At 41.3% G+C, this 57,671-nt stretch carries 48 protein-coding genes, 1 other RNA gene and 2 pseudogenes (2 of these 51 only partly in view); 23 read left to right on the forward strand and 28 right to left on the reverse strand.

Annotated elements, in window-relative coordinates; all coding sequences use genetic code 11:
* The 5 genes and pseudogenes from tesA to ABLA85_RS04400 form a co-directional block, all read left to right on the forward strand.
* Positions 1-19, forward strand: the 3' end of a protein-coding gene (gene tesA, locus ABLA85_RS04380) for a multifunctional acyl-CoA thioesterase I/protease I/lysophospholipase L1 (RefSeq protein ID WP_367961706.1). It extends 614 nt beyond the left edge of the window; 19 of the gene's 633 nt are visible here — the last part of the coding sequence; its start codon lies beyond the left edge, outside the window; the stop codon is at positions 17-19.
* Between the two features lie 66 nt (positions 20-85).
* Positions 86-202 (forward strand): annotated as a pseudogene (locus ABLA85_RS04385) (short-chain dehydrogenase); the annotation flags it as partial.
* 122 nt (positions 203-324) lie between these two features.
* Positions 325-1,203, forward strand: coding sequence for a tetratricopeptide repeat protein (locus ABLA85_RS04390; RefSeq protein ID WP_367961708.1), 879 nt, complete (start codon positions 325-327; stop codon positions 1,201-1,203).
* A gap of 45 nt (positions 1,204-1,248) precedes the next feature.
* Positions 1,249-2,178 carry an SPFH domain-containing protein gene (locus ABLA85_RS04395; protein WP_367961710.1) on the forward strand — a complete coding sequence of 310 codons (930 nt, stop codon included), beginning with the start codon at positions 1,249-1,251 and terminating at the stop codon, positions 2,176-2,178.
* A 37-nt stretch (positions 2,179-2,215) separates the two neighbouring features.
* Positions 2,216-2,674, forward strand: a complete 459-nt coding sequence (locus tag ABLA85_RS04400) for an NfeD family protein (protein WP_367961711.1) — start codon at positions 2,216-2,218, stop codon at positions 2,672-2,674.
* On the opposite strand, the gene cueR is transcribed toward ABLA85_RS04400, so the two are convergent.
* On the reverse strand, positions 2,662-3,069 hold the full coding sequence (cueR, locus tag ABLA85_RS04405; protein WP_367961714.1) for a Cu(I)-responsive transcriptional regulator: 408 nt from the start codon (positions 3,067-3,069) through the stop codon (positions 2,662-2,664). The two genes, ABLA85_RS04400 and cueR, sit on opposite strands and share 13 nt — an antisense overlap.
* 86 nt (positions 3,070-3,155) lie before the next feature.
* Between cueR and copA the strand changes: the two genes are divergently transcribed.
* From copA to ABLA85_RS04430, 5 genes are all read left to right on the forward strand, one after another.
* Positions 3,156-5,906 (forward strand): copper-exporting P-type ATPase CopA, encoded by a 2,751-nt coding sequence (gene copA, locus ABLA85_RS04410; RefSeq protein WP_367961716.1) that lies wholly within the window; start codon positions 3,156-3,158, stop codon positions 5,904-5,906.
* A 122-nt stretch (positions 5,907-6,028) separates the two neighbouring features.
* Positions 6,029-6,832 carry a TraB/GumN family protein gene (locus tag ABLA85_RS04415; protein ID WP_367961718.1) on the forward strand — a complete coding sequence of 268 codons (804 nt, stop codon included), beginning with the start codon at positions 6,029-6,031 and terminating at the stop codon, positions 6,830-6,832.
* Between the two features lie 74 nt (positions 6,833-6,906).
* Positions 6,907-7,383 carry a Cys-tRNA(Pro)/Cys-tRNA(Cys) deacylase YbaK gene (gene ybaK / locus ABLA85_RS04420; protein WP_367961720.1) on the forward strand — a complete coding sequence of 159 codons (477 nt, stop codon included), beginning with the start codon at positions 6,907-6,909 and terminating at the stop codon, positions 7,381-7,383.
* 160 nt (positions 7,384-7,543) lie between these two features.
* The gene (locus ABLA85_RS04425) at positions 7,544-7,711 is read left to right on the forward strand and encodes a hypothetical protein (RefSeq protein ID WP_170140386.1); all 168 of its coding nucleotides are present in this window, start codon (positions 7,544-7,546) and stop codon (positions 7,709-7,711) included.
* 11 nt (positions 7,712-7,722) lie between these two features.
* Positions 7,723-8,241 (forward strand): acetyltransferase, encoded by a 519-nt coding sequence (locus ABLA85_RS04430; RefSeq protein ID WP_367961723.1) that lies wholly within the window; start codon positions 7,723-7,725, stop codon positions 8,239-8,241.
* Between the two features lie 119 nt (positions 8,242-8,360).
* Here the strand turns inward: ABLA85_RS04430 and ushA are convergent, their stop codons facing one another.
* Positions 8,361-10,019: a bifunctional UDP-sugar hydrolase/5'-nucleotidase UshA gene (gene ushA, locus ABLA85_RS04435; RefSeq protein ID WP_367961724.1), complete on the reverse strand. Its 1,659-nt coding sequence runs from the start codon at positions 10,017-10,019 to the stop codon at positions 8,361-8,363.
* 342 nt (positions 10,020-10,361) lie between these two features.
* Between ushA and ABLA85_RS04440 the strand changes: the two genes are divergently transcribed.
* Positions 10,362-11,594, forward strand: coding sequence for an MFS transporter (locus ABLA85_RS04440; RefSeq protein WP_367961726.1), 1,233 nt, complete (start codon positions 10,362-10,364; stop codon positions 11,592-11,594).
* A gap of 228 nt (positions 11,595-11,822) precedes the next feature.
* Complete coding sequence (gene ybaL / locus ABLA85_RS04445) at positions 11,823-13,535, forward strand: YbaL family putative K(+) efflux transporter (protein WP_367961728.1); 1,713 nt, start codon at positions 11,823-11,825, stop codon at positions 13,533-13,535.
* Between the two features lie 58 nt (positions 13,536-13,593).
* Here the strand turns inward: ybaL and ABLA85_RS04450 are convergent, their stop codons facing one another.
* The 9 genes from ABLA85_RS04450 to apt form a co-directional block, all read right to left on the reverse strand.
* Positions 13,594-14,904 carry an inosine/guanosine kinase gene (locus ABLA85_RS04450; protein ID WP_367961729.1) on the reverse strand — a complete coding sequence of 437 codons (1,311 nt, stop codon included), beginning with the start codon at positions 14,902-14,904 and terminating at the stop codon, positions 13,594-13,596.
* Positions 14,905-15,101: 197 nt separating this feature from the next.
* Positions 15,102-16,214 (reverse strand): LPS O-antigen length regulator Wzz(fepE), encoded by a 1,113-nt coding sequence (gene wzz(fepE), locus ABLA85_RS04455; protein WP_367961731.1) that lies wholly within the window; start codon positions 16,212-16,214, stop codon positions 15,102-15,104.
* A 216-nt stretch (positions 16,215-16,430) separates the two neighbouring features.
* On the reverse strand, positions 16,431-17,396 hold the full coding sequence (hemH, locus tag ABLA85_RS04460; protein ID WP_367961733.1) for a ferrochelatase: 966 nt from the start codon (positions 17,394-17,396) through the stop codon (positions 16,431-16,433).
* A gap of 172 nt (positions 17,397-17,568) precedes the next feature.
* Positions 17,569-18,213, reverse strand: a complete 645-nt coding sequence (adk, locus tag ABLA85_RS04465) for an adenylate kinase (protein WP_367961736.1) — start codon at positions 18,211-18,213, stop codon at positions 17,569-17,571.
* 174 nt (positions 18,214-18,387) lie between these two features.
* Positions 18,388-20,277, reverse strand: a complete 1,890-nt coding sequence (gene htpG / locus ABLA85_RS04470) for a molecular chaperone HtpG (protein ID WP_367961892.1) — start codon at positions 20,275-20,277, stop codon at positions 18,388-18,390.
* Positions 20,278-20,501: 224 nt separating this feature from the next.
* A complete protein-coding gene (gene recR / locus ABLA85_RS04475) occupies positions 20,502-21,110 on the reverse strand; it encodes a recombination mediator RecR (RefSeq protein ID WP_038262276.1) in 609 nt (202 codons plus the stop codon).
* Positions 21,110-21,439 carry a YbaB/EbfC family nucleoid-associated protein gene (locus ABLA85_RS04480; protein WP_047679982.1) on the reverse strand — a complete coding sequence of 110 codons (330 nt, stop codon included), beginning with the start codon at positions 21,437-21,439 and terminating at the stop codon, positions 21,110-21,112. Before ABLA85_RS04480 ends, recR begins: the two co-directional genes overlap by 1 nt.
* 47 nt (positions 21,440-21,486) lie before the next feature.
* Entirely contained in the window at positions 21,487-23,508 is a 2,022-nt protein-coding gene (dnaX, locus tag ABLA85_RS04485; RefSeq protein ID WP_367961738.1) for a DNA polymerase III subunit gamma/tau, read from the reverse strand.
* A 97-nt stretch (positions 23,509-23,605) separates the two neighbouring features.
* Entirely contained in the window at positions 23,606-24,157 is a 552-nt protein-coding gene (gene apt / locus ABLA85_RS04490) for an adenine phosphoribosyltransferase (protein ID WP_367961740.1), read from the reverse strand.
* A 208-nt stretch (positions 24,158-24,365) separates the two neighbouring features.
* On the opposite strand from apt, the gene priC reads away from it, so the two are divergent.
* Both priC and rsmS read left to right on the forward strand, forming a co-directional pair.
* Complete coding sequence (gene priC / locus ABLA85_RS04495; protein ID WP_367961741.1) at positions 24,366-24,908, forward strand: primosomal replication protein PriC; 543 nt, start codon at positions 24,366-24,368, stop codon at positions 24,906-24,908.
* A gap of 17 nt (positions 24,909-24,925) precedes the next feature.
* Positions 24,926-25,096 (forward strand): pleiotropic regulatory protein RsmS, encoded by a 171-nt coding sequence (rsmS, locus tag ABLA85_RS04500; RefSeq protein WP_367961893.1) that lies wholly within the window; start codon positions 24,926-24,928, stop codon positions 25,094-25,096.
* Between the two features lie 49 nt (positions 25,097-25,145).
* Here rsmS and mscK read toward each other — a convergent pair whose 3' ends face one another.
* Positions 25,146-28,634, reverse strand: a complete 3,489-nt coding sequence (mscK, locus tag ABLA85_RS04505) for a mechanosensitive channel MscK (RefSeq protein WP_367961743.1) — start codon at positions 28,632-28,634, stop codon at positions 25,146-25,148.
* Positions 28,635-28,794: 160 nt separating this feature from the next.
* Positions 28,795-29,445, reverse strand: coding sequence for a multidrug efflux transporter transcriptional repressor AcrR (acrR, locus tag ABLA85_RS04510; RefSeq protein WP_367961744.1), 651 nt, complete (start codon positions 29,443-29,445; stop codon positions 28,795-28,797).
* A gap of 151 nt (positions 29,446-29,596) precedes the next feature.
* Between acrR and ABLA85_RS04515 the strand changes: the two genes are divergently transcribed.
* From ABLA85_RS04515 to ABLA85_RS04530, 4 genes are all read left to right on the forward strand, one after another.
* Positions 29,597-30,796, forward strand: coding sequence for an efflux RND transporter periplasmic adaptor subunit (locus ABLA85_RS04515; RefSeq protein WP_367961746.1), 1,200 nt, complete (start codon positions 29,597-29,599; stop codon positions 30,794-30,796).
* A gap of 14 nt (positions 30,797-30,810) precedes the next feature.
* Positions 30,811-33,960, forward strand: a complete 3,150-nt coding sequence (locus tag ABLA85_RS04520) for an efflux RND transporter permease subunit (RefSeq protein ID WP_367961749.1) — start codon at positions 30,811-30,813, stop codon at positions 33,958-33,960.
* A gap of 770 nt (positions 33,961-34,730) precedes the next feature.
* Positions 34,731-35,099 carry an Hha toxicity modulator TomB gene (tomB, locus tag ABLA85_RS04525; RefSeq protein WP_367961750.1) on the forward strand — a complete coding sequence of 123 codons (369 nt, stop codon included), beginning with the start codon at positions 34,731-34,733 and terminating at the stop codon, positions 35,097-35,099.
* 47 nt (positions 35,100-35,146) lie between these two features.
* Positions 35,147-35,350 carry an HHA domain-containing protein gene (locus ABLA85_RS04530; protein ID WP_010845060.1) on the forward strand — a complete coding sequence of 68 codons (204 nt, stop codon included), beginning with the start codon at positions 35,147-35,149 and terminating at the stop codon, positions 35,348-35,350.
* Between the two features lie 130 nt (positions 35,351-35,480).
* Here the strand turns inward: ABLA85_RS04530 and ffs are convergent.
* An RNA gene (gene ffs / locus ABLA85_RS04535) (signal recognition particle sRNA small type) lies at positions 35,481-35,577 on the reverse strand.
* Positions 35,578-36,682: 1,105 nt separating this feature from the next.
* Here ffs and ABLA85_RS04540 point away from each other — a divergent pair.
* Positions 36,683-37,479, forward strand: a pseudogene (locus ABLA85_RS04540) (acyl-CoA thioesterase domain-containing protein).
* A gap of 102 nt (positions 37,480-37,581) precedes the next feature.
* Here ABLA85_RS04540 and amtB read toward each other — a convergent pair.
* From amtB to ABLA85_RS04565, 5 genes are all read right to left on the reverse strand, one after another.
* Positions 37,582-38,862 carry an ammonium transporter AmtB gene (amtB, locus tag ABLA85_RS04545; RefSeq protein WP_367961894.1) on the reverse strand — a complete coding sequence of 427 codons (1,281 nt, stop codon included), beginning with the start codon at positions 38,860-38,862 and terminating at the stop codon, positions 37,582-37,584.
* A 16-nt stretch (positions 38,863-38,878) separates the two neighbouring features.
* Positions 38,879-39,217: a P-II family nitrogen regulator gene (gene glnK / locus ABLA85_RS04550; protein ID WP_367961753.1), complete on the reverse strand. Its 339-nt coding sequence runs from the start codon at positions 39,215-39,217 to the stop codon at positions 38,879-38,881.
* Positions 39,218-39,396: 179 nt separating this feature from the next.
* Positions 39,397-41,190: a SmdB family multidrug efflux ABC transporter permease/ATP-binding protein gene (locus tag ABLA85_RS04555; RefSeq protein WP_367961896.1), complete on the reverse strand. Its 1,794-nt coding sequence runs from the start codon at positions 41,188-41,190 to the stop codon at positions 39,397-39,399.
* A complete protein-coding gene (locus tag ABLA85_RS04560; protein ID WP_367961755.1) occupies positions 41,174-42,922 on the reverse strand; it encodes a SmdA family multidrug ABC transporter permease/ATP-binding protein in 1,749 nt (582 codons plus the stop codon). Before ABLA85_RS04560 ends, ABLA85_RS04555 begins: the two co-directional genes overlap by 17 nt.
* 67 nt (positions 42,923-42,989) lie before the next feature.
* Positions 42,990-43,451 (reverse strand): Lrp/AsnC family transcriptional regulator, encoded by a 462-nt coding sequence (locus ABLA85_RS04565; RefSeq protein ID WP_047685671.1) that lies wholly within the window; start codon positions 43,449-43,451, stop codon positions 42,990-42,992.
* A 121-nt stretch (positions 43,452-43,572) separates the two neighbouring features.
* Here ABLA85_RS04565 and ABLA85_RS04570 point away from each other — a divergent pair, with 121 nt between their 5' ends.
* Positions 43,573-44,625, forward strand: coding sequence for a PLP-dependent cysteine synthase family protein (locus ABLA85_RS04570; RefSeq protein ID WP_367961758.1), 1,053 nt, complete (start codon positions 43,573-43,575; stop codon positions 44,623-44,625).
* 32 nt (positions 44,626-44,657) lie between these two features.
* Complete coding sequence (queC, locus tag ABLA85_RS04575; protein WP_367961760.1) at positions 44,658-45,356, forward strand: 7-cyano-7-deazaguanine synthase QueC; 699 nt, start codon at positions 44,658-44,660, stop codon at positions 45,354-45,356.
* A 41-nt stretch (positions 45,357-45,397) separates the two neighbouring features.
* On the opposite strand, the gene ABLA85_RS04580 is transcribed toward queC, so the two are convergent.
* The 9 genes from ABLA85_RS04580 to bolA form a co-directional block, all read right to left on the reverse strand.
* Positions 45,398-45,808: an acyl-CoA thioesterase gene (locus ABLA85_RS04580; protein ID WP_367961762.1), complete on the reverse strand. Its 411-nt coding sequence runs from the start codon at positions 45,806-45,808 to the stop codon at positions 45,398-45,400.
* A 148-nt stretch (positions 45,809-45,956) separates the two neighbouring features.
* Positions 45,957-46,340, reverse strand: a complete 384-nt coding sequence (locus tag ABLA85_RS04585) for a ComEA family DNA-binding protein (protein ID WP_367961764.1) — start codon at positions 46,338-46,340, stop codon at positions 45,957-45,959.
* 147 nt (positions 46,341-46,487) lie between these two features.
* Positions 46,488-48,362, reverse strand: coding sequence for a peptidylprolyl isomerase (gene ppiD, locus ABLA85_RS04590; RefSeq protein WP_367961766.1), 1,875 nt, complete (start codon positions 48,360-48,362; stop codon positions 46,488-46,490).
* A 169-nt stretch (positions 48,363-48,531) separates the two neighbouring features.
* Entirely contained in the window at positions 48,532-48,807 is a 276-nt protein-coding gene (gene hupB, locus ABLA85_RS04595) for a nucleoid-associated protein HU-beta (protein ID WP_367961768.1), read from the reverse strand.
* A gap of 375 nt (positions 48,808-49,182) precedes the next feature.
* Positions 49,183-51,537: an endopeptidase La gene (lon, locus tag ABLA85_RS04600; protein ID WP_367961770.1), complete on the reverse strand. Its 2,355-nt coding sequence runs from the start codon at positions 51,535-51,537 to the stop codon at positions 49,183-49,185.
* Between the two features lie 209 nt (positions 51,538-51,746).
* On the reverse strand, positions 51,747-53,018 hold the full coding sequence (clpX, locus tag ABLA85_RS04605; RefSeq protein ID WP_367961772.1) for an ATP-dependent protease ATP-binding subunit ClpX: 1,272 nt from the start codon (positions 53,016-53,018) through the stop codon (positions 51,747-51,749).
* Between the two features lie 144 nt (positions 53,019-53,162).
* Positions 53,163-53,786, reverse strand: coding sequence for an ATP-dependent Clp endopeptidase proteolytic subunit ClpP (clpP, locus tag ABLA85_RS04610; RefSeq protein WP_367961773.1), 624 nt, complete (start codon positions 53,784-53,786; stop codon positions 53,163-53,165).
* 258 nt (positions 53,787-54,044) lie between these two features.
* The gene (gene tig / locus ABLA85_RS04615) at positions 54,045-55,349 is read right to left on the reverse strand and encodes a trigger factor (RefSeq protein WP_367961775.1); all 1,305 of its coding nucleotides are present in this window, start codon (positions 55,347-55,349) and stop codon (positions 54,045-54,047) included.
* Between the two features lie 394 nt (positions 55,350-55,743).
* Complete coding sequence (gene bolA, locus ABLA85_RS04620; RefSeq protein ID WP_367961777.1) at positions 55,744-56,067, reverse strand: transcriptional regulator BolA; 324 nt, start codon at positions 56,065-56,067, stop codon at positions 55,744-55,746.
* Between the two features lie 244 nt (positions 56,068-56,311).
* Between bolA and ABLA85_RS04625 the strand changes: the two genes are divergently transcribed.
* Together ABLA85_RS04625 and ampG are read left to right on the forward strand one after the other, a co-directional pair.
* Positions 56,312-56,899 carry a lipoprotein gene (locus ABLA85_RS04625; protein WP_367961897.1) on the forward strand — a complete coding sequence of 196 codons (588 nt, stop codon included), beginning with the start codon at positions 56,312-56,314 and terminating at the stop codon, positions 56,897-56,899.
* A gap of 83 nt (positions 56,900-56,982) precedes the next feature.
* Positions 56,983-57,671: the beginning of a muropeptide MFS transporter AmpG gene (ampG, locus tag ABLA85_RS04630; RefSeq protein ID WP_367961779.1), read on the forward strand. It continues 838 nt past the right edge of the window; only the first 689 of its 1,527 coding nucleotides appear in the window; it begins with the start codon at positions 56,983-56,985; the stop codon falls past the right edge of the window.

The raw sequence follows: 57,671 nt of genomic DNA on the forward strand, positions 1-57,671 counted from the left end.
ATATATCACCCATAAGTAAAAATATTCATTAATTAATAGTAAATCATTTATTTCAGTAAGCTGATGTAATTTAACAGGTAAAGTGATGCAAAAAGCAGTTCTTATTACTGGCTGTTCCAGCGATATCGGATTAACCGCCGCCAAAGCCCTTCATCAACGCGGTTATCGTGTCCTGGCTGCTTGTCGCAAGTCTGCGGATTTGACACCTAATTGAGATTGAAAAAGATATAGGTCATCCCTATCTATTGTTGATATATACCCATTCATATATTTGCAAAGTGAAAGGGGACAATCGCCTGATAACGAACTTAAAGAGAGAATTCCATGGAATCGACAATGAATACTAACAGCAATACTGCTCAAATTGTTCACATCAACGAATCTAATATTGCTCCAACTGTCCAGCAGTCCTTAAATCAGCTTGTGGTATTCTATTTCTGGTCACCACAAGATCTCCATTGTCACGAGTTAGAAGCGACTCTTGATAAGCTCGCACATGAATATGCGGGGCAACTTATTCTGGCTAAGGTCAATTGCGATCAACTAGGTCATATCTCTGCACAATTTGGTGTACGTACCGTACCAACAGTGCTTTTTGTTCGTGAAGCCCGCCCTGTTCATGGTTTTGAAGGGTTACAAACTGACGAAAACATCAGAAAAATGTTTGCCCAACTTTTGCAGCAACATGAAAAATCACCATTGGAACAAGCAAATGAATTGCTTGCTGAAGGCAAAAATCTGGAAGCTTTACCTTTGCTGAAAGAAGCATATCAGGCCGATCCGCAGGATATTGAACTGGGTTTATTCTTGGCTGAAGTCCATATTTCACTCAATCAGTTAGAAGACGCCCAAAATATATTGGAGACTATTCCATTGGAAAATCAGGATCAGCGTTATCATGATTTGCTGATGTCCATTGAATCACATAAACAAGCTGCTGATTCACCTGAAATTCAAAAACTTCTGCAAGAAATGGCAGCACAACCAGAAAATGCAGAACTTGCGATTCAACTGGCATCTAAATTACATGAAGTCGGACGTAATAAAGAAGCCCTTGAACTGCTGTTAGGTTTCCTGAAAAAAGATCTCTCTGCTGGCAATGGCGAAGTGAAAAAAACGTTGATGGATATTATCTCTGCACTTGGAGCCGGAGATGCACTGGCATCTAAATATCGTCGTCAAGTATACTCCTTACTCTATTAATCAGAGATTTTTTGTATTCCATGATTAACTAATAGAGGAATTATTATGGATTTACTCTCTCTTGGGGCCGTCCCCATTCTGATCATTATTGTGGTTGTCATCGTCTTTACTTGTGTGAAAACTGTTCCACAAGGATATCAGTGGACAGTAGAACGTTTCGGCCGCTATACCCGCACATTGACACCGGGACTGCATATCCTGATACCATTTATTGATCGTATTGGTCGTAGAATCAATATGATGGAGCAAGTATTGGATATCCCATCGCAAGAAGTCATTTCCCGCGATAACGCCAATGTCACCATTGATGCCGTCTGCTTTATCCAGGTTGTTGACCCGGTACGTGCTGCCTATGAAGTCAGCAATCTTGAACTGTCGATTATTAACCTGACCATGACTAACTTCCGTACTGTTCTGGGTTCAATGGAACTGGATGAAATGTTATCTCAGCGCGATTTAATCAACAGCCGTTTGCTGACCATCGTTGATGAAGCCACTAACCCGTGGGGGGTGAAAATCACCCGTATTGAGATCCGCGATGTACGTCCACCTAAGGAATTGATCTCCGCGATGAACGCTCAGATGAAAGCTGAACGTACCAAACGTGCAGATATTCTTGAAGCAGAGGGTATTCGTCAGGCCGCCATTTTGAAAGCCGAAGGTGAAAAACAGTCTCAGATCCTGAAAGCTGAAGGTGAACGTCAATCAGCGTTCCTGCAAGCGGAAGCCCGTGAGCGTGCCGCAGAAGCCGAAGCACGAGCAACCAAAATGGTCTCTGATGCTATTGCCGACGGTAATATGCAGGCGATTAACTACTTCGTCGCTCAGAAATATACCGATGCCCTGACCAGTATTGGCGCAGCAGATAACAGCAAAGTGATCATGATGCCGCTGGATGCCAGCAATCTGATGGGTGCTGTAGGCGGCATTGCTGAGTTGATCAATGAAAGCAAGAAAAGCAAGCAGGATAAATAACGGTTCAGTATAAACTGACTATTTCAGGATAATGACTATGATTGAACAGGTTGCCACTCAACCAGTCTGGTTTTGGCTCTGTTTTGGTGGGTTACTATTAATTGCAGAGCTGCTAGGAACAGGGGGATATTTGCTGTGGACAGGTATTGCTGCCGTGATTGTTGCCCTGATCACATGGATTTTTCCTGAAATGAGCTGGGAGCTGCAAGGCACTCTGTTTGCTGCCTTAACACTACTCTCTGCCATTGCGTGGCGTAGCTGGCTGCGTTACCATCCGCGCAATAACGATAAGATGCTCAATCAGAAAAACCAGCAGTTAATTGGGTTACACGCCCGCTTAATCGCAGATACCGAAAATGGTTATGGGCGTATCAAACTCGCTGATGGCAGTTGGCGTATTCATTGTGACAGCGAACTGACTGCCAATACCGAAGTTGAAATCATTGCCGTTGATGGGATCACATTAAAAGTTAAGCCTGTATCTCATCCATCATGATTGGCGCAGCAACCAGATAGTTGTTCAATGATGGGGCAATCTGCCCTATCATCTCCCGGACATTCGGCAGCCAACACTAATAGCTTTTCCCTGATCTGCTGTAATTTAACAATTTTTTCTTCTATTTCAGTGACTTTTTGGAGTGTCGCTGTTTTCACATCTATACTGTGACGATTGGGATTACGGGATAAGCGCAATAACTCCCGGCACTCTTCAATCGTGAATCCTATTTCTCTCGCCTGACGTAAGAGTATCAATTCATCAATATGTTTCTGTTGGTAAAAACGATAGCCATTATCTCCCCGCTCCGGCGCAGTAATCAGATCTTTCTCTTCATAAAACCGAATAGCTTTACTGGTTAAACCGGTCTTGCGGGCAATTTCACTGATATTCATATTTTCCCCTTGACCTTCCCCTTGCAGGAAGGTTTAGCCTAAAAGGATATCGATAAGTATATCACTCTGTTTCAGGAGATTTTGTTATGTCCACAACAACCATTCTCGCACTTCAGGGCTTGACCTGTATGCACTGTGTCGGCAGTGTCAAAAAGACGCTGGAAAATCTGTCAAATGTTGAACAAGCAGAAGTTACCCTTGAATACGCTAAAGTGATCGGCCGTGTAACTCCCAATTCATTGATTGCCGCTATTACTGATGCAGGTTATGAAGCCACTCTGGCAACTCACCCCGATGTTGAATTACGGCTTTCAGGTTTAAACTGCATGAAGTGTGCAGGTAAAACCCAAAAAGCGCTGGAATCAGTGGCTGGTGTAGTTGCGGCTGAAGTCGATACTCAAACAGCTAAAATTTACGGCAAAGCTGAAAATCAGGCTTTGATTAATGCCGTAAAGCTAGCGGGTTATCACGCTGAATTAGCAGGGGAAACCTATTCCCCAAAAAATAAGCCGCTGACAACACCTGCCTCAGAATCTGCTTCACAAGCACCGGAGTTTTTGGCAGCGGCAATAGATCCTACTCCGGATACACAATCCATTTCACATGACCATGACAGTATCCAGCTTCTATTGGATGGTATGAGCTGTGCTAGTTGTGTCAATAAAGTACAAAAAGCTCTGCAATCTGTTGCAGGGGTTGAAAACGCCAGAGTCAACCTTGCAGAGCGAAGTGCACTGGTTACCGGGACAGCATCTCCCAATGCTTTGGTCAATGCTGTTATCAAGGCTGGCTATGGCGCAGAAGTTATTCTGGATGAAACCGAGCGCCGGGAACGTCAGCAGCAAATTGCTCAGGCCAATATGCGCCGTTTCCGTTGGCAATCGGCCCTCGCTCTGGCTGTCGGGGTTCCGGTCATGATTTGGGGCATGATTGGTGACAATATGATGCTCACTCCAGATAACCATACAATTTGGCTGAGCATTGGGCTGGCGACTCTTGCCGTAATGATATTGGCTGGCGGACATTTTTATCGCAATGCGTGGCAAAGCCTGAAAAATGGTAGTGCCACAATGGACACATTAGTTGCACTGGGTACGGGTGCCGCATGGCTCTACTCTATCAGTGTTAACTTATGGCCGGATATTTTCCCGCCTCAGGCGCGCCACATTTATTATGAAGCCAGCGCTATGATTATTGGCTTAATTAACCTCGGACACGCCTTAGAGCAACGCGCACGTCAACGTTCCTCAAAAGCGCTTGAGCGATTGTTGGATTTAACACCTCCAACAGCTCAGGTCATCATAGAAGGCGGTGAGAAAACGTTGCCATTGGCTGATGTTAAACCTGATATGACATTGCGGCTGGTAACAGGGGATCGGGTTCCCGTGGATGGTGAAATCATCCACGGCACAGTCTGGTTAGATGAAGCGATGTTGACAGGTGAAGCGCTCCCTCAACAAAAATCAATTGGCGATACAGTTCACGCGGGAACTGTGGTGCAAGATGGAACCGTACTATTTAAAGCCTCAGCAGTAGGTAGCCAAACCACTTTGGCAAGAATTATCAAGCTGGTACGTCAGGCACAAAGTAGTAAACCTGAAATCGGCCAATTGGCGGATAAAATATCTTCAATATTTGTGCCTGTTGTCGTTGCTATTGCACTAATTGCTGGGGCAATCTGGTTTTTCATCGGCCCGGCTCCCCAAATCATGTACTCACTGGTTATCATCACCACAGTGTTGATTATTGCCTGTCCTTGTGCACTCGGCCTGGCAACACCAATGTCCATCATTTCCGGGGTCGGAAGAGCGGCGGAATTAGGTGTGCTAGTACGTGATGCTGATGCCCTACAACAAGCCAGCCAGCTCGATACCCTTGTTTTCGATAAAACGGGAACGTTGACTGAAGGGATGCCACAGGTCACTGAAATTCAAACTTTCAATGGATTCACCAAAGAGCAAGTATTGCTGTGGGCTGGTGCGTTAGAAAGCGGTTCAAACCATCCTTTGGCAAGAGCCATTCTGCTGAAAGTTGAAAGTGAACAAATTGAAGTTCAACAATTACCTGAAGTAACACAATTCCGTACTTTAGCCGGAACGGGTATACGCGGGAATGTTGGTAATACAACACTGTTGTTAGGAAATCTGAACCTACTTGAACAAAATCAGATTGATACAACAGAATTTAAATCACAGGTCGCCAAACAAGCAGAAAAAGGTGCTACCCCCGTTATACTGGCAATCGATGGAAAAGTGGCCGCTCTGTTTTCAATACGTGACCCACTACGTCAGGATACTGTCTCCGCCTTGCAACGCTTACGTCTTCAGGGTTATCGTTTAGTCATGCTGACAGGTGATCATCCTGTAACAGCCAATGCTATAGCCAAAGAGGCTGGTATTGATCAAGTCATAGCAGGAGTGCTACCTGATGGTAAAGCCGCCGCCATTCAGGATCTCCAGTCTGAAGGTAAGAAAGTTGCCATGATTGGTGACGGCATCAATGATGCACCTGCCTTGGCACAAGCAGATGTGGGGATTGCCATGGGCAGTGGTAGTGATATCGCCATTGAAACCGCGTCAATTACCCTGATGCAACATAGCCTGCATGGTGTTGCAGACGCGGTTGAACTGTCCAAAGGGACATTGCGTAATATGAAGCAAAATTTATTTGGCGCATTCATCTATAACACGCTAGGTATCCCGATTGCAGCAGGTATTCTCTACCCCTTAACCGGAACATTATTGAATCCAGTCATTGCCGGAGCTGCCATGGCTCTCTCTTCAATCACCGTGGTCAGCAATGCCAATCGGTTACTTTACTTTAAAACTAAACGCTGATATTCATCATTGCAGACATCGAAAAGCTAAACAATACCGGGTTTAGCTTTTCTTTTATCACTTTCTTGTTAACCTTTAACGCGTTAGCATACCCATTCATGCCAATTACCGGAGTATGTAGTATGGGAAAACTAATGACATATCTCAGCAATGTATTAGGACTGAATTCCCAACGATATTACCCCTATCCTGCTTTTGATGTCACTTTGCCGAAAAATAGACAATTACATATTGTTGGCAGCATCCATATGGGTACAGAAAATATGTATCCACTTTCCGAAGTACTGTTGGAACAACTGGAGCAGTGCGATTCTCTGATTGTCGAAGCAGATATCACTCAATCTGGTTCACCATTTGGAAAAATATTTCCTGAACAGGTCGTACTGTCACAACGTTTATCATCTGCACATTTTGCTGCCTTACAGCAGTACTGCCACGAGATTCAACATCCGGTAGAGTCACTCGATCCATTACCTTCATGGCAAGTTGCTCTGATCCTACAGGCCGCTCAGGCTCAATACTTAGGATTGTGTCCCCAATACGGCATTGATTTTCAACTACTGAACAGTGCAAGGTCCATTGATAAAAATATTATCGAGCTGGAAGGAACCGATACTCAGGTTAATTTACTCACCAAACTACCGAATGGTGGCATCTCTCTGTTAGAAGATACTCTGGTTCACTGGCATACTAACGCCCGTACCTTACAAATGATGATTAGCTGGTGGATGAATTACAAACCAAACCAAGCAAGTGAGGCATTACCACAGACTTTCTGTGAAGTTATTTACCAGACCTTGATAACTGAACGTAATCGCCAATGGAGTGAACGCTTACATGACTTACCGACAGGAAAATATTTAGTGGCTGTCGGAGCATTACATCTCCAGGGTGAAAACAATTTACTGAAGTTGTTACAACAGTAGCTATTACAAGAACAGGAATAAAGACTATGACTAATAGTTACTATTGATACAGATAATGTTACAGGAAATATGACATGACGCCTGCTGTTACTCTACTGGAAAAACACAAAATTAATTTCAAACTTTATCCTTATGAACATGATGTTAATGAACATAATTTTGGTGATGAAGTGGTTAAAAAACTTGGGTTAGATGCTAAGCAGGTTTTTAAAACCCTCTTAGTTTCATTGAATGGTGATCCTAAAAATCTGGCTGTTGCTGTCACGCCGGTCGCGGGACAACTGGATTTAAAAAAAATCGCCAAAGTATTTAAAGCGAAAAAAGCGGATATGGCAGATCCACAGTTGGCACAAAAAGTGACAGGTTACCTGGTAGGTGGCATCAGCCCATTAGGACAAAAAAAACGTCTTCCTACTGTTATTGACAGTCAGGCCCAAAACCTCCCGACTCTGTTTATCTCTGGTGGTAAACGTGGCCTGGATATTGAACTGGCACCGACCGATTTATGCCAACTACTTAATTGTCCATTTGCTGATATTGCCAAAATTTGAAAACTAATTGTAATTTCCGTTAAATTTTTCGAGCTGGCTCTGTTTTCTTGAAAACAGGGCCTTGTTCAATTATCTAATGCCGATATACTTCCCATATAGCAAAAACAATATCATTTACTATTTCAAGTAACTTAATATATTTAAATAAAAGGAGATAAAAATGGCTACTTCGTCATTTTTCAGGCAGATTGTTATCACCCATCCCAAGGCAATTAAGATGTTACGAAGGGCAAATAGAAGGCCAAGAAATAACAAATATGAACATATAGATATTGAAGCTGAACAAAAAGAGGCAATAGAAATATTAAAACGCAAATTCTCACTTTAAATAAAGCATTAATGATTCTTGGTGCTGATAAGACAATAGAGTATTTGCGCTCATTTTCATGCCCATTAAACCAAGATGTAGAATCATTTTTACATTTCAAATCCATTAGATTTGAAATGGCTGATGCAACAAGGACTTATTTGATTTTAGATAAAGTCGGAGTTATCTTAGCTTACTTTTCCTTGACCTTTAAGGAGTTACCAACACATAACCTTGCTCTATCTAAGTCCAAAATAAAAAAACTTGACGGTATTAGTAACAATGCAAATTCATTAAAGGTTTATTTAATTGGTCAAATAGCTAAAAATTTTTCCTTAAAAGAAAACCCAATAAAACTTAAAGATATTCTAACTCCCATAGACATTATCATTGAAAAAGCACAATACTTAATTGGAGGAAGGGTAATCATTTTAGAGTGTCAGAAAAAAAAGAAACTTATCAACTTATACGAAAACCATGGCTTTAAAATAATACCAACTAAAAATAAAGGAGAAAGTGATTCACTAATAACCATGATATTCAATAATTAGATAACTATTTATTTTCAACCATCCCCATTTTAGATTATTTATCACCGTTCCAACTAGTAAGTAAAAGACCATCTATTTTCAGATGGTCTTTTTTTCTAATAATTAACCTTCACCCATTATCATTTGCGCGCAATTTCGCCGTTTGGTTCATAGTCCGCCACTTTCAGCGGAGAGTGTTTTTCAATATACCCTTTCAACACTTCTGCATCGACAAAACCGGTATTAACATATCCCGGTAAATCATCGATTCGCGGATAACCGTCACCACCGATAGCATTGAAGTTCAATGTTGCCATCCGGTAAGTTTTATTCAGATCCAGTGGTTCTCCACCAATTTTGACATCACTGATATTTTTGCCATCTTTCACAAAACTGACATTATAGAACTGACCATAAGCGCCAGAATCAGCTTCCATATTCGCAGCAGCAGTCAAATAAGGCAGAACTTCACTTCCTTTGAAGTCTACATAAACCAATTGATTAGCAAACGGGTGAACCTTTAATACATCTTTATAAGTAATATCCCCTGCTTCAATTGAATCACGGATCCCTCCTCCACTCATCACAGCAAAATCAGCGTTTGCCCGTTCCATCTGTGCTGCCAGTACAAGGTGAGCCATATTAGTCTGTATAAAACGAACTTTGCTGCGATCGCCCTCCAATTTACCGTCAACATATCCAATTTTGACACCTAATTTCTGATCCCCTTTATCCTGATAAGGTGTCAACAATTTCAGCATTTCAGAGTTTTGAGGAATTTGATGAGTGTAGTAAACACGCTCGGTGCTTCCGTCTTCTTTTTTGACCCTTTTGTTTAAATTGATAGGAATTAGTTGATAATGGACTAGCTTAAATTCACCATTACGAAACTGGAAATCAGCACGACCAACATATTTTCCCCATTCATGGGCCTGAACAATCCATGTTCCATTTTGACGATCCGGAAAACAAGGCGTCCCAGGGACATAATTCACCTGTTTATAGTTTTTATTTTCCGCAGACATACAAACCGGATCTTGTGAATGTCCACCCACAATCATATTTAAATAACCAGCAGGTAAGCTACGTGCCATTTCCACATCACCTGGCGCATTCGTGCCATGTTGACCGTCATCGTAATGCCCCATGTGGGTTGCTGCAATAATGACATCCGGCTTTTCAGTCTTCTTCAATTCATCAATGACTTTTTTCGCTTCTTCGGCAGGTATGCGGAATTCCACATCAGGGAAATTAGCCGGATTACCTATTTTCGCTGTATCATCAGTAGTTAAGCCAATAACTGCAATCTTCACACCTTGCTTTTCGAATATCACATATGGTTTAAACAGGCGCTTGCCAGTGCTGGTTTGATAAATATTCGCTGACAAGAATGGGAAAGTCGCCCATTTTTCCTGTTGATAGAGCACATTCAAAGGCTTATCGAATTCATGGTTTCCCAATGCCATCGCGTCATAACCTACCAGATTCATTCCTTTAAAATCTGGCTCGGCATCTTGCATATCCGATTCAGGCACACCAGTGTTAATATCCCCGCCAGATAACAACAATACACTACCACCTTTTTTAGCAACTTCCTGACGGATAGAATCCACTACGGTTTTCTGAGCTGCCAGGCCATATTCTCCATGATCATTCTGCCAAAAGTGACCATGGTGATCATTGGTATGCAGGATTGTAATATCGTACGTTTTATCCTTTTCCCAAGCGGATGCGATCATCGGCGACAATGACAGAGAAACAACCAGGGCACATACTGACGCTTTAAATGAAAATTTCATCGGGTATCTCCATGTTCCTTAAATAAATCTGTTATTAGTTTTCAAGAATGTTGAAACCTACCCCCGTTTAAGGCACGTTACTTTTTTTATAACAAGGAACCTTACTGGAATAAGTACATACTCACTACAGAATGGAATAACAACACGACGTTCGACGCGGTTTTTTTTCGATCAAGATTACATAATCAGGCCATTAAATAGAGTTTTATTTCATTTTTTTGCGATAAGCATCAAATTATATCAAGATAAGCAAAGATTTTATTAGAAAGTTAATATGTATTAAGGTGTAACAATTAAATAACAGTTCAACACCACGACAACGTAGATAAGATCGGTGAAACAATGAACAAAATTAAGCAAAGTAATACTATCTCATTATCAGATCCGCGGAAAAAAACACAGGGAACGGCTTTCTCAATACTTGGTGCGATCAGCTTATCTCATCTCCTGAATGATATGATTCAATCGCTTATTTTAGCAATTTACCCACTATTACAGTCTGAATTTACCCTTAGCTTTATCCAGATTGGGATGATCACTCTGACTTATCAGATCACAGCATCCTTACTACAACCTTTCATCGGCTTATATACAGATAAACACCCTCAACCTTATTCACTTCCTATCGGGATGGGATTTACGCTATCTGGGTTACTTTTGTTAGCCTACGCAGACAGTTTTCCTATTATATTATTGGCCGCTGCACTAGTCGGCACAGGTTCATCTGTTTTTCACCCTGAATCATCACGGGTTGCTCGAATGGCTTCGGGTGGACGCCTTGGATTAGCTCAATCTTTATTTCAGGTAGGGGGAAATCTGGGCAGTGCACTTGGTCCTCTGTTAGCGGCTATCATCATAGCACCTTATGGTAAGGGTAATGTGGGATGGTTTTCTCTGGCGGCCCTGTTAGCTATCATCATATTGTTACAAGTCAGTCAGTGGTACAAAATGCAACACCGTGCCACTTCACGCCATGTATTCAATCCGCTCCCTCATCCCCGTTTTTCTAAAAAAATTATTATCCGTTCACTCATCATTCTTCTGGTGCTGATTTTCTCAAAGTATTTCTATCTCACCAGTATCAGCAGTTATTACACTTTTTACTTGATCCAGAAATTCGGTATTTCCGTGCAAAACGCGCAGATTTATCTTTTTGTATTTTTGTTTGCTGTAGCTACAGGCACGATTATTGGTGGACCAATTGGTGATAAGATTGGCCGTAAATATGTCATCTGGGGATCTATTCTGGGTGTTGCTCCATTTACTCTGTTATTACCTTATGTATCGCTATCCTGGACAAGCGCTCTCAGTGTCATTATCGGTCTGATACTGGCATCTGCATTTTCTGCCATTCTGGTCTATGCACAAGAACTGATCCCCGGTAAGACAGGCATGGTTGCGGGCTTATTCTTTGGGCTGGCATTTGGTATGGGAGGCATCGGGGCAGCGGTACTTGGCTATGTAGCAGATAAAACTAGTATAGAATTGGTTTATAAAATTTGTGCTTTTTTACCACTTCTTGGTATTTTTACCCTATTCTTGCCAAATATGGAAAAGAAGAATGAAAAAAAATAGTACAAGATACTAAAAAATATTATTTTCTTAATATCACTTCTCTTTGTAAACATGAGTAAATCATGAAAAGATCTACATAAAATACCATTAAAATTATATTTATGTAGATCATCTACATTTCTATATGAAAGAATATTTTTCAAGCAATTGTCTTAAATTATTTGTAAAATAAATTATTACCTCACCTAATAATACAATCTATAACAATCTAGCCTAGAAGGAGCCTTGATGGAGCATTCGACACCTCTAATCACGACTATTGTTGGCGGTTTTCTTCTCGCCTATCTGCTCGGTATGTTTGCACAGCGCCTAAGAATCTCGCCTTTAGTAGGTTATCTTATGGCAGGTGTACTTGCCGGGCCTTTTACACCTGGTTTTGTTGCCGATACTTCTCTGGCACCCGAACTTGCAGAAATTGGCGTGATCTTACTGATGTTTGGTGTCGGCCTGCATTTCTCACTCAAAGACTTATTAGCCGTAAAATCAATTGCAATCCCAGGTGCTATTGCACAGATTGCCGTTGCAACTGTTCTGGGAGCCGGCTTATCAAAACTACTTGGTTGGGGATTATTCAGTGGGATTGTCTTTGGCCTCTGCTTGTCAACCGCGAGTACTGTCGTACTTCTCAGAGCAGTGGAAGAGCGTCAACTCATTGATAGCCAGCGAGGTAAGATTGCGATTGGCTGGTTAATTGTTGAAGATCTGGCAATGGTACTAACTCTGGTATTATTACCCGCATCTGCTGGTATTTTAGATAACCAGAATGCAAATATAAGCCAGTTACTGCTTGGACTGACTATTACCATTGGCAAAGTTGTTGCCTTTATTTTATTGATGGTTTTCGTCGGCCGCCGTCTTATCCCCTGGCTTTTAGCGAGAACAGCCGGTACAGGCTCCCGTGAATTATTTACCCTTGCCGTCCTTACTATCGCTCTGGGGGTCGCCTATGGTGCTGTGACACTGTTTGATGCCTCATTCGCATTAGGAGCATTTTTTGCCGGCATGGTGCTGAATGAATCAGAATTGAGTCATCGTGCGGCACAAGATACTTTGCCTTTGAGAGACGCTTTTGCCGTTCTATTCTTTGTGTCCGTAGGCATGTTGTTTGACCCAATGATCCTCTTACAACAGCCAATTGCCATTTTAGGAACCCTTGCCATTATCATTATTGGCAAATCAGCCGCCGCCATGTTGTTGGTTAAGATCTTTGGTCATTCGCGACGTACTGCGCTGACAATTTCTGTCAGCCTGGCGCAAATTGGCGAATTTGCCTTTATTCTGGCAGGGCTCGGAGTAACTTTAGGTATGTTGGATGAAGATGCTCGTAATCTTATACTTGCCGGCGCCATTCTTTCTATTATGTTAAATCCAGTTTTATTCAGCCTGCTGGATCGCTATCTGGAGAAAACAGAAACCATTGAAGAACAGCTATTAGAAGAAACATTAGAAGAAGAAACTCAGATCCCTGTCAATATTTGTGGTCATGCCATTGTCGTGGGATATGGCCGGGTTGGTCGTCTGCTTTGCCAACATCTACAAGAAAGAAATTTTCCACTGGTAGTCATTGAAGATACACGTGCTGGATTTGAAGAGTTAGGAGAAGCTGGTATCAGTGCCATAATGGGTAATGCGGCCAAGAAAGATATCATGACATTAGCAAGACTAGATTGCGCTTGTACACTATTCCTGACCATTCCAAATGGTTATGAAGCGGGTAAAATTGTTGAAAATGCGCGGGAAATAAGACCAGATATCAATATCATTGTCCGTGCTCATTACGATGATGAAGTCACTTACATTACAGAACGCGGTGCCAATCACATCATCATTGGAGAACATGAAATTGCCAAAACGATGGCTAATATACTACCGGAAAATGATGTAGGTTGCCCAATAACTCCACCACCATCACTTTCACCAACCAATCCATCAGCGGCATAATTATTAGCGGTATGGAGTATCCTGATAAAACTAACGGGATACTCCTGAACTGTAAATATCAACGTTCCCAGTACGCTTCTTCCAGGCTATCTTCTTTTTCTGGTAATCCACGAGTCAAGCGCGGAGCATGCTGGCTCAATACCTGATAACTTACTCTATTCGCATACTTACATACCTGAGCCAAAGAAGAATATGTCAAGTAAGAGCGCATATGTTTGCTGGAATTCGGGACATTCATGCGGTGATAACTATTGGCCGTAATATCATGCAGCAATGCAGACAGTGCACCATCTCCCGCCCCATTAGTGTTCATAATCTTCTCAGGCCCTCCCATATATGGCTCAATATGAGAATAGACCCGCATTGGATTCTGGCAATCAGACTGACGCATCGCGCGGCTAAACTCAAAACGATTGAATTCAGCAATTGCGCCCGGCAATAATGGATGTGAAGTCTGACGCTTATGCTCTTCTTCAGTGTAACCCGCCATATACAATCCAGCCGGTCCGGCAGTACACAACACAAGATCCACCCAATTCAATACCCTATCTGCCGCCAGCAAGGGATCACTAAAACCGGTCAGTTCCTGAGCTTCATCCTCATTCATGGCTACTACAGAAACGTGCTCTGCCAGAAAATCACGCCACCATTGAGGATCATCAGCAATAACGTGTTTAGTTCCTAATGTCAGTACAACAGGGATATTATGTTTTTTCGCATATTCGATAGCTTTCATCGTCGCTTCTGGCATAGGTTCACCTGGCTTACAACGTACTAAATAGGCTGTAATGACTAACGCCGACGCTTCCGCAATAATATGTTCAGGAATATTTTCTGGACTGAGTTGATTCATTAATCCTGGGCTGATAGCGAATGTTCTTTCACCATTTTCAGTTATTAAAGTGAAACAACGACCAATTGGACCATCAACGCCCTGAAGGTGATTTAAGTCCATACGACTGGAAGTATTGCAGAGATAGCAATAGGCATAACTGCCGATTTGGATATTATTACACATAGTACCAAGCAATACGGATTTATCATCCGCTAAAACAGAGTAATTGTGCAAAGTATTACCGATAGTTCCACCTGCAAACTGATGGCTAATCAAGTTATTTTCTGCTAACTCATTGTAGAGTGCCTCAGCCACATCATCCTCAATAACTAGTGAATGCCCTTGGCTCAGGTTATAACGTTGAATAAAACTTTCATCCACTTTTGCTTCAATATCTACCAATATTTGGTCAATACCAACAATATAGGCTCGATTACTTTCAGTATCCGTCATCTCTTTGATGGGCTGGAGTAGAGGATCTCTGAGGCTGACAGGAAAATAGTGTTTAGATTTACGCTTACCGGGGAATTTCATAGTTGATTGCTGCTATAGAGCCAAAACATGCGGCATATTAGCATAATCCCGTTTGGCACAATACCACAGAGAAACAAAAAACCGGGTGTTCATAAAGGGTATCCATAAAAGGAAAACGACCAATGTTATTACAACATTGGCCGCTAAAATTACGATGATTATAAGCCTCTAACAAGGCATTGGCTTATAAAACTATATTAAGCTGTCTGCTGCTTCTGACGGCTACGCACCGTATGGCGCATCAGGACAAACATAATGGACAGAATAAAGCCAATAAAACCAGCACCAACCAGAATTAACACACGCTTAGGTGAATCTTTCGTTGTCGGCTCGTAAGGCTCCTGCATATATCTGAATGGCTGGAAATCAAGTTTATCAATATTGACAGTTTCCAGATTTTTGATATTCAAAAGACGGTTACGCAAATCCGCATCAATCGTTGTTGAGTCGGTAATTCCTTCAGTAATCTGCAACTTTCGTTGCAACGCATCGGAACCTAATGCAATGGAATAATCGGGATCATCCTTAATGATAGCACCACCATTAGAGACTGGTTTTTTGATACCCGCGGAGTTGGCGATGGAAATCGCATACTTCAATCGTTCAATATCTGTAGCACGCATATTTGTGATACGGGCTAAATCAATCTCATAGAGTTTTTTCGAGTAAACCAGCTTCTGACGCACTGTATCATTCAGTTCATCTTTCACCTGATCCCGCACAACTGCGGAGATAAATTTGATATAGCCAGATAACAGTTTGTAAGAATCTTCCGCCGTACCGGCACTAAAAGAGAGCGTTGTTTCATAAAACTCGTCATCTTTATCTTTTTTAGGTACGGAAGAGGAAATATTTTTATTTACAATCTGTTCGATCAGGCTTCTTTTGCTCTGTGCAGTAATTTCATCTTTGCTGGCAAGCAGTGCTTTGAAATAATCAGTGTCCACCAAATATTCTTCACGTAATACACGTGAATTATAGTTTTCAACAAAACGCTTATATAACGATTCTTCTGTCAGATTTGATTCGAGATTAAGAACATGCAACTCTGTTAATGCGTTCTTTAATGGCTGAAACTCTTCCAGCCCTGGTTGCACCACTGCAGCCGTACTAGTCCATTTTTGTGGCAAGAATGATGCAACACCAAAGCCAATGACTGCAAACACAAAGGATACTGCAATAATCAAATATTTTGATTGAAAGATTACGGAGAACAGTTCAAACAGATCAATTTCATCTTCTTGCCTTGAATGATAATAATCTGCATGCCCCTCATAAGAATCTGCGTACTTAACTGGTTTATTACTCATTATCTACATTTCCAATCCAAAATAATTTTGCTTCTCAATTGTTGCCGCCGAGTTTCTACTTCATACTCACGGAATTTGTTGATTTTGAAGCAATATCCTTAAAAAATCACACAACTCGCAAAACATATGCTGGTTAACTATAGGCAAAAATATCCGTATCTACTAAGGTCTTGCCAACATGGAGTTCAATAACAATCCATGATTGCCAATAATTCATTATCTGATGATGTTATTGACCAATTGTTCGAACAGCGAAATGTGTGCCTCATTATCGTTAAGTGCAGGTATATATTCAAACTTTTTTCCACCTGCGCCCAAAAAAACAACTTTATTCTGTTGCTTAATTTCTTCCAATGTCTCAAGACAATCAGATGCAAATCCCGGACATAGTACCTGAACATGTTTTACACCTTGTTTTGGCAGCGATGCCATTGTCTTATCCGTGAAAGGGGTTAGCCATGGCAAACGACCAAAACGTGATTGGTAGGTCATCATAATTCTATCTGCCGGATAATCCAACACTTGCGACAAAAACTCCGTTGTTGCCAGGCAATCTTTTGGATAAATATCCCCCATCTTAACTAAACGTTCAGGAATGCCATGGTAAGAAAGAATAAGGCGATCAGGCTGACCATGCTTTTCAAAACTTTGTTCTACTGTTTCCTTCAGCGCAGCAATGTAAGCAGGGTGCCTTGCATAACCACGGATAAAATTCAGATGAGGAATGGTACAATATCCCTGCAATATTTTGCTGATACTGTCAAATACAGCTGCCGATGTTGTACTGGAATATTGGGGATAGAGAGGAAGTATGATGAAATGATCAATACCTTGCTGTAACAAAGTATCTACTGCCTGAGGCAAAGAAGGTGAGCCATAAGTCATCCCCAGAACCACAGGAATATTACCCAGCTTTTCACTCAATCGTTTTTGTTGGCGAATACTATAAGCCAGTAAAGGAGAGCCCTCTTCTGTCCAGATTTCTTTGTATAGTTTAGCGACACGGGAAGAACGGAAGGGAAGAATAACACCGTGTAAGAATGGCTTCCAAATCAACGCAGGGATATCTACCACCCGCCGGTCACTTAGGAATTTCGCCAAATAACGTTTGATTGCTGTTGGTGTAGGCTCATCTGGTGTGCCAAGATTGACCAATATAACACCATAATTGCGATTACTCATTCCTCAACACTCCATCAAAATGACTGGTAATCAAAAATAAAACACTATGATAGTCACATATTACATTTTATGGAGCGAGAGTTTCATGGTATGTGAGGTAAAAGTCAGGCGGCACTCACACCGCCTGCTCTAACTGTTCAGAATTAAAATGAATCAAGAACCGACTGTATAATTAGCCCAGGATTCTGGCTAATTCTTCACTGACTTCAGATACCTGACGGGTTCCATCAAGTTTGAAGTATTTTGTATTACCGTTCTGAGCTTCTTGTTGGTAATAAGAAACTAAAGGAGCTGTTTGTGCATGGTATTCAACCAGGCGTTTACGAACTGTATCTTCCTGATCGTCTTTACGAACAGTCAATTCTTCGCCTGTAATATCGTCGTGGCTTTCCACTTTTGGTGGATTAAATTTGATATGGTAAACACGGCCTGATGGTGCATGCACACGACGACCAATAATGCGTTCAACGATAATGTCGTCTGGAACATCAAATTCCAGCACATAATCAACCTTGATACCCGCTTCTTTCATAGCATCAGCCTGAGGAATGGTACGTGGGAACCCATCCAACAAGAACCCATTACGGCAATCATCTTGTTTGATACGCTCTTTAACCAAGGCAATCACCAGCTCGTCAGTGACCAGTTTGCCATTATCCATCAATTCTTTTGCTTTCAAACCTAACTCGGTGCCTGCCTTTACTGCGGCACGCAACATGTCACCTGTCGAAATCTGGGGGATCCCAAATTTCTCCATGATAAATTGCGCCTGAGTCCCCTTACCGGCGCCTGGCGCGCCCAGCAGAATAATACGCATCGCGTAAATCCCCTTGCTATTTGCTTTTTCGTATTTTTTAAAGAAAACGAACCACCATACCATTGGAATGGGGGATGGCTCAAGAAAACAGGTAAACGTTTTCGCATTAATCAAAAAATAAACCACGCTCCATTTTCGGTTGAAGCGTGGTTTATTACCATAATTTCAACGAAATTATGCTTGTTCAGCGGATAATAATTGATTCATACGACGAATGAATTGGTTTGGATCTTCCAATGTTCCACGTTCAGCAAACAGGGCCTGATCCAGCAGTAATTCTATCCAGTCAGCAAACTGAGTATCATCCTGAATGTCAGCCGCTCTTTTCACCAAGTTATGCTCAGGGTTCAGTTCAAAATTATAACTAACTTCTGGCACTGATTGACCTGCTGCTGCAAACAGTTTTGCCATTTGAGTCGTCATTCCGTTGGCATCGGTGGTGACTATCGCCGGAGTATCAGTCAATCGATGAGTCAATTTAACTTCTTTCACACGCTCACCAAGCAGTGTTTTCACGCGTTCAACGAATGGTTCAAGTTTTTTATCTTCTTCTTCCTGCTCGGCTTTGTTCTCATCAGCCAGTTTATCAAGGGATTCATCAGCCTTACTGACTGACTGGAATGATTTACCATCGAACTCAGTCAGATAGCTCATCATCCATTCATCAATACGGTCGGACAACAACAGAACTTCAATGCCTTTCTTACGGAACAGTTCCAGATGTGGACTATTCTTCGCCGCAGCATAACTATCAGCCGTAATGTAGTAAATCTTCTCCTGACCTTCAGCCATGCGGCTAACGTATTCTTCCAGAGAAACGGTTTGTGAAGAGCTGTCATTGTGAGTGGTTGCAAAACGCAGTAACTTAGCGATAGCTTCTTTGTTTCCACCATCTTCAGCAGGGCCTTCTTTCAACACCAGACCAAACTGCTGCCAGAAAGTTTGGTATTTCTCTGCGTCATCTTTTGCCAGTTTATCCAGCATTTGCAATACGCGTTTAGTCAATGCACTACGCAGATTACGGGTGATGGAACTATCTTGCAGAATTTCACGGGAAACGTTCAATGGCAGATCATTAGAATCAATTAAGCCACGGACAAAACGCAGATAATTTGGCATGAATTGTTCAGCTTCATCCATGATGAAAACACGCTGCACATACAGTTTCAAACCATGTTTATGTTCACGGTTCCACAAATCCCACGGAGCTTGAGAAGGGATATACAGTAAGCTAGTGTATTCCTGCTTACCTTCAACACGATTGTGGCTCCAGCTTAGAGGATCAGCGAAATCATGGGAGATATGTTTATAGAATTCTTTGTACTCATCATCATTGATTTCAGCTTTACCACGAGTCCACAAGGCTTGAGCTTTATTGATTTTTTCCCATGCGACAGTAACTGAATCGTCTTCTTCGTTTTTAGTTTGGGTTTCAATTTCAACAGGTAAAGCAATGTGATCAGAATATTTGCCAATGATAGAACGTAGACGCCAGTCATTAAGGAACTCGCTTTCCCCCTCGCGCAGATGCAAGGTAATTTCTGTACCACGATCTGTCTTTTCAATATCTGCAACAGTGTAATCACCTTCACCAGTCGATTCCCAGAATACACCTTCTTCTGTTTTCGCACCTGCTGCACGGGTACGTACGGTCACTTTATCAGCAACAATAAAGGAAGAGTAAAAACCAACACCAAATTGTCCAATCAACTGGCTATCTTTAGCTTGGTCAGAGCCGATAGATTCAAGAAATGCCTTAGTACCGGATTTTGCAATCGTTCCCAGATTATCGATCACTTCATCACGAGTCATACCAATACCATTATCGCTAATGGTGATCGTTTTCTTCTCTTTATCTAAAGCCAGACGAACACGTAGCTCAGCATCATTTTCGTACAATTCAGGCGCAGATAATGCTCGAAAGCGTAATTTATCAGCAGCATCTGATGCGTTTGAAATCAGCTCGCGGAGAAAAATTTCTTTATTGGAATAGAGAGAGTGGATCATCAACTGCAATAATTGTTTAACTTCAGACTGAAATCCACGGGTTTCCTGATCTTTCATGCTCATTTATTACCTCAATCTAAATCCAGTTCAGATATGTAAAATCGGAAGATGGTAATCAGATGGGGATAAAACCTAAAAATTTCAAGCTCAGATGACAAGAAGAATGTGAAATTAATTATATAACTCAGTAAAAACAATTAATTAAATAAAATATTATGGATGGCGGTGCTCTCTGCAACACCATCCATTGGAATTTCCCATTAAAAATAATGAGGGAACAATCACAAATCAGTAATTTTCTGCCGGCCAGCAAGAGAATGGGACAGTGTTGTTCCATCCACCATTTCGAGTTCCCCCCCAACGGGAACACCATGAGCAATACGACTGGCAGTCACACCATATTGTGAGCACATTTCCGCAATATAGTTTGCTGTTGCCTCTCCTTCGACAGTCGGGTTAGTTGCCAGAATAATTTCTGACAGGGTTTCAGAAGACAAACGTTCTTCCAAGCGATCCAACCCAATATCCATTGGACCAATACCATCTAATGGCGATAAATGCCCCATAAGAACAAAATAACGCCCGGCAAATTGACCAGTCTGTTCAATTGCGTGGATATCCGCGGGGCTTTCCACCACGCAGATTTGACCATTTTGCTGGCGACGAGGATTGGCACAAATTGTACATTGTTCCTGCTCTGTAAATGTCCGGCAGTCCTGACAATGACCAATTTCAGACATGGCGCGCGTCAATGCTTGCGCAAGCCGCATACCGCCACTGCGATCCCGTTGTAAAAGATGAAACGCCATTCGTTGTGCCGATTTAGGACCTACGCCCGGCAGGCAACGCAATGCTTCCATCAAGGATTCAAGAAGAGGACTGGTTTGCATCAGAAAGGCATCTTAAAGCCAGGTGGCAATTGCATTCCACTGGAAACACTGGCCATTTTTTCTTTTTGAGTTTCTTCAATACGGCGGGCCGCATCATTGAATGCTGCAGCAATCAAATCTTCCAACATATCCTTATCATCGTCCATCAGGCTTGGATCGATTTCGATTCGACGGCAGTTATGTGCACCATTAATGGTAACTTTCACCAGACCAGCACCAGATTCACCGGTCACTTCCAGATTTGCAATTTCTTCCTGCATTTTCTGCATTTTTTCTTGCATCTGCTGGGCCTGTTTCATCAAATTGCCCAAACCACCTTTACCAAACATAATTTTCTCTCTTTGCTGTAGACACAGTATAAATACACACTGCGGGGTTAAACAGGCCGGATACTTTCTTCATCCAATTCTGCATCGAATAACTGCTGAAGTGTTTGAATCGTTCTATCCGAAATAATGGATTGGCGAGCTTGTGCCAATTTTTCTTCATAAATGGCTTGTCGCCACTCCAACGGTGTTTTTACCGCTGGATTATCATCTTCAATGATACTGAGTTCAATAGGTCTACCATGTAATTCACTCAATGCTTCAGTTAACGTTTTCTGCGCTGTTGCTGAATTAAGATGACGTTGTTTTGAACGTAAATGAAGGCGGAACTGGTTTTCGTTAATCTGCTCTTTAAATGCATTCAATGCCACCTGTTGAACCAGTTTTGGAATATTCAAGTTATCAATTTCAGCGGCCCATGGATCTCTTTGTTTAGATTCAACCGCTAACTTTTCCACCAATTCTGGGGGCTTTTCATATTCAAGTGCTGATTTAATCGATTTTGGTGTCGTAGCAACTGGTTTTTTTTCAATATTTTTAGCGCGCCAGCGATAAGCCTCTTGTTTTACAGGTTTAGATTCCCGCGTCTCAGGAATAAAAGATTGCGGCCGTTGTTCAGCCACTGTAACCAATCGCTCCAATGCCGAACCTGCCGACTTCGTCTTCACAGACGCTGCCGGCTCAGCCTTTTTTGGAGGAGCGTTTCCTTGGCGAGAAAGCAGATTCCTTGCTTGCAATAATTTTGCTGTCGGACTGTCAGCTACCGATTCTGCCTCTGATGTCTGAGGCATTTTTTGTTCAGTAGATTTTTTGCTAACCATATTGTCAGGAACAATATGGTCAGGTACAGAATTGTTTGGTCCGGAATTATTAGGTTTGGATTGAGCTATAACACGCGGCTGTGCAGGTGTTGATGCTGCAATAGCCGATGCAGTAGGAGTTTCTACATTATGATTATGGGGTTCCGGCGTTTCTTCAATAACTGTTTTGGGATGAAACGCCAAAGCACGCAATAATGCCATTTCAACTCCCATTCTGCGCTCCGGCGCAAAGGGGAGATCTTTACGACCAACCAATAAAGCCTGGTAATAGAGTTGTAAATCGCTAGGTGAAATTGATTTCGCCAGCAATCGCAAACGCCCTTCTGTTGAAGACGGTTCTATTTCTGGTTGCTGAGGCAGCAATTGGATCATGGCGATGCGATGTAACAACGATAACATCTCGACCAGGAGATTTTCCCAATCCATACCACGTGCTGCAACCTGCTCAACCAGAGCCATAAGCATCTGCCCATCAGCACGAACTAGCGCTTCTATCATTTCCAGAGGCTGTTCATCATCCAGCGTGCCTAGCATCTGGCTGACAATCTCTGCTGTCAGTTTTCCACCACCGAGAGCAATGGCCTGATCGGCCAGACTTAATGCATCACGCATACTGCCATCTGCCGCACGAGCCAATAGCTGACGGGCCCGAGCCTCGCTCTCTATTTGTTCTGCCTTAAGTACATGCTCCAATTGACCACTGATTTGATTAACATCCAGTGCCTTCAAATGAAATTGCAAACAACGTGAAAGAATGGTTACCGGCAATTTCTGCGGATCAGTCGTTGCCAACAGAAATTTCACATGTTCTGGCGGTTCTTCCAATGTCTTGAGTAAAGCATTGAAGCTATGACGTGACAGCATGTGAACTTCGTCAATAAGATAAACTTTGAAACGCCCTCTGGCAGGCGCATACTGCACGTTATCCAGCAATTCGCGGGTATCTTCTACTTTTGTTCGCGAAGCAGCGTCAATTTCTATCAGATCAACAAATCGTCCCTGCTCAATTTCAAGGCAATTTGTACACTGTCCACAGGGGGTTTTTGTGATACCTGTTTCACAATTCAGCCCCTTTGCCAACAGACGCGCAATAGTTGTTTTTCCCACACCACGAGTGCCGGAAAAAAGATAAGCATGATGGAGGCGTTGGTGTTCAAGACCATTAGCCAATGCAGTCAACACATGTTGTTGACCAATCACATCAGAAAATATTTGTGGGCGCCACTTACGGGCAAGTACCTGATAGCTCATGAATACCGAGGAGATTGAACACGACTGCCTATCATGCTAGCACAGCCTCACCATAGACGGCGAGGCTGAAGTATCAATTATACAAAAATCAGAACAATCAGTGATCAGGAAACTCGACAAGAATGTAGCTGTCAACACCCTGATTTTTCAAACGCTCTGCACCCCCCAAATCAGGTAAACCAATGATAAAGGCTGCTTCAGAAACCTCGCCACCAAGACGGCGGATTAAGCGAACTGTTGCTTCGATTGTACCACCGGTTGCAAGCAGGTCATCAATAACGAGAACTTTATCTTCGGCTTTGATACTGTCTTTATGAATTTCTAAAGTATCAGTACCGTATTCCAGATCATAAGTTTCACTTAATATTTCTCTGGGTAATTTGCCTTTTTTACGGACAGGAACAAATCCCACTCCCAAACGCAGTGCTACAGGTGCTCCAAACAAGAAACCACGTGCTTCAGTACCGACAATTTTGGTGATACCTTTTCCCTCAAAATGTGCGACCAATAAATCAATCGTCGCTTGGTACGCAGCGGGATTATCCAATAGCGTAGTAATATCACGGAAAAGTATGCCTGCTTTGGGATAATCAGGTATTGTTTCAATACTATCTTTAATAAATTGCAGTTTTTGTGCGTTAGCGGTCATAATTAATGCCAGCCAGTTAAAAAAATGAAAACGCTAAAATCTATGAAAACTACCGGAAAAAAGCAACAACAAAGCACATTGCTGCTTATATTTGTTGATATGTATCAAACTTAATCTCTATGACATTCTGCATCGTTGTTAAACATAACTTTGATGACCGGATGGCATAGAATTTAACAAAAAGATTATTGACTATAACGGGATACTGATGGGTATACAAAATTTATTAGATGTGCTTGAAAAACAAATCAGTATGCTGGCAACCGAGTTAACTTCCCTGCCCGATACCCCATTTTCAATTGCTCGTTTTGATCAGACTTTATTTCATCACCACAGCAATAAACTCAGTGGATATATGCAGGAAATTAACCAGAATATGGCTCAGTTAAAACATTGTGTCAAAAACAATCGTACTGTACAGGTCAAATTTCTCTCTGAACGTTTAGTAATGCAAATTGAAGCTCTAAAAAGAGAATTATCCACCCAATCACTCCGCAGGCAAGAAGATAAGTTTGATCGACAGTCACAAGAGCGAGATCTTTACCAACGATTAGCCGAACATCAAGATTATGAACGCCGTTTAATGGCAATGATTGATGATCGTGAGTTACAACTAGATCAACAAGTTGTATTAGCAAATAAATATAAATTGCAAAGAGAAATCGCCGCTCTGGCAGGAAGGCTTGCTCGTTGCCGTCAGGCATTGATGCGTATAGAAAAAGCGATAGAAAAGCAGGAACATTCAGATTAATTAGAGGAATAATCGTGATGGTTTTCGAAAATGCACCAGTTGAAGTTAAACTTGCAGTAGATCTTATTTATCTACTCGAATGCAATGAAATTTCCCCTGAAATCGCATTAGCTGCATTAGAAATCGTTAAACATGACTTTCAAGGGAAATTAAAACAAGAGTCTCAACAATCTGAGAAAAATGCCTGATAAACAATCATCAGGCATATTCTAAAAGTCATTTTTTTAAAGTCATTCCTTAAGGTAAGAGCGGCTTGTCGTCAGAGGCTGGATGTTCATCTGAATAACGTTGACCCCTGCTCATGGGGGGTTGAGCCACAGAATTCTGAACCATCGTCTTTTGAACTTCTTGCAGACTATTTCCCTGTCCATTATGCAAATAGACTTCCAACTGATTGAACGCAATATTGATATCATTTTCCCGGCACAATTTATCTATACTGCGGTTAACTTCATCAACCGTGCGACTGCGATCACCTAATTCCCGCACATATAACCTTAATTCATGATCCAGTGTGCTAGCCCCAAAACTCATAAAATAAACTTGTGGTTCTGGTTCGTTCATGACGCGGGGATTACTTTTCGCCGCCTGTAACATCACTTCTTTCACCTTATCGAGATCAGAACCATATGCAACACCCACCTTAATGATAATGCGGGTGATTGTGTCAGAAAGTGTCCAGTTAATCAGGCGTTCTGTAACAAATGCCCGGTTAGGGATAATCACCTCTTTACGATCAAAATCAGTAATTGTTGTTGCACGAATACGGATTTTACTGACTGAGCCAGAATATGTTCCTATAGTGACGGTATCGCCGATACGAACAGGACGTTCAAACAAAATAATCAAACCTGAAACAAAATTGGCAAAGATTTCCTGTAATCCAAACCCCAATCCCACCGAAAGTGCTGCTGCCAGCCACTGTAATTTATTCCATGAAACACCCAGTGTTGCCAGTGCACTAATCCCTCCAACACCGATAATAAAATAAGTCAGCGTTGTCTTAATGGCATAAGAAGAACCCTGTTGTAACTGTAAACGGGATAGTACCAATACTTCCAATAACCCCGGCAAGTTTCTCATCATGACCCATGAGATAACCAGCATAGCTATGGAAAGTGCCAAATCTTTCAAAGTGACGTGTTGCAGGACATTTCCCAGCTCTGTTGCCGTGCTGTATTGCCACAGATTAATTCCATCAAGGTAAGAGAATACCGTCACCAAGTCAGACCAAGTCCAGTAAAATGCCATAAAAAAGATCAGAAACAACACCATCGTGGTTAAACGTAATGATTGCTGATTAATGAGATCCAATGCCATTGGTGGTTCCTCTACCACTTCGCCTTCTGCACCTTCTTTTGCCTGAGCCTGACGGCGGGCAACCGCGCGGCGATACGCAATACTACGCGCTGCAAGGCTTAACCCACGCAGACAGGACTGATAGCAAATATGCCAGAGAAGAAGCAGATAAGCACTGTAAAGCCAACGTTCAGATAAACGTAATGTCGTATAGAAGTAGCCGGATACCGTCAACACAATCAGAACCAACGGGGCAAAAGTTAATGTCGTTACCACGATGGTTTGGATCATATGCGAACTTTTTTCACGCCATACCTGACGGCAAAATGGAAAAATAAATATAAAAACAAAGAACAGACAAAGCAGTACGGTACATTGACCAATAACATCATCAGATAAACGAAGTGGATGTTTAACGCCCAGGGTTACCCAGAACAGAAGCGGCAATAAAGCGAGTGACAATCTCGTGAGATTTTTGCGAAATAGTGAACACAATTCTTTATTCAGGGAGAAATGCTGTTCTCCGATCCCTCCTTTATCCAGAATTTGATAACTGCATCCATAGACAATCCAAAATAACGCCAATTGACGGGAAAATCCCCAAACCAACTCCCCTAACTCATCACCTGACTTCGAGTACCAGTAACCTATTGCCAGAATAATAAAAGCCAGAGGCAGTGTCTTTATCAGCGTCAGAATCAAAGCCAGTGGAGTATGTAATTGACTATCCCTGCGTAGTTGCCCTACCTCAGTAGAAATTTTCTTTAGTTGTACATTAATACTTTTTGTCTGCCAGCGTAAAAAAAACCCTACCAGTAAAAGGGGAATAACAAAGTGAATAGAATTCTGCAACCCGGTGATAAGCCCGCTGGTCGTAAAATGAATATTAAAATGCGTCAGCTCTTCATGAGCTAATGCTGGCAGTGATTTCAACCATGCCCAGTTCATAGGCTTATTGCTATTAACCCAGAAAATCTGCTGGACAAGCGTCTGTTCCAGCGATTGACTCACATCCAATAACTCCTGTTGATCCATCTGCAAATTAATGGCGTGTGTAATCTGCTGACCAAGCAGGTTGTTCAGTTGGTTCAATAAATCCCGACGAATCTCAAGTAATTGCTCTATCGCATTACGAATTTCCCCAACCACCTCTTGAGGCTCATCTTGTATCTCACTGATATGTTGGTTCAATAGTTGATTGATATAGTCATTAACCAAGTAAAGCTGATCACGTTGCTGAGCAATTTCAAACTGTTCTAACCGCAAGTCGGCAATTTTCGTGGGTAAATCCTTTGTCAGGACATTTCGGGGCACTTTGAGCTGTTCCTGAAACAAAATGCGTGATAACAATAAGCTTCCACGTAATACTTTAACTTGCTCTTTCAAACCACGCTCAGATTGGATAGCTCTATCCAGAAAATTCTTTACCTGAATTTTTTTCTGCACGAGTTGGTTATTATCCCGTGTTGCCGCTACCAAACGTTCACTGAGATCTCGATTTATCTCAATTTCTTCCCTGACCAGCGGATTGGACTGAATATGAGGATTAGTATCATCTGAATTCTGCACCTCTTTGGCAGTTTCTTCCGAAACAATTAGGTGTCTTCCATTAACAATATCCTGAATTAACTGGACATACCGCTCCAATTGTTCAATTTGGAAAGAAGTGTAATCACGTTGAAGCTGTAAAAGGGTTTGTAACTGGGTATTTACTTGCAAAGACTCTTTTTGGTAGTCCTTTTGTTGCATCAAGAAAGATTGCTCTACCAATAATAATTCGATTTCGGTATGACGAACCTCAGACTGTTCCGTGATTGCGTTATTAAGCTGATTACGAATTTGCTGCAACCGTTGTACATTATGGTACAGCAAATTTTGTGCTCGCTCTGGCTGAGTTTGTAACCCAATCAGTTGGCTATTATAACTGGCGAGATTGTCCTGTGCTTTTTGCAGGTTGTTCAGTGTATTGTTCAGTTTGGTTTCAAGTTGTTTCAGAGATAAAGTAGCCAGATTTTGCTTATATTCATTCTCATTCTGTTGGGAATTACTCTTCAGGCTTGCTAATTCAGTGGTGAGCTGTTGTGATTTCTGTGGTAATTCCTGTAAATTTTTTTTAAGTTGTTCAGAATCCAGCTTAACTTGATCTATTTTATCAAAGAAAGAGAGCGTTTTTTCTAAATCGACTATTGAGGCTTTCTCTTCAACTGTATGCTCTTTACGCTCTGTCAACACTTTAAGTTGATTTTGAATATCATCACGCGTTGGAACATCACTACTGAATACAGCCATAGCTGGATGAAAAAAGCATGACAGAAGAATAAATAGGCTCACCAGCCCTAAAAAGTGAAAATACAATACCCCTGGTCTTTTATTGCACAAGACCCCCTTATTGAGTACTGTACTCAAATAGTGGTTAAATGGAATCATGAATTCATCTACTCATCGTTTGCAGATAATGGAATGATAGCACTGAAGTGCAGGTAACACTGCTATGTTTATTTTTCAGGCCAGTGTCAAGAGGTTACTCTTAAGAACATAATTACTGGCCATAATAAAATTGATTCCATTTATAATTATCTCATGTTATTCAAAATTTGTTTTCTTCAATATGGCGCATGTGATGGCTATATTTTAGTGTATCAATGAAACTATCCACCAGATATACTGCTTGCTCCTGAATATTAAAACTGTCCGGCGCAAATAACCAATTCTCCAATAACCCAGTCATTAATGCTCTTAGCATAATCGCTGAACGTTTGGGATCGATATCATGAGGCAATTCTCCCGATTGAATACAAGCAACCAGCACGTCTTCTATTTTTTGATAATCGGAAATACATACCTCCCGAATTTGCTCAGACAATAAAGACATTTCTCCAACAAACTCACATTTATGGAAAAAAATTTCCATTAACAAACGATTCTGGCAATTACTCGTCATCATTTTTAACAGAAAAATCAACAGAGATCTCAATACAAAGAGTGGATTATTGGGATATTTTGCTTGATACTCTTTTTCAAAAGCATCTATTGTGCTTTCAGGCATTTTACAAGCAGCAAAAAGTAAATCAGTTTTGTTTTTAAAATGCCAATAAATTGCGCCACGTGTTACACCGGCTGCAATTGCGATATCTGATAATGATGTAGCAGAAACACCACGCTCAGAAAAAACCTTTATCGCAGCTTCTATAATTTGTTGACGAGTTTCTTTAGCTTGCTGTTTAGTTTTTCGTGCCATTTTTATGCCATAAACTTTGTTTTTTAACCGAGGCTAATTTACATACATTCATGTATGTTTGTACTATAGCATCGCTCATCAATGAAGTAATAATTTCACTCGTTAGCACTCATCAATTCGAGAGTTTACATTGAAAAATTGAGGTTTACTTATGCGAAAAATCAGAGGGGTTGTGCCTCTGGCCACATTACTGGTACTTTCAGGCAGCTTCATTCTCTCAGGATGTAATGACAGTCAAGATTTTCAGCAAGGGGCTGCTGGCGAGCAGGTTCCTGAAGTCGGTATCGTAACGCTGAAAGCTGAACCTCTGACAGTGATCACAGAATTACCGGGCAGAACTTCAGCTTATCGTGTTGCTGAAGTACGCCCTCAAGTCGGTGGCATCATTCTGAAACGTAACTACAAAGAAGGCAGTGATGTTCACGCCGGAGATTCTTTATATCAAATTGATTCAGCAACCTATCAGGCAGATTACAGTAAGGCCAAAGCAAATTTGGCCAGAGCAGAAGCAAACGAGAGCGTCGCTCGTTTAACTGTTGAACGCTATAAGTCATTACTGGGTACACAATATGTTAGTAAACAGGAATTTGATAAAGCAAATTCTGAATACGCTCAAGCTGCGGCAGATGTTCAATCTTTGAAAGCGGCATTGGAAAGTGCCCGCATAAACTTAGCTTATACTAAAGTCACTTCTCCCATCTCAGGACGTGCAGGTAAATCTACCGTCTCTGAAGGAGCTCTGGTTTCTGGCGGGCAGACAAATGCTTTGACAACGGTTCAACAACTTGATCCTATCTATGTTGATATCACGCAATCCAGCGATGACTATCTGCGACTTAAGAATGAGATCGCAAAAGGCACAGTTCAGAGAGAAAACGGTAAGCCCAAAATTCACTTAATCACTGATGCAGGGAAAATGTATAGCCAGACTGGTCACCTTGAGTTTTCAGACATTACTGTGGATGAAACAACGGGCTCCATAACAATGCGTGCTGTTTTTCCGAACCCGAATGAAGAACTACTGCCCGGTATGTTTGTCCGTACCAAACTGGAAGAAGGTGTGCGTAAAAATGCGATTTTAGTTCCTCAACAAGGGGTGACCAGAACACCTCGTGGTCAGGCAACAACACTAGTCGTTAATAAAGATAACAAAGTGGAATTGCGTTATATCAATGCCACTCAAGCCGTTGGCAACAAATGGTTGGTTACCTCGGGCCTAAAAGCAGGTGATAGAGTCATCGTCACAGGGTTGCAGAAAATCGCGCCGGGACTAACAGTTCAACCAACGGAAGTTGATTTGGATGCCAAGCCTACAACAACTAAAACTGAATCAACCAAAAAATCTCAATAAGGAGTTGGGGATTCATGCCTAAGTTTTTTATAGAACGACCAATCTTTGCATGGGTAATTGCAATTATCACTATGCTTTCTGGTCTGTTGGCAATAATGAAATTACCTGTGGAGCAATATCCTTCTATTGCACCGCCATCGATTTCTATCTCAGCAAATTATCCTGGAGCTGACGCAACAACAGTACAGAATACAGTCACTCAAGTTATTGAGCAAAATATGAATGGTATCGATAACTTAGTGTACATGTCTTCTAATAGTGATTCTGCTGGCCAAGTGAGTATCACACTCACCTTTGAAGCGAACACAGATCCTGATATTGCACAAGTGCAGGTACAAAATAAACTGCAACTGGCAATGCCTTTGTTACCTCAGGAAGTTCAACAGCAAGGCGTTAGCGTTGATAAAACAACCAATTCTTTTTTAATGGTCGCGGGCTTCATTTCTGAAGATGATTCTATGACTCAGGATGATATCTCCGACTATATCGGAGCCAATGTCAAAGACTCACTTAGCCGCGTTACTGGTGTGGGTGAAGCCATGCTGCTTGGTACACAGTATGCCATGCGTATCTGGCTCGATCCTGACAAGTTGGTCAATTATAAAATAACTGTACAAGATGTCATGAAGGCCATCAGAGATCAGAATAACCAAGTTGCAGCCGGTCAACTAGGGGGAACACCTCCTATTCCTGGACAACGCCTGAATGTTTCCATCATTGCCCAGACACGTCTAAGTTCTCCCGAACAATTTAGCAATATCCTGATACGTGTAAATCCCGATGGTTCAAAAATCAGTCTGAGTGATGTTGCCACTGTTGAGCTGGGTGCTCAAAACTATGGCTTCATCGCCCGATTCAATGGTAAGGCTGCGTCAGGGATCGGTATCAAATTAGCAACTGGTGCCAACGCTTTAGATACGTCTAAAGCTGTCAAGAAAGTACTGGCTGAGTTGCAACCATTTTTCCCGCATGGTTTGACCGTTGTATATCCGTATGACACAACTCCCTTCGTTAAGATTTCTATTTTCGAAGTGGTGAAAACACTGGCAGAAGCTATCTTGCTGGTTTTCGTTGTCATGTATCTGTTCCTGCAAAACTTCCGGGCAACACTGATCCCAACTATTGCGGTTCCGATCGTATTGCTAGGTACATTTTCCGTGCTGGCCGCATTTGGTTACTCCATCAATACGTTAACCATGTTTGCTATGGTACTTGCCATTGGGCTACTCGTAGATGATGCAATCGTCGTGGTGGAAAACGTTGAGCGCGTCATGCAGGAAGAAGGGCTCTCGCCAAAAGAAGCGACAAAAAAATCAATGGGACAGATCCAAAGTGCTTTGGTCGGTATCGCACTGGTGCTTTCTGCGGTATTTGTTCCAATGGCGTTCTTTGGTGGATCGACTGGTGCAATTTACCGTCAATTCTCGGTGACAATTGTCTCAGCAATGATATTGTCTGTCTTTGTCGCCTTGATCCTGACACCAGCACTTTGTGCAACCATGCTTAAGCCCATTGCCAAAGGCAGCCATGGCATTCAAACCGGTTTCTTTGGCTGGTTTAACCGCTTGTTCGAAAAAAGTACGCATCACTATACCGATAGTGTAGGGCGTATGCTACGTAGCACAGGACGTTATCTGCTGATTTATGTTGGGCTGATCGCAGGTATGGCTCTGATATTTATGCGTATCCCCTCTTCCTTCCTTCCAGAAGAAGATCAAGGGGTATTGCTGGCAATGGTTCAGCTACCTTCCGGCTCAACTCAAGAGCAGACACAAAAAGTCTTGGAGGAAGTCAATGATTACTTCTATACCGATGAAAAAGACGTTGTTCAATCTGTATTTACCTTAAACGGCTTTGGTTTTGCCGGTATGGGACAAAATATGGGGCTGGCCTTTGTCAGCTTAAAAGATTGGGATGAGCGTAAGGCTGCAAAAGATAAAGTCCCGGCAATCCTGGACCGGGCTAACATCCGTTTTTCACAAATCAAGGAAGGAATGGTATTCGCATTTAACATTCCGGCAATTGTGGAATTAGGCTCCTCCAGCGGTTTTGACTTCCAGCTAATTGATAGAGGAAACCTCGGACATGAAGCGCTGATAAATGCACGTAACCAATTACTGGGCATGGTCGCTCAACATCCAGATATGCTCACGAGTGTTCGTCCTAATGGGCAGGATGATACTTCTCAGTACCGCTTCTATATTGATCAGGAGAAAGCAGAAGCTCTGGGTGTTTCCGTCAATGATATCAACACAACATTAAGTACGATGTTTGGTGGTGCTTATATTAATGATTTCATCGACCGGGGTCGGGTTAAAAAGGTCTATGTTCAGGCCGATTCAGCTTTCCGTATGTTGCCAAAAGATATTGGTAAGCTGTATGTCCGTAACTATTTCGGTAAAATGGTGCCATTCTCTGCATTCATAGACACTTCTAAAGAACCGTGGATTTATGGTCCTCCGCGTCTGGAACGCTACAACGGATTACCATCAATGGAAATTGTCGGTGAAGCTGCCCGCGGGAAAAGTACCGGTGATGCAATGGCTCTGATGGAAAAACTTGCTTCACAGTTACCATCAGGTGTTGGCTATGACTGGACGGGAATGTCTTATCAGGAACGTCTGTCAGGTAACCAGGCTCCAGCACTATATGCGCTATCATTAATTGTCGTGTTCCTCTGTCTGGCAGCGCTGTATGAAAGCTGGTCCATACCATTCTCTGTAATGTTAGTTGTACCACTAGGAATTATTGGTGCATTGCTGGCAACTTTAATTCGTGAGCTGGACAACGATATCTACTTTAAAGTAGGGTTGCTAACCACAATCGGTCTGTCTGCAAAAAATGCCATCCTTATCGTTGAATTCGCCAAGGACTTGCTGGAGAAGGAGGGTAAAGGACTAATAGAAGCCACCCTGGAAGCAGCGAGGATGCGTTTACGTCCGATTCTGATGACTTCTTTGGCCTTTATGCTAGGTGTCATGCCTTTAGTTCTGAGCAATGGTGCTGGCTCTGGTGCTCAAAATGCCGTAGGAACTGGCGTATTGGGAGGTATGATTGCTGCGACATCGCTGGCAATCTATTTCGTCCCTGTATTCTTTGTTGTAATTAGACGCCGTTTTAGCCAAAAAAGTGAGGATATAAAACACATTTCATCTCCTCAATAAATCCAGTAATTGACTTAAAAGGCCACGGATGTGGCCTTTTATATCAACCCAACGACATCAACAAAAAATATCTTATCTTGTATCCAACTCGGAAAACTACCTTTACTACAGTTAAAATAAATACTTATGAAAAACGCTCTACACTTAAAATGTGATATCTTTACGTTTTTTATAATAAATGGAAGATAAGTTGGTAATTTGACATCTGTTTCTTCTAATTACACCTTTAATGGTAAAAAGTGTTCCCCCTTGATGATGATATATGTAATAATGATGTTATATTGATTTTGAAAGTTCCAATACAATTACTCATACCCAAGACGAATTCAAGTTGCAGCGTGATAACAAACAACTCACAAGCCTCCAGAAGCCATAGATAACTATCCTAGATACTGTGCCTGGATGACATATGTGAGTGAACGCAGCCAACGCTATAACCAGCAAAAAAGTAGCAATTTGAAAGATGAAGGGTATATAATGATTTTTGTACCTACTTGCTATAACATCTACTATATTAGTATAATCCAATATATTTGATGTCATATGTGTTTACATCCGTATTTTTAGTAGCATACTGGCTTTTAGCCTTAACTAAGTGTAAATTGCTCACCTTTAAAAAAGCGGGTTGGTAAACGTAAAAAATATAGAGTCTTATTATTAATAAATAATAATCATGTTTTGATAGGCTTAATTCTAAAAGAACAACTATAATAATTGATATGTATAAGCCTTAGCTCAAATAAGCCTTACGTTGTTTACGGGAGGTGATTATGGATGAATATTCACCAAAAAGACATGATATTGCTGAATTAAAGTACTTATGTGAAAATTTAATTTACGAAGCATTTTCGGTATTGAATCGCACTGATAATCATTGGATAAACGATCTGACTTCTGAAAAAAGCTTAAGACTAAACGAATTCATCGAACACATTACGGCGTTTGTTTGGAGTTTTAAAATTAAATATACTGACAACTACAACTTCAGTACTTTAATTGATAAATATCTGGATGAAACATATAATTTGTTTGGAAATGATAAGATAAGCTTTGTTGAACTGACACAGTGGCAAAAAACAAATAAACACTTAACTAACATTCTGTTACATGATTTAAACGCTTCTTTAAGCAAAATCTGATAAATATATTCCTAACTATTTTTTATACCAAATAAGATAAGGCGATTATGACTAAAACTGACTATCTGATGCGTTTGAGAAAATGCACTTCTATTGAAACACTGGAACGTGTAATTGAGAAAAATAAATATGAGCTTTCGGACGATGAACTAGAATTGTTCTATTCCGCCGCTGATCACCGCTTGGCTGAACTAACCATGAATAAACTCTATGATAAAATCCCGTCATCTGTTTGGAAATTTGTCCGCTAAGCTGCTGTGATCAGATAGGAAGTAGTGAAAGCCGGTAACTATTATCGGCTCCCCATATATTGGGTGAGATGTAAACTGACTGTGGGTTAAAATGGCAGGCTAAAAACCGCATCTTGAAAATGGGTGAGGGCTCTACCAGCGACATCCCAGCACACACATCCCCTGCTATGGCTGCTTCTTTCCAGACCTGACCAAGTTAACAAGTTAGCATTGCGGGAGAACCAATAGAGCCCCCATTGATGTTAGCTTCAAACTCCAAAGCGGAGGCTATTATCTTTCATACAACCTCAAATAGCAAGCCACTCCAATTTAAATGTCCATTTATTACCCACAATGATAGGTAAATCTTCAAAAAAATTGTTTTAACACACAAAACAGCCTACAGCTTATAGATAGATTCATGTCATCACTGACAATTTGCTCAAATAGAATAACAAAACAACTCAAGCCTCATGAAACCAAAGCCTATTCATTTGCTTAAGTATCATTACCATCAAGTTAATTACAAAATCCATATCAGAGCCAGAATAGAGATGCCATCTTTTAAGGACTAATACATAAGAGTTACAATCGTACTCTCAACCAAAATAACAAATAAAATAGTTTAATAAGATAGATCATTAATATTTTTCTATTTAAATATATTTAATCAACATCATGTTTGAAAGATGCTTGTTTAAAGAATTGCACTTAAAAATTTGTGTTTGATCACATATAAACAGCTATTAACCTAAATATCTAATCAATAAAAATGACTGGAACAACTAACAAACATAATAATCAATAAACAAACTCGGTAGCCAAGATATCAATTTAAAATGATGTAATGAAGCTTATGAAATTTCTCAAAATATACTCATATCAATCATCATGCCACCTCCCCACACAATGCTGATAAAAAATAAAATAGTTATAAAAATCAACAAATAAGAATAAAAACCAATACTTATCGCATTCTTTAATAAGAATTGATAAAATTAATAACACCCCATTTCATTTCATGATGAAAACATAAAGAAAAAATTTACAGATTGAATAGGTTTTTTATTTTCCTCATAAAATAAAACACACTATCAGAAATTAATATATTATTGTTTTATGCCCTATGAGTTTCAACGTGTTTCACAAAGGCAAAGGAGCAACAAATTCGCCGGGAACGAATTTGCCTAGCCAAAGGCTGGCCTCCGGTGAGAGGCAGGAGCCTCTCATTAATTCCCAAGAACATAAATAACTCTGTCACTGAGGTGAGCGAGTGAAGCCAACAAAGATGCAAATTTGAAATATGACAGGTATATAAGGGCTTACGTAATATTACAAAAATAAGGGCACATTATGAGTCAGGCATTGCAAAATTTAATCAACCTGATGCATCTGGAAAAGATCGAAGAAGGAATTTACCGGGGACAAAGTGAAGATTTGGGGTTTCCTCAAGTTTTTGGTGGGCAAGTTATCGGTCAATCTCTATATGCAGCAAAGCAGACTGTTGCAGATGAGCGCATACTGAACTCCTTCCACAGCTATTTTCTCCGGCCAGGTGATAGTCATAAACCAATTATTTACGATGTTGAAATATTACGTGATGGAGCGAGTTTCAGTGCCCGCCGAATCAGTGCAATACAAAATGGCCACCCTATTTTTTATATGACAGCTTCTTTTCAGAATCATGAAGAAGGTTTTAAACACCAAGGTTCGATGCCAAAGGTTCCTCCTCCTGAAATGCTTCTCCCCCGTTAGAAATAAAACCTATTAATTTCCATAGTCCTATTAATAATTCATCAGAAGAGCCTATTCGTTATGTCTGGTTTCGTAGCAATGGCAAACTACCGGAAGAACTCTTTATTCACTATTGTCTGCTAGGCTATGCCTCAGATTTAAATTTTTTACCTACATCATTACAACCTCATAGTGTTCATTTTATGGATAAAGGTATTCAAGTTGCCACTATTGATCACTCAATGTGGTATCACCGCCCATTTAGGATGGATGACTGGCTACTTTATGCAATTGAGAGCCCCTCAGCATCAGGAGGCCGTGGCTTTGTTCGTGGTCATATTTATAACCGTGAAGGTCTGCTTATTGCCTCTGCCGCTCAGGAGGGTGTGATCCGTAAGCGAAAATATACCCAATAAAGAAACCCCAGAGCATAGATAAACTGTGCCCTGGGATGTTTTGAGAACGGGTTAACATCGTCAACAAAACAAAAAAGAAAGATGAACGTTTAAACAAATTGATCAGTTGTAAGCACTTTCTCCGTGTGAAGTAATATCCAATCCCTCTCTTTCTGATTCAACGCTAATACGCAACCCAACCGCAAGGTCAGCAATCTTGAATGAGAAATAAGCAGTTACGGCTGACCAAACAACACACACCAATATACTGATAACTTGTATACCAAATTGCCTTAGCATAGTCATTCCTTCCACAAACCCGGTTCCCCCCAAAGCGGAAGCAGTAAAAATACTTGTTAATAAACAACCAACAATACCGCATACGCCATGAACGCCGAAGACATCACAAACATCATCAACACGCAACCAACGTTTTAATACCACTACGCCCCACAAACCGGTGATCCCGGCAATCACACCAATTACCAGAGCTCCTCCAATGCCAACTGTTGCGGCAGCAGGAGTGATAGCAACCAGTCCGGCAATACAACCAGAACATGCACCTAAAAGAGAAGGCTTATCGCGTAATAACCATTCGGAAGAAATCCATGACAGTACTGCCCCCGCTGTTGCTACCACTGTGTTCACTAGTGCCAGAGCAGCAATAGCATTCACGGCCCCCGCAGAGCCAACATTGAAACCAAACCAACCAATGTAAAGAACTGCTGTGCCAATAAATGTCATGGGTAAGTTATGTGGTTTAAAAGCTTCCTTACCAAATCCTGAACGCTTACCCAGTAAGTAAGCACCAACTAAACCTGCAACTGCAGCATTAATATGTACAACAGTTCCACCTGCAAAATCTAATGCACCGTCCTGAGCCAACCAACCACCACCCCATACCATATGAGCCATAGGAATATAGGAAGCAGTAAACCACAAAACAATGAAAATCAATAAGGCAGAAAAACGGACTCTTTCACACAAAGCCCCAACAACCAAAGCTACAGTGATACAACCAAAAGCTCCCTGAAAAACGACATAAATCAATTGATAAAAACTGCCACTTAAATCAGTAATGGATATGTTTTTCAACATGACTTGCTTTAATCCCCCAAAAAAAGGGTTTCCCGCCTCAAAAGCCAAGCTATATCCATAAATAACCCAAAGCACACAAACAAGTGAAAAACTTACAATTACTTGTGACATCAATGACAAAACATTCTTACGACGCAACAACCCACCATAAAATAAAGCAATACCGGGTATCGTCATAAAAATCACAAGAATCGTATTTATCAGCATGAATACCGTATCAGCTTTATCAACCGTGTTTCCCGCAGCAAAAGCACAAGAAGGTACACCTGCTATGATGCTGATAATAGCGAACCATTGTTTTCTCATTTTTCCCCCTCCCCATTCACAGTGCTGCATCATTCGTTTCATCTGTCCTGATCCTGACAGCATGCAGTAATTCAAAAACAAAAATCTTGCCATCGCCCATTTTCCCAGTGAAAGCAGTTTGTTTTATAACATGAATGATTTCTTCTACTCGTTCATCATGAGTAGCAATATCAATTTTTACTTTGGGCAAGAAATTGACACTGTATTCAGCTCCTCGGTAAAGCTCTGAATGACCTTTTTGACGCCCAAATCCCTTTACTTCTGTAACGGTCATGCCTTGTATACCAATATCAGAAAGAGCTTCCCGTACTTCTTCTAATTTAAAAGGCTTAATGATGGTAGTGATCAATTTCATACTCCCCCCGTCTTTATCTGTATTTGTAAAATGGTATTTGTAGGAACGCATTACAAAGATATTTGCAAAGGGAGTGCCAAGAATTTAAAAATGTTTTTAATCAAATCGTTACAAAGAATTCGTATTGATAGGAAATATAAGACAGGGAGTAACCTTTTCAGTCACTCCCGATATGCACACTAAATGTGCAGCGGTTCATTTAAGGTTTCACCAACCTGTTGAAGCTGGTACATCTGGTAATAGCGGCCACGCCTTGCCAATAGCTGTTGATGCTGACCTTGCTCTACAATTGCACCACGATGGAGCACGAATATAGAATCAGCCTCAACAATCGTTGAAAGGCGGTGAGCTATAACCACTAATGTTGTATGTTTGCGGATCATCCGTAGCGCTTGCTGCACTGATTGTTCTGTTCCCGAATCAATATTCGCTGTCGCTTCATCCAAAATCAGAATTTGCGGTGTTTGCACCAAAACCCGTGCCATTGCCAAAAGCTGTTTTTGTCCGGCAGAAAGAGTATTTCCTTGTTCTCCCAATCTTGAATTTATCCCTCCCGGTAACTTGCGAACAAACTCAGCCAGTTGTACCACTTCCAAAACCTGCCAAACTTTTTCCTCACTAATATCTCGCCCTAATGTAATATTATCGAAGAATGAGGCAGCTAAGACGACTGGATCTTGTTGAACCATTGCTACACCATTACGCAAGACAGTATGAGAGAAAGAAGATACTGATCGTCCATCAAGATAAATGTCACCGCTTTGCCATGGGTAATACCCCATCAGCAAATTGGCTAACGTACTTTTGCCACTCCCTGTATGCCCAACAAGCGCAATAAAGCCCCGTGACGGTACATGCAGATTGATATTATGTAACACAACTTTGTCATTACGATAGGAAAAGCTTAAGTTTTCGACATCAATTCTGCCACTCATCAAAACTTGTTGATCAACACCGTACTGCTGCTGTGGGCTATCCATTAATTCAAAAACCCGTTCGCCTGAGACCACAGCTTGCTGTAATAACGATTGTTGAGCTGCCAGCTCAATCAATGGTTCATTTAGGCGCCCAAGATAACTGATGAATGCATACAATACACCAACCCCAATAAAATCTGTTCCCTGGAAGCCAAACAGTAACAATAGACCACACAACACTGCGGCAGAAAACAGGCTCAATAAAGGTCTTAACAGGATGCCATCCAATCGTAATGCCTGCATACGGGCCTGATAATGAGCCCGATTAATGGCAAACAATTTCTCACCAAAACGCGCTTGCTGACGAAATTGCTGAATGACAGTCATGCCATTAATAGCCTCATTAAAAACATTGTTAATATCAGCAAGATACATACGAACTCGTCGAATAATCGGTGTACTGAAACGCTGGTAAGTTATCATCACAAGAAAAACAGCAGGAAAGATCGTCAGTGCAACACATGCCATACGCCAATCCAAAAAGAACATTGCTATCAACATTGCCCCAATCAGCGCAACACTACGAAAAACGGTAGGGATAACATTCACAAATAGATCTTTGATGACCTCAGTATCATTCGTCACACGAGATATTAATTGTCCAACAGGTTGTTTATCGAAAGTACTCAGAGGCTGGCGTAGTGCTGAATCCATGACATCCGTCCTGATCTGCTGTATAACGCCAATAGATGCCTGATTAAACAACAAGGACTGGAAATAATGTAAAGCAGCCGCTACCAACTGTAATATCAAAAATACAACCGCAAGACCACTAACAACATCAAGTGGAAGATTGCCAGTTGAAACTATGTTATCGATAAAATAACTGATAATCATCGGGCCACTAACTTCAGCCAATGCAGCAATCCATAACATCAATACAGCCAAACTAATTGGCTTACGGTAGTTTTTACTGTAAGCCAACAGGCGTTTTAACGATGACCAGAGTTTACGCGTATTAGACTTCTCCATATCAGTATTACTCATATTGACCATCCAATGCGGCTTCAAGTTGTTGGTAATGGTACATATCTGAATACCAACCAGATTGCGCAATAAGCCGTTTATGCTGTCCCTGCTGAGAAATCGTACCATCTTGCATCACCAAAACATTATCTGCTTCTACTAAAGCTGATAATCTATGTGCGCTAATAATAACAGTACGTTGCTGCCGCCATTGGCTGAGATTTTTCATGATACGATGCTCAGTCTGACCATCTACAGCAGAAAGCGCATCATCCAGGATCAGAATCTCTGCATCTAATAACAATGCCCTTGCTATAGAAATGCGTTGTTTTTGCCCACCAGAAAGCATCACTCCACGCTCTCCGACTTCGGTTTGATAACCTTGTGGTAACTGCAAAATATCATCATGTACACTCGCCAAACGAGCCACTTCTTCGATTTGTTCTTGAGTAGCATCAGGACGCCCTAAGGCAATATTCCCAGCAACCGTGTCCGAAAACAGAAAAGGAGTCTGATTCACAACCGCCAATCGTGATCGCCATTCTTCCAGCCTGAGTGTAGAAACATTGTGGGATTGAAATAGTATTTCGCCATCAGCAATATCAAACTGGCGTTGCAATAAAGCAAGCAATGTACTTTTTCCTGACCCCGTCGGACCACAAATTCCCAATAATTGACCTGGTAGTAACTGAAAACGAATATCTTGAAGAACAGGTACACTATGCTCTGGATAAACAAAGGAGTTGATATTTGCTATCAGTGTCCCGCGCTCAGCAGATAAAGAGTGTGAACCATCCTCAATCACCAGAGGCTCCTGTAATAAGCTACAGATCCGTGTATATGCAGCGCTGCCACGCTCAACAATATTAAACATCCATGCTAGCGCTAGCATAGGCCAAATCATTAGCCCCAAGTACATGACAAAGCTGGTCAGCTCTCCCAATGTCAGAGAACCATTTACAACCATCCAACTTCCACCACCAACAGCCAATAAATTTGCAAGCGCAATAGCAATGAAGATAGTAGGGTCAAAGCGTGCATCCACACGTGCAACACGCATATTTTTACGTCCTGCCTCAGTAGCTACTTCTTCGAACTGACTGGATTGTAACTCTTCCAGCCCAAAAGCCTTTATCATTCGAATACTGGTCAAGCTTTCCTGAGCGTGGTTATTGAGTGTAGAAAATGCGCCTTGAGCCAACTTGAAACGATGGTGAAGTTGTTGACCATACCGTTTAATCACTAACGCCATAATAGGCATAGGTAACAGTGATAATAGTGTCAATTGCCAACTGAGCTCCACACTCATTACGATAAGTACAGCACAGCCCATTACTAAAGCATCAACGAAAGTAAGTACTCCCTCACCTGCAGCAAAAACAACTCTATCAACATCATTGGTCGCCCTGGCGATTAAATCCCCTGTTCTATGACGTAAATAGAATTCAGGATCTTGGCTGCTCAATCTCTGATAGAAATCACTGCGCAACTTAACAGCTAATCGATAAGAAGCACCAAATAGCCATACCCGCCAAACGTACCGTAGACCATATATGGCCAGCGCAATGATGAGCATAATGCTTATCCACATCAATAATTGATTGGATGACATTGTTTTTGCGCTGATGCCATCAACAATAATGCCAACCAAACGAGGGGGAATTAATTGTAATATCGCAATCATCACAAGGAAAATGACAGCCCCTAAATAGCGACGCCATTCACTGAAAAAATACCAACTTAATTGAGAAAATAATCTCACAAACCTATTCCCAAGGTAAAAATGAAAAGATAGGCGACCACTTCACCAAAGAGATTTGAATAATTATCTAATCTGGTATGGGTAACGCCGTTGTATATTTTATTTTTTCCATTGCAAAGTTTGATGTTACATCAATCAAACCAGGGATCCCATTAACCATACGTTTGTAGAAATGATCATAACTTTTCATATCAACAACTTCTACGTGCATTAAATAATCATATTCCCCTGCCATACGATAGAATGTTAAGACTTCCGGCATCTCTTTAACAAAAGAAACAAACTGTTCATACCATTCACTACTGTGCTGTTGAGTTTTTATCATCACAATCACAGTCAAACCTAACCCTAATTTTTCACCATTAAGTAACGCAACTTTTCCAACAATATATCCTTCATCTTCAAGCCGTTTAAGACGCTTCCAGCACGGTGTGGATGTCAAATTAACGGCTTCTGCCAAAGCGTTTAAGGACAAACTACAATCCTGTTGGAGCAGCTCTAGTAGCTTACGGTCTGTTTTATCTAACATACCTATATCCTGTAGAAATATTTCCTAAAAATAAAGCGCAATATCAGAAAAATAACAATCTATTTCTCCGAATGTAAGAGTAATCTATACGTCAAAAATGTATTTTATCCGGGGTCAATTTATGTCGTCTTTATGGGCTACCAATGCCATAAAATCTATTCAAGCTGATTATCAACGCAGTGCTGATACGCATCTGATTAAACTCAACCTCCCCATGTTTCCTGGAGTTCATCTGTATCTCAAAGATGAAAGCACTCATCCCACTGGTAGTCTTAAACACCGGCTTGCACGCTCCCTTTTCCTTTATGCACTCAGTAATGGCTGGATAGATGAAGGAACTCCCATTATTGAGGCCTCATCCGGTAGTACTGCTGTTTCTGAAGCCTATTTTGCTCGCTTACTTGGCTTGCCTTTTATTGCAGTGATGCCCGCTTGTACTGCTAAACGCAAAATTCAGGAAATCGAATTTTACGGCGGTAAATGCCACTTTGTAGAACATTCAGCCCAGATTTATGAAGAATCAGAACGCCTGGCAAAAGAACTGAATGGTCATTATATGGATCAATTCACTTATGCTGAACGAGCCACTGACTGGCGGGGCAACAATAACATTGCAGAAAGCATTTTCCGTCAAATGGAATTAGAACCTTTCCCTGAGCCAACTTATATTGTCATGAGTGCAGGGACTGGCGGAACGTCCGCAACACTTGGCCGTTATATGCGTTATCAAGGATATAACACTAAACTCATTGTTGTTGATCCTGAGAACTCCGTTTTCTACGACTGCTATCACCAAAATTGCAGAAAAATACGCAAAAATACAAGCAGTAAAATCGAAGGTATCGGGCGTCCACGTGCCGAACCATCTTTTATACCTCATGTTATCAATGATATGCTCCAAGTTCCTGATTGTGCTTCGATTGCCACCATCTACTGGCTCGAAAAGCTCATTGGCAAAAAAACGGGAGCATCAACAGGAACCAATGTCTGGGGCGCTTTGCAACTAGCCCAAAAAATGCATGACAACAACCAGCAGGGTTCAATCGTGACATTGTTATGTGATAGCGGGGAGCGTTACCTTGATACTTATTACAACCCAGAATGGGTCAAAAATAATATCGGTGACATCACGCTATATCTCACGCAACTACCCAAACTCAATAGTTATGAGTAACATATCTCCTTCAATTTAAAGAGGTAGGTATCATGAAACGAGCTGTTGTTGTATTCAGTGGTGGACAAGATTCCACCACTTGTTTAATTCAAGCACTTCACCAATATGATGAAGTTCACTGTATTACTTTTGACTATGGTCAACGCCACCGAGCTGAAATTGATGTTGCCAGCCGTATCGGTAAAGAGCTGGGAGCGGCTGCCCATAAAGTACTTGATGTTACTTTATTAAATGAGCTTGCTATCAGCAGCCTGACAAGAGACAACATTCCCGTACCCGATTTCAGTGAAAGCGAAAAAAGTGGCATACCGAATACATTTGTTCCCGGTCGTAATATTTTGTTTTTAACTCTGGCAGCGATTTACGCATATCAGATTGAGGCTGAAGCCGTTATCACCGGTGTTTGTGAAACTGATTTTTCCGGTTATCCTGATTGTCGCGATGAATTTGTCAAATCCCTGAATAATGCTGTTTGTCTCGGTATCGCTAGAGATATCCGCTTTGAAACTCCATTAATGTGGCTGAACAAAGCGGAAACCTGGGCATTAGCTGATTATTACCAGAAACTGAATTTTGTTCGCACTCAAACTCTCACTTGTTATAACGGAATACAGGGTGATGGTTGTGGTGAGTGCGCCGCCTGCCATCTTCGAGCTAATGGACTAAATCTTTATTTAAACAATGCCAAGACCACAATGGCAGAAATGAAATCCAAAACACAGCTTAACTAGATAATTCAGGTATCAGTGAGGGGAAAAATACCTCTCACTCCTCACTTCACGGCTTCATTCTTAAACTTATCAAACCATTCTCTTAATTCACCGTCCAACACCAACGTTTGTTGAGTTTTTAAATCAACACAAACAAATGTAGTCATAGAATCAGCGATAATTCGGTTATCGCCTTTGCGTATAATTTCCTGGAAAAAAGAGCCACTTTTGTTACGCAATTCCTGTAAAGACGATTTCACTTCCAACTCATCTCCTAATACAGCAGGATGACGATAGTTAATATTGATATTGGCTACAATAAAAGCAATTTTATTATTATTTAGCCATCGTAACATGTCACTTTCAGCGAGTAAATCCCAGCGAGCCGCCTCCATAAACTCCAAATAACGTCCATTGTTTACATGCTGAAAAACATCGATATGATAACCTCTGACTTTTATAATCGTACTCATTGCTATTTTCCTTTCAACTCATCTGACCAGTAAGATTATTAACAATAGCAAAACATTTTAATTACAATAGCGTTTAATCAATTATTCTTGATCAGTATCACAACCCTCTTGATAAAATCATCAGCACATTCATCAAGAGGGCTTTTAATCAGTAGGTTAATTTATCCCGGTTTTTCTCTATAAAAGCAGGACCAATGCCTTGTACTTCCTGTAACTGCTCAATTGCTGTGAATGGGCCATACTTTTCACGATATTCAATAATTGCCTGTGCTTTTTTGGCACCAACACCATTAAGTTCTTTCGCTAATTCTTCAGCATTTGCTGTATTGATATTAATGCTTCCTTTTCCTGAGAGCGCTTTTTCTTCCTTATCCCTTGGTTCGCTTTTCTCAATAGTGGTCTTATGCAGATCAGATGATGGTGTCAGTACCACTTTATTATCAGATTCTCCTGCTGCAATAGCATGAGATAACGGCATGCTAATACCAAAAGTAAGAATAAATGAATTAAATAATATCCTTAAATACTTCATAAAAATGTCTCCATGTTTTGTTGATGGAGGAAAGAGTGCCATAACAAAAATTCAGAACAACAGGAAAGATTCAAATATGCGAAAGGCCACGAAAGTGGCCTTTTTCAATTACTGTTTTGCAAAGTCAGTTGCGAGTAACATCGCAATTTATTCAATTTGCCCTATTTTAATTTCAGCATTATCACGTAAGTTAGCGACCAAAGATTCCAGCATAGCATTACCCATCTGATACTGCTCATCCATCATATATTGTTTAATCTGCTCTTCTGAAACAGAGCCAGGTGCAACTTTATCCAATTGAATCAAAACAGCATTGCCAAGCTCATCATGAGCTAATCCATATACTGGCTTACCATCTTTGGGATGAGGCAAGGTAAATACCACATCAGTAATCGGGTTGTCTTGTGGCATACGTGTCATTAGTGTTGGTTCACCAAACTGGAGCATTGCCGCTTTTAGAGCTTGTTCTCCTTTACCATCTTTTAATGCTGTAAGAAGATTCTCACCATCAGCCTGTAACTGTTTTTCAGCTTTTTGACGTTTTACCAATTCAGTAATCTGGGTTTTAGCCTCTTCAAATGGCAGAATGGATTCAGGTTTAACATCATCCACCCGAATAATAAAAGCCCTGTCACCGTCAACAGAGATTACATCAGAGTTAGTTCCTGAAGCGCCTTTATCATCCATCAAATTACTAAAGAAAATAGCCTGAACGACCTGACTAAAATTAATATCCGCCGGGATATGATCTCGGTCAAACCAATCAGTGGTAATAGCTTTATAACCAGCGGCCTGTTCTGCCGAAGCTAAGGATTCATTATCATTGGCAGCAGCTTCACTGACTTTTCTCTGCAATGCATAAAACGCATCAATTGCTTTTTCTTGTTTTACCGTCTTTTCTATTGTTGTACGTTCATCCGCTAATGACTTAACTACCTGAGGTTTAATGTCATCCAAACGGAAGATTGCATACCCATTAGATAATTTGATGGCATCAGAGAATTGCCCTTTTTCCGTTAAATGGGCGGATTTGATCTCATCAGGTGAAGAGCTGTCTTCCATCCAGCCAAGATCCCCTCCTTGCTGAGCAGAATATTTATCTGTCGATTTTTCTGCTGCCAATTTGCTGAAATCGGCCCCTTTTTTCAATTCATCAAGAATTGATTTTGCATCGGCTTCAGACGCAAGTTGGATAAGACTGTATTTCTTCCTTTCTGGTTGTGTATATTTTGACAGGTTATTTTTATAATACTTTTCAATATCAGCATCAGTTACAGTAACATTTTTCAGTTCATCCGCAGCATCCATCTTGATATAGCTGACTTTAACTTTCTCAGGCACTGTGAAACGTTTACTATTCATATCATAGTAATTTTTCAGTTCTTGCTCTGTTACTGTCTGCTTTGCTTCAACTGATTTCAGTTCGAGAGTTGCCAAACGAACCGTTCTTTCTTGCAAAGACAACGCTGCCATCTGTTTAATTTCTGTCGGCAAAGCAATTTCTGAACCCAGTAACGTTGCACGAAGTTGACGGGTAATCAATTCCTGCCGAACTTGTTCCGCATAGGCATCTGGATTCAAGCCAACTCTGGTTAACGTTTCCAGATATTTATTGTTATCAAATTTGCCGTCCTCGGTCTGGAAATAAGGCTGTTTGCGGATCTCTGCTTTTACTTGCTCATCACTTGCTGATAGACCTAGCTTATTTGCATATTGTTCAAGTAAAATCGCATTAATAATACTATCCAATGACTGACGTTTCAGCAGTCTCACTTGCTGTTCATCACTTAGCAGAGTTGAGAATTGATCTCCCAATCTTTCCTGTAATGAAATTTTTTCTTGTTGAAATACCTGCTCTAACTGAGCACGACTAATGGTTTGACCATTCACTTTGGCAGCATAATTACCGCCTTCACTTGACAGGTAGCCGGTTACCCCTGTCACCAAAAAGGTCAGGATAATTAGAGCCAACACGATTTTAAGCACTGGGCCGTTTGCCGCCGTGCGTAGGTTGTCCATCATAAAGACGTAAAACTCCGCTTTAGTGAAAAAGAAACTATCATCTTACGCTAATTCGAACGCTAAGAGAAAAAAAGCGCATCAACCAAGTGATGCGCTTATATTCTAACTATCAATTTAATCCAGTCAGTTTATAACTGTCACAGTAAATGTGGCAGGTTATTTATGTTCATTACCCGTTGACCGCATCTTTCAGCCCTTTTCCTGCACGGAAGGCGGGTACTTTTGCTGCTGCTATTTTGATTTCCTTGCCTGTCTGAGGGTTGCGTCCTGTACGAGCAGCACGCTCACGTACAGTAAATGTGCCAAACCCTACCAAAACGACATCATCACCACCTTTCAATGCATCAGATACTGAAGAAATGAATGCATCTACTACACGCCCGGCAGCCGCCTTAGAAATATTTACATCAGCAGCAATTTTGTCGATCAGTTGTGACTTATTCACTTTTATCATCCCCATTTAGTTTTATACCTTTAATCTTTCAAGTTACCTCTTTTATTGGCTGCGCTACCCTTTACAACAACTCCCGGTCACATAGTTATCTATGCTACTGAGGATTCGTTCTTTTGCCACCACAATGCAACTTGAAATCTATTAGGTATACTATTATAACAAACACCGATTTAGAACGGATAACACAACGGTCTTGCCGTCATATCAACCAATTCCAGTATTAGCAAGAAATTATAGAACAGCAAAATATTTAATCAGATCTTTAGATTAAACTAACTTAATGAGACAAAAAAAGGCTGGCAAGCCTGAATTGACTTACCAACCTAATTTTTATAAAGAGTCTTGAGTTAGCTCACTATTTTTGTACTACTTTAGTGAGACAACCTCAGCACCAAACGCAGGATCTTGTAAAGCAATAGTTAAAACGTCTTCTATACGCTTAACCGGATGAATTTCCAAATCCTGAATTATGTTTTGAGGGATCTCTTCCAGATCTCGTTTATTTTCGTAAGGAATAATGACCGTTTTAGTTCCTCCACGATGAGCTGCCAGCAGTTTTTCTTTTAAACCACCGATAGGCAAGAGAAGACCACGCAGAGTAATCTCACCTGTCATCGCTACATCAGCACGAACCGGATTACCTGTCAGACAAGAAACCAGTGCTGTACACATTGCAATACCTGCACTTGGGCCATCTTTCGGTGTTGCACCTTCTGGGACATGAACATGAATATCGCGTTTTTCGTGGAAATCAGAACTGATACCCAACTTATCTGCACGAGCCCGAACTACAGTCAATGCGGCCTGAATAGATTCTTGCATCACTTCACCCAACGAACCGGTATAAGTTAATTTCCCTTTACCCGGTACACTGGCTGTTTCAATTGTCAACAAATCACCACCGACTTCTGTCCATGCAAGCCCTGTAACTTGACCAACACGGTTTTCGGTATCTGCACGACCATAATCCACTTTTTGAACGCCCAGATAATCTTTCAGATTATCTGCATTGATTTCAATATGCTTAAGCTGCTTATCCATCAACAGAGCCTTGACCGCCTTACGACACAGCTTGGAAATTTCACGTTCCAAACTACGCACGCCAGCTTCACGGGTGTAATAACGGATTATGCTAATAATCGCCCCATCATCAATAATCAATTCACCTTTTTTCAAGGCATTGCGTTCGATCTGTTTCGGCAATAAGTGACGCTTGGCAATATTTAGCTTCTCGTCTTCGGTATAACCTGATAAACGGATCACTTCCATACGATCTAACAAAGGTGCCGAAATATTCATGGAGTTGGATGTCGCCACAAACATAACATCGGACAAATCATAGTCCACTTCAAGGTAGTGATCGTTAAATGTCACGTTTTGTTCAGGATCAAGTACCTCCAGCAAAGCAGCAGCAGGGTCACCACGCATGTCAGATGACATTTTGTCAATTTCATCCAACAAGAACAGTGGGTTTTTAACGCCTACTTTGGACATTTTTTGAATTAATTTACCCGGCATTGAACCGATATAGGTACGACGATGCCCACGTATTTCAGCTTCATCACGTACACCACCCAGAGCCATACGAATATACTTACGCCCTGTTGCTCGAGCAATGGAGCGACCCAGTGAGGTTTTACCCACACCTGGCGGCCCAACCAGACAAAGAATTGGACCTTTGATTTTACTGACCCGGCTTTGCACTGCAAGATATTCAAGGATACGTTCTTTCACTCGCTCTAAACCATAATGGTCTATATCAAGGATTTCCTGCGCCTTTACCAAATCTTTTTTCACTTTGCTGCGTGCGTTCCAGGGAACCTGCACTATCCAATCAATGTAGCTGCGAACAACTGTTGCTTCTGCCGACATTGGGGACATCATTTTTAATTTTTGCAGTTCAGCTTCCGCTTTTTCCCGCGCCTCTTTTGGCATTTTGGCGTCTTCGATCTTACGTTTCAGAGTTTCATATTCATCAGGTGCATCATCCATCTCACCCAATTCTTTCTGAATCGCTTTCATTTGCTCATTCAGGTAGTATTCGCGCTGACTTTTTTCCATCTGTTTTTTGACGCGATTACGAATACGCTTTTCTACCTGTAGCAGATCGATTTCTGATTCCATCATAGCAATCAGATATTCAATGCGTTCAACAACATCAGACATCTCTAAAACAGTCTGTTTGTCATTGATTTTCAATGGCATATGGGCAGCAATGGTATCTGCCAATTTTGCTGCATCTTCAATGCTGTGCAATGATGTCAGCACTTCCGGCGGGATTTTTTTATTCAGTTTGATATAACCTTCAAACTGATTAATAGCGGTTCTTACCAGAACTTCTTGCTCACGCTCATCAACAATCGGGGAATCCAGATATTCAACCTGCGCATAAAAGTACTCTCCATTATCTGTTAATGTTGTAATACGAGCACGCTGCAAGCCTTCAACCAAAACTTTCACTGTACCGTCTGGTAATTTCAACATCTGTAAAACAGAAGCTACTGTACCTACGGAGAACAGATCATTGACTCCCGGTTCATCAGTGGATGCTTCTTTCTGCGCTACCAACATGACCTGTTTGTCATGATCCATTGCTGCTTCCAGACAATGAATCGACTTTTCTCGCCCAACAAACAGAGGGATCACCATATGTGGGTAAACCACTACATCGCGCAAAGGCAATACAGGGATTTCTATGCGTTCGGAACGCTCAGGGTTCATAGAGCTCTCTCTTCGTTTAGCTTTCGCCAGTTTTTAGGAATCTCGTGAAACACGGTTTTCACGAGTTTCACTTCAAAGAATATAAAATATATGGGGACAGGAAACTGACATTCAATAGGCTATGTCTGCAAAAAGCAAAATGAGGGATTCTCCCTCATTTTATTTTTTCTAATGCGTATTGATAGCAGGTGCTTCCTACCCCATTTTCGTCACTCACCAGAAACTTGAGCATCCGGCTTGCTATATATCAATAATGGTGCGGATTTATCTTCAACAACGCTCTCATCAACGACAACTTTTTCTACATGTTCCATTGATGGAAGATCGTACATTGTATCCAGCAAAACACCTTCCACAATTGAACGAAGTCCACGTGCACCTGTTTTACGCGCCATTGCTTTTTTCGCAATCGCTGTCAGCGCTTCTTTTCTGAACTCCAGCTCAACACCTTCCAGATTGAACAAAGCCTGATACTGTTTTGTTAAAGCGTTTTTGGGCTCTTGCAAGATTTGGAGCAACGCTTCTTCATTGAGTTCACCCAACGTTGCCACAACAGGCAGACGGCCAATGAATTCAGGAATAAGTCCAAATTTGATCAAATCTTCCGGTTCAACCTGAGCAAGCAATTCACCTTCTGTCGCCTTCTCTGATTCGCCTTTAACTGTAGCACTAAAACCAATTCCAGAACTGACATTCAAACGCTGGCTGACAACGTTGCCTAAACCGGCAAACGCTCCACCACAGATAAACAAAATCTTAGACGTATCAACCTGAAGGAATTCCTGCTGTGGATGTTTACGACCACCTTGAGGGGGAACAGCAGCCACTGTACCTTCAATCAGTTTCAAAAGTGCTTGTTGAACACCTTCACCCGATACGTCACGAGTTATTGAAGGGTTATCAGACTTACGAGAAATTTTATCTATTTCATCAATATAAACGATACCACGCTGTGCTTTCTGTACATCGTAGTCACATTTTTGTAAAAGTTTTTGGATAATATTTTCTACGTCTTCCCCAACATAGCCCGCTTCAGTCAAAGTCGTTGCATCGGCCATAGTAAAAGGCACATCTAAATAACGGGCAAGGGTTTCTGCTAGCAAAGTCTTACCACTGCCTGTTGGACCAATTAGCAGAATATTACTTTTACCTAACTCCACACCGCTATTAGTGTCTCCATTACGTAGCCGCTTGTAATGGTTATAAACAGCCACTGCCAGCACTTTTTTCGCCATTTCCTGACCGATGACATAATCATCCAAATGTTGACGAATTTCATGAGGAGTAGGTAATGTACTACGCTCACGATGTGGTACTAGCTCTTTAATTTCTTCGCGAATGATATCATTACATAAATCGACACATTCATCGCAGATATACACTGACGGGCCAGCTATTAATTTCCGAACTTCATGTTGGCTTTTCCCGCAGAAAGAGCAATACAGCAGCTTTCCTGAACCGTCTTTGCGCTTATCTGTCATCAGTCAACCTCACTTTATGAGCTGTTATCCCAGTCTCTCTGGCATAACAGAAAAAACGCTGTCATTACTCCGCCGAATTAGGTGTTAGCACAAAAAGTCACCTTAAAATTATAGTGTTGGAGTAATAAATTAATTATCAATAAATTAGTTTCGATGGGTAAATACACTATCAACCAATCCGTATTCTACGGCTTCCGAGGCTGACAAGAAACGGTCACGTTCTGTGTCTTCGACGATCTTCTCAAGTGGCTGTCCCGTATGTTTTGCCATCAATTCATTCATACGAGCTTTAACTTTGAGTATTTCCTGCGCATGGATTTCAATATCTGTCGCCTGTCCCTGGAATCCGCCCAGAGGTTGGTGGATCATAACTCTGGAATTTGGCAAACAAAAACGCTTTCCTTCTGCGCCGGCTGTTAGCAGGAAGGACCCCATTGAGCAGGCTTGCCCCATACAAATAGTACTCACATCTGGTTTAATAAATTGCATCGTGTCATAAATAGACATACCCGCAGTGATAACCCCACCCGGTGAGTTGATATATAAGTGAATATCTTTTTCTGGGTTTTCTGCTTCCAGGAATAGCATTTGAGCGACAATTAAGTTCGCCATATGATCTTCAACTGGGCCAGTCAGAAAAATAATTCGATCTTTTAATAAGCGGGAATAAATATCGAACGCACGCTCTCCACGTGCTGTTTGTTCAACCACCATCGGCACCAAAGACATGTTAGGTGCATATTGATTTTGCTTGCCACTGTATGACATTTTCGTCTCCTAATAGAACTCACGCTGGTGCCATTTATAACCGATTCTACGTGAGATAAGCGATGATGACCATGATCCAAAGTTAACTAACAGAGGACTATCCCTCTATAAAAAGTAGTAAGCCTTTACATAATAGTAAGAAAGGATATGAGGTTAAATCTGTTTTTTTCAAGAACAATAAAAAACCCGCAGGCCAAGCTTGCGGGTTTACATCACTGAGAGAAAAATTCATCATCTCAGGTAATCAATAAATGAAACTTATGCCAATTGGTTCTGATTCATCAGATCATTGAAGCCAGTTTCTTTTTCAGAAACTTTTGCTTTGCTCAGAACCAATTCAACCGCTTGCTCTTCCAGAGCAATGTTGCGGATATTGTTCATCATTTCTTGATTTTTGCTGTAGTATTCAACAACTTCTTTCGGATCTTCGTAAGCAGAAGCCATTTCTTCGATCAGTGCATTAACACGCTCATCATCAACTTTCAGCTCATTGCTGCTGATAACTTCGCCTAACAGTAAGCCAACAACAACACGGCGTTTTGCCTGCTCTTCAAACAACTCACGAGGCAGTTCCAAAGCTTGTTTTTCAGAACCACCGAAACGCTGAGCTGCTTGACGACGCAGTACATCGATTTCACCATCAACAACCGCTGCCGGAACTTCAATTTCGTTAGTCTTAACCAGACCATCCAAAACTTGAGTTTTAATGCGGTTACGTACCGCATTTTTCAGTTCGCGTTCCATATTTTTGCGAACTTCTGCACGCAGGCCGTCAACAGTACCATCAGCAATACCAAAACGCTTAATAAATTCTTCAGTCAGTTCTGGCAGTTCACGCTGTTCAACTTTCTTCAGGTTAATAGCAAACTTCGCTGCTTTACCTTTCAGGTTTTCTGCATGATAGTCTTCTGGGAAAGTGACATCGATTGTAAATTCTTCGCCCGCTTTGTGACCAACGATACCCTCTTCAAAGCCTGGGATCATTCGCCCCTGTCCCATTGCCAGAACGAAATCAGTTGCTTTACCGCCTTCGAACTCTTCGCCATCAACAGAGCCGTTGAAATCAACAGTTACACGATCTTCTGCAACTGCTGCTGCTTCAGTTTCTTTCCAGTCAGACTGCTGCTTGCGCAAAGTTTCCAGCATTGTGTCAACGTCTGCATCTTTTACTTCAACAACTGGTTTTTCAACTTCAATGTCTTCCAAACCTTTCAGTTCAATTTCTGGATAAACTTCGAATTCAACTGCATAAACGAAGTCTTCACCGTTTTTAAACTGTTCTGGTTTGTAGCTTGGTGCGCCAGCTGGATTAATTTTATTCTCAATGATTGCATTAACGAAATTACGCTGCATCAAATCACCGAGAACATCCTGTAGAACGGAAGCGCCATAACGCTGTTTGACGATATTCATAGGTACTTTACCTTTACGGAAACCGTCAATACGAACTTTCTTCGCTACATTAACCAATTCACTGTTAACTGCTTTTTCAATGTCGGCAGCAGGAACGGTGATTGATACACGACGCCCAAGGCCTTGAGTTGTTTCAACAGAAACTTGCATCTTGTTACCTCAAAAAAATCATAGTGCTCGGTCAACTTCAGAATGGTGCAACGTCTAAAACAGGCAAATTACATCACTCTTCAAGAACCGGGGCGGTCGCATTTAAAAACCGAGAATCCCTGTGATTCAGAAGCGCCCCGAACGAAACTATTGTAAAAATTTAGACGCAGCATTATAGCGATGCAGACAGTATGAGTCGAGAATTGCAGACAAAAGCATGCACTATTCGTTGACTTAATGTGATATGCATTGCCCAATGGCTACATCATGATATTGGCCATTCAGTATGAATATAAACAAAAATACAGCCCGAAGGCTGTAGTCTAACTTGAAAACCAAATTAATAAAAAATTAAGGATTACGTTGTCATACAGTATTGTTATACCGAACAACTTCATAAAGTTGATGTCGTTGTACTTCCTCCCCGACATGCAGGTGAGGCTAAAACGGTATCTTCTAATCCAGCCCATTCTTTCTCTGTATAAGTATGAAGCGCTAAAGCATGTACTCCTTCTTCCATCTCCTTAGCCAAAACACTATATACTGAGCGATGGCGGTTGAGCATTCTCTGCTCAACAAACGCATTGCTGATCACAATGATTTTAAAATGGCTTTCAGAACCTGCTGGTACATTATGACGATAACTTTCATCGATCACTTCCAGATGAGAAGGCTTAAATGCCGCCTGTAACTTTGTTTCTATTTCCTGACGAACCATCTCATTCTCCTTAGTCACCAAAGGTTATTAATCAACCATATATTGATTCTAGTTTATTTCCCGTGATTTATAATATCAGGGCATCCAAATATCTTTTATAGAATTTCCTTTAAGCATTTCTCTATATCTTTCAATTAGTAAGCATTAGTGATATGCCGTGACTTACAGCAATGCTATGATTGCAACGGTCCATACTACCTGTATTACTATATTGGGTATCCGTATTCTGAATGAGAACACTTACATGCTAAAGAAAATATTGACTCCATTTATTGTACTTCTCTTTCTAGTCAATTTATCTGGCTGTGCAGACACCAGCAATACATTGGCTATTCAACCTAAAATTACCTTGCCATCGGTAGATCCTACAATGAAAGCGATCACAATCAGTATTAGTGGGGTCGACCATCGGCAATCTCAAGCCCTGGCCCAAATTAACCGCAATGCAAAATTAGTTACGCTGCTGCCTTCGCGTGATTTACGCTTTTTACTGCAAGAAGCTTTGGAAAAACAAATGGTTGCTCGTGGTTATATGATTGGTTCTCCGGCGAATGCCAATTTACAAATCATAGTGAATCAGCTTTATGCGACAGTAAAGGAAGGAAGCCTGCGCCACGATATTTCAGCGAAAGCGGAAATCTCAATTGTTGTTTATGCTCAAGATGGTAGCAAGCAAATCAAAAACTACCGCACCAGCTATAATGCTCAGAGTCCATTAAACGCAACTAACGCCAAAATAGCTGATGCCGTTAATATTGTATTATCTGATGTGATTGCAGACATGGCTCAAGATTCGTCAATCAGCACCTTCATTAAACAGAATGTTCGATAACAGGTAACAAGATATAGACTTTCTGCCTGATCCTATTGAACTTTCCTTTGATAGATTCTGGGCAGAAAGTATTGGAAGGGTTTATGACGAATCACACACTGAGTTTATCTACAATACGCAACTACCGTATTCTTCTTTTATTGGGTTTTGCCTCTGGTCTTCCCCTTGCCCTCACCGCAGGAACATTACAGGCATGGATGACTGTCGAAGACATTGATATCAAAACTATCGGCTTTTTTACTTTAGTCGGTCAAGCCTATGTTTTTAAATTTCTCTGGGCACCTACTATGGATCGCTATTCCCCCTCGTTCTTAGGACGTCGGCGCGGATGGATGCTCATTACCCAGCTTTTACTCATTGTCAGTATCGGGACAATGGGGTTTCTCGACCCATCGCAACATTTATGGTGGTTAGCTGCTTTGTCTGTTGCTGTTGCCTTTTTCTCGGCTTCTCAAGATATCATTTTTGACGCCTATAAAACCGATTTACTTCAACAAGAAGAACGGGGAACCGGAGCGGCAATTTCTGTACTGGGATATCGGCTGGCAATGCTAGTCTCCGGTGGTCTGGCTCTATGGATGACAACTTATATTGGCTGGAATAGCATGTACTGGCTCATGGCAGGTCTGATGCTGATTGGCGTTTATGCCACTCTTACTGCTAAAGAACCTCAGATTGACGTAGCGCCACCAAAAACATTACATCAGGCTGTATTTGAGCCTTTATTTGACTTTTTTAGTCGAAACAATGCCTGGCTTATTCTGCTCTTAAT

Source organism: Xenorhabdus sp. SGI246 (assembly GCF_040838225.1).
Lineage (GTDB): Bacteria > Pseudomonadota > Gammaproteobacteria > Enterobacterales > Enterobacteriaceae > Xenorhabdus > Xenorhabdus indica.

Excerpts from the sequence above, each read along its gene's own strand:
- glnK (WP_367961753.1), bottom strand. The coding sequence starts at position 39,217 with ATGAAATTGATCACTACCATCATTAAGCCTTTTAAATTAGAAGAAGTA.
- ABLA85_RS04570 (WP_367961758.1), top strand. The coding sequence starts at position 43,573 with ATGTCGTCTTTATGGGCTACCAATGCCATAAAATCTATTCAAGCTGAT.
- ABLA85_RS04425 (WP_170140386.1), top strand. The coding sequence starts at position 7,544 with ATGGCTACTTCGTCATTTTTCAGGCAGATTGTTATCACCCATCCCAAG.
- cueR (WP_367961714.1), bottom strand. The coding sequence starts at position 3,069 with ATGAATATCAGTGAAATTGCCCGCAAGACCGGTTTAACCAGTAAAGCT.
- ABLA85_RS04415 (WP_367961718.1), top strand. The coding sequence starts at position 6,029 with ATGGGAAAACTAATGACATATCTCAGCAATGTATTAGGACTGAATTCC.
- htpG (WP_367961892.1), bottom strand. The coding sequence starts at position 20,277 with ATGAAAGATCAGGAAACCCGTGGATTTCAGTCTGAAGTTAAACAATTA.
- rsmS (WP_367961893.1), top strand. The coding sequence starts at position 24,926 with ATGGTTTTCGAAAATGCACCAGTTGAAGTTAAACTTGCAGTAGATCTT.
- clpX (WP_367961772.1), bottom strand. The coding sequence starts at position 53,018 with ATGACAGATAAGCGCAAAGACGGTTCAGGAAAGCTGCTGTATTGCTCT.
- ABLA85_RS04580 (WP_367961762.1), bottom strand. The coding sequence starts at position 45,808 with ATGAGTACGATTATAAAAGTCAGAGGTTATCATATCGATGTTTTTCAG.
- clpP (WP_367961773.1), bottom strand. The coding sequence starts at position 53,786 with ATGTCATACAGTGGCAAGCAAAATCAATATGCACCTAACATGTCTTTG.
- ABLA85_RS04555 (WP_367961896.1), bottom strand. The coding sequence starts at position 41,190 with ATGGTCAATATGAGTAATACTGATATGGAGAAGTCTAATACGCGTAAA.
- dnaX (WP_367961738.1), bottom strand. The coding sequence starts at position 23,508 with ATGAGCTATCAGGTACTTGCCCGTAAGTGGCGCCCACAAATATTTTCT.
- tig (WP_367961775.1), bottom strand. The coding sequence starts at position 55,349 with ATGCAAGTTTCTGTTGAAACAACTCAAGGCCTTGGGCGTCGTGTATCA.
- ppiD (WP_367961766.1), bottom strand. The coding sequence starts at position 48,362 with ATGATGGACAACCTACGCACGGCGGCAAACGGCCCAGTGCTTAAAATC.
- ushA (WP_367961724.1), bottom strand. The coding sequence starts at position 10,019 with ATGAAATTTTCATTTAAAGCGTCAGTATGTGCCCTGGTTGTTTCTCTG.
- ABLA85_RS04390 (WP_367961708.1), top strand. The coding sequence starts at position 325 with ATGGAATCGACAATGAATACTAACAGCAATACTGCTCAAATTGTTCAC.
- ABLA85_RS04450 (WP_367961729.1), bottom strand. The coding sequence starts at position 14,904 with ATGAAATTCCCCGGTAAGCGTAAATCTAAACACTATTTTCCTGTCAGC.
- ABLA85_RS04530 (WP_010845060.1), top strand. The coding sequence starts at position 35,147 with ATGACTAAAACTGACTATCTGATGCGTTTGAGAAAATGCACTTCTATT.
- mscK (WP_367961743.1), bottom strand. The coding sequence starts at position 28,634 with ATGATTCCATTTAACCACTATTTGAGTACAGTACTCAATAAGGGGGTC.
- ABLA85_RS04480 (WP_047679982.1), bottom strand. The coding sequence starts at position 21,439 with ATGTTTGGTAAAGGTGGTTTGGGCAATTTGATGAAACAGGCCCAGCAG.
- queC (WP_367961760.1), top strand. The coding sequence starts at position 44,658 with ATGAAACGAGCTGTTGTTGTATTCAGTGGTGGACAAGATTCCACCACT.
- bolA (WP_367961777.1), bottom strand. The coding sequence starts at position 56,067 with ATGGTTCGTCAGGAAATAGAAACAAAGTTACAGGCGGCATTTAAGCCT.
- ABLA85_RS04440 (WP_367961726.1), top strand. The coding sequence starts at position 10,362 with ATGAACAAAATTAAGCAAAGTAATACTATCTCATTATCAGATCCGCGG.
- ABLA85_RS04565 (WP_047685671.1), bottom strand. The coding sequence starts at position 43,451 with ATGTTAGATAAAACAGACCGTAAGCTACTAGAGCTGCTCCAACAGGAT.
- ABLA85_RS04520 (WP_367961749.1), top strand. The coding sequence starts at position 30,811 with ATGCCTAAGTTTTTTATAGAACGACCAATCTTTGCATGGGTAATTGCA.
- ybaK (WP_367961720.1), top strand. The coding sequence starts at position 6,907 with ATGACGCCTGCTGTTACTCTACTGGAAAAACACAAAATTAATTTCAAA.
- ABLA85_RS04625 (WP_367961897.1), top strand. The coding sequence starts at position 56,312 with ATGCTAAAGAAAATATTGACTCCATTTATTGTACTTCTCTTTCTAGTC.
- apt (WP_367961740.1), bottom strand. The coding sequence starts at position 24,157 with ATGACCGCTAACGCACAAAAACTGCAATTTATTAAAGATAGTATTGAA.
- tomB (WP_367961750.1), top strand. The coding sequence starts at position 34,731 with ATGGATGAATATTCACCAAAAAGACATGATATTGCTGAATTAAAGTAC.
- lon (WP_367961770.1), bottom strand. The coding sequence starts at position 51,537 with ATGAACCCTGAGCGTTCCGAACGCATAGAAATCCCTGTATTGCCTTTG.
- copA (WP_367961716.1), top strand. The coding sequence starts at position 3,156 with ATGTCCACAACAACCATTCTCGCACTTCAGGGCTTGACCTGTATGCAC.
- recR (WP_038262276.1), bottom strand. The coding sequence starts at position 21,110 with ATGCAAACCAGTCCTCTTCTTGAATCCTTGATGGAAGCATTGCGTTGC.
- ABLA85_RS04430 (WP_367961723.1), top strand. The coding sequence starts at position 7,723 with ATGATTCTTGGTGCTGATAAGACAATAGAGTATTTGCGCTCATTTTCA.
- ybaL (WP_367961728.1), top strand. The coding sequence starts at position 11,823 with ATGGAGCATTCGACACCTCTAATCACGACTATTGTTGGCGGTTTTCTT.
- ABLA85_RS04515 (WP_367961746.1), top strand. The coding sequence starts at position 29,597 with ATGCGAAAAATCAGAGGGGTTGTGCCTCTGGCCACATTACTGGTACTT.
- ABLA85_RS04395 (WP_367961710.1), top strand. The coding sequence starts at position 1,249 with ATGGATTTACTCTCTCTTGGGGCCGTCCCCATTCTGATCATTATTGTG.
- ABLA85_RS04400 (WP_367961711.1), top strand. The coding sequence starts at position 2,216 with ATGATTGAACAGGTTGCCACTCAACCAGTCTGGTTTTGGCTCTGTTTT.
- acrR (WP_367961744.1), bottom strand. The coding sequence starts at position 29,445 with ATGGCACGAAAAACTAAACAGCAAGCTAAAGAAACTCGTCAACAAATT.
- adk (WP_367961736.1), bottom strand. The coding sequence starts at position 18,213 with ATGCGTATTATTCTGCTGGGCGCGCCAGGCGCCGGTAAGGGGACTCAG.
- ABLA85_RS04585 (WP_367961764.1), bottom strand. The coding sequence starts at position 46,340 with ATGAAGTATTTAAGGATATTATTTAATTCATTTATTCTTACTTTTGGT.
- amtB (WP_367961894.1), bottom strand. The coding sequence starts at position 38,862 with ATGAGAAAACAATGGTTCGCTATTATCAGCATCATAGCAGGTGTACCT.
- priC (WP_367961741.1), top strand. The coding sequence starts at position 24,366 with ATGGGTATACAAAATTTATTAGATGTGCTTGAAAAACAAATCAGTATG.
- hemH (WP_367961733.1), bottom strand. The coding sequence starts at position 17,396 with ATGAGTAATCGCAATTATGGTGTTATATTGGTCAATCTTGGCACACCA.